Annotated in this window: 54 protein-coding genes (1 of these 54 running past the window's edge); 16 read left to right on the forward strand and 38 right to left on the reverse strand. The window is 45.2% G+C overall.

The window, feature by feature from the left end:
- A partial coding sequence (locus AB4180_RS01190) for a hypothetical protein (protein ID WP_206747607.1) occupies window positions 1-187 on the forward strand: 187 nt, incomplete at its 5' end.
- Here the strand turns inward: AB4180_RS01190 and fusA are convergent.
- From fusA to fkpA, 8 genes are all read right to left on the reverse strand, one after another.
- Window positions 168-2264: an elongation factor G gene (gene fusA / locus AB4180_RS01195; protein ID WP_012604915.1), complete on the reverse strand. Its 2097-nt coding sequence runs from the start codon at window positions 2262-2264 to the stop codon at window positions 168-170. The genes AB4180_RS01190 and fusA overlap by 20 nt on opposite strands.
- 166 nt (window positions 2265-2430) lie before the next feature.
- Entirely contained in the window at window positions 2431-2901 is a 471-nt protein-coding gene (gene rpsG / locus AB4180_RS01200; RefSeq protein ID WP_012604916.1) for a 30S ribosomal protein S7, read from the reverse strand.
- A gap of 104 nt (window positions 2902-3005) precedes the next feature.
- Window positions 3006-3380, reverse strand: a complete 375-nt coding sequence (gene rpsL, locus AB4180_RS01205) for a 30S ribosomal protein S12 (protein ID WP_012604917.1) — start codon at window positions 3378-3380, stop codon at window positions 3006-3008.
- Window positions 3381-3561: 181 nt separating this feature from the next.
- Entirely contained in the window at window positions 3562-3837 is a 276-nt protein-coding gene (gene tusB, locus AB4180_RS01210; protein ID WP_009848936.1) for a sulfurtransferase complex subunit TusB, read from the reverse strand.
- A gap of 8 nt (window positions 3838-3845) precedes the next feature.
- Window positions 3846-4202, reverse strand: coding sequence for a sulfurtransferase complex subunit TusC (tusC, locus tag AB4180_RS01215; protein WP_017096568.1), 357 nt, complete (start codon window positions 4200-4202; stop codon window positions 3846-3848).
- Window positions 4199-4588 (reverse strand): sulfurtransferase complex subunit TusD, encoded by a 390-nt coding sequence (gene tusD, locus AB4180_RS01220; RefSeq protein ID WP_009848934.1) that lies wholly within the window; start codon window positions 4586-4588, stop codon window positions 4199-4201. The genes tusC and tusD overlap by 4 nt, the downstream gene beginning before the upstream one ends.
- The gene (locus AB4180_RS01225; protein ID WP_012604921.1) at window positions 4582-5307 is read right to left on the reverse strand and encodes a transcriptional regulator; all 726 of its coding nucleotides are present in this window, start codon (window positions 5305-5307) and stop codon (window positions 4582-4584) included. The genes tusD and AB4180_RS01225 overlap by 7 nt, the downstream gene beginning before the upstream one ends.
- Before the next feature lie 205 nt (window positions 5308-5512).
- Entirely contained in the window at window positions 5513-6289 is a 777-nt protein-coding gene (gene fkpA / locus AB4180_RS01230) for an FKBP-type peptidyl-prolyl cis-trans isomerase (RefSeq protein WP_009848932.1), read from the reverse strand.
- Window positions 6290-6420: 131 nt separating this feature from the next.
- Here fkpA and AB4180_RS01235 point away from each other — a divergent pair, with 131 nt between their 5' ends.
- Window positions 6421-7398: a WD40 repeat domain-containing protein gene (locus AB4180_RS01235; RefSeq protein ID WP_102250584.1), complete on the forward strand. Its 978-nt coding sequence runs from the start codon at window positions 6421-6423 to the stop codon at window positions 7396-7398.
- Window positions 7399-7403: 5 nt separating this feature from the next.
- A complete protein-coding gene (locus tag AB4180_RS01240; RefSeq protein ID WP_009848930.1) occupies window positions 7404-7631 on the forward strand; it encodes a SlyX family protein in 228 nt (75 codons plus the stop codon).
- A gap of 182 nt (window positions 7632-7813) precedes the next feature.
- On the opposite strand, the gene AB4180_RS01245 is transcribed toward AB4180_RS01240, so the two are convergent.
- The 5 genes from AB4180_RS01245 to kefG all read right to left on the reverse strand — a co-directional run bounded on the left by AB4180_RS01245 (window position 7814) and on the right by kefG (window position 12444).
- On the reverse strand, window positions 7814-8779 hold the full coding sequence (locus tag AB4180_RS01245; protein WP_017096565.1) for an isoaspartyl peptidase/L-asparaginase family protein: 966 nt from the start codon (window positions 8777-8779) through the stop codon (window positions 7814-7816).
- A 235-nt stretch (window positions 8780-9014) separates the two neighbouring features.
- The gene (gene slyD / locus AB4180_RS01250; protein WP_017096564.1) at window positions 9015-9605 is read right to left on the reverse strand and encodes a peptidylprolyl isomerase; all 591 of its coding nucleotides are present in this window, start codon (window positions 9603-9605) and stop codon (window positions 9015-9017) included.
- A gap of 94 nt (window positions 9606-9699) precedes the next feature.
- On the reverse strand, window positions 9700-9900 hold the full coding sequence (locus AB4180_RS01255; RefSeq protein ID WP_009848927.1) for a YheV family putative zinc ribbon protein: 201 nt from the start codon (window positions 9898-9900) through the stop codon (window positions 9700-9702).
- Between the two features lie 176 nt (window positions 9901-10076).
- The gene (gene kefB, locus AB4180_RS01260; protein ID WP_029223757.1) at window positions 10077-11873 is read right to left on the reverse strand and encodes a glutathione-regulated potassium-efflux system protein KefB; all 1797 of its coding nucleotides are present in this window, start codon (window positions 11871-11873) and stop codon (window positions 10077-10079) included.
- On the reverse strand, window positions 11860-12444 hold the full coding sequence (gene kefG / locus AB4180_RS01265; RefSeq protein ID WP_017096561.1) for a glutathione-regulated potassium-efflux system ancillary protein KefG: 585 nt from the start codon (window positions 12442-12444) through the stop codon (window positions 11860-11862). The genes kefB and kefG overlap by 14 nt, the downstream gene beginning before the upstream one ends.
- A 174-nt stretch (window positions 12445-12618) precedes the next feature.
- On the opposite strand from kefG, the gene AB4180_RS01270 reads away from it, so the two are divergent.
- The 6 genes from AB4180_RS01270 to crp all read left to right on the forward strand — a co-directional run bounded on the left by AB4180_RS01270 (window position 12619) and on the right by crp (window position 18408).
- Complete coding sequence (locus AB4180_RS01270; protein WP_017096560.1) at window positions 12619-14541, forward strand: ABC transporter ATP-binding protein; 1923 nt, start codon at window positions 12619-12621, stop codon at window positions 14539-14541.
- The gene (locus tag AB4180_RS01275; protein ID WP_009848923.1) at window positions 14538-15008 is read left to right on the forward strand and encodes a TIGR02444 family protein; all 471 of its coding nucleotides are present in this window, start codon (window positions 14538-14540) and stop codon (window positions 15006-15008) included. Before AB4180_RS01270 ends, AB4180_RS01275 begins: the two co-directional genes overlap by 4 nt.
- 278 nt (window positions 15009-15286) lie before the next feature.
- Entirely contained in the window at window positions 15287-16279 is a 993-nt protein-coding gene (locus tag AB4180_RS01280; RefSeq protein ID WP_012604928.1) for a hydrolase, read from the forward strand.
- Between the two features lie 95 nt (window positions 16280-16374).
- Entirely contained in the window at window positions 16375-16587 is a 213-nt protein-coding gene (locus AB4180_RS01285) for a YheU family protein (protein ID WP_010435208.1), read from the forward strand.
- Between the two features lie 77 nt (window positions 16588-16664).
- Window positions 16665-17534: a phosphoribulokinase gene (locus AB4180_RS01290; RefSeq protein WP_012604929.1), complete on the forward strand. Its 870-nt coding sequence runs from the start codon at window positions 16665-16667 to the stop codon at window positions 17532-17534.
- 241 nt (window positions 17535-17775) lie between these two features.
- The gene (gene crp, locus AB4180_RS01295; protein WP_004729651.1) at window positions 17776-18408 is read left to right on the forward strand and encodes a cAMP-activated global transcriptional regulator CRP; all 633 of its coding nucleotides are present in this window, start codon (window positions 17776-17778) and stop codon (window positions 18406-18408) included.
- 184 nt (window positions 18409-18592) lie between these two features.
- Here crp and AB4180_RS01300 read toward each other — a convergent pair whose 3' ends face one another.
- From AB4180_RS01300 to pilM, 18 genes are all read right to left on the reverse strand, one after another.
- A complete protein-coding gene (locus AB4180_RS01300) occupies window positions 18593-19384 on the reverse strand; it encodes a DUF1338 domain-containing protein (protein WP_017096559.1) in 792 nt (263 codons plus the stop codon).
- A 198-nt stretch (window positions 19385-19582) separates the two neighbouring features.
- On the reverse strand, window positions 19583-21040 hold the full coding sequence (astD, locus tag AB4180_RS01305) for a succinylglutamate-semialdehyde dehydrogenase (RefSeq protein WP_012604932.1): 1458 nt from the start codon (window positions 21038-21040) through the stop codon (window positions 19583-19585).
- 39 nt (window positions 21041-21079) lie between these two features.
- The gene (astA, locus tag AB4180_RS01310; protein WP_029223756.1) at window positions 21080-22099 is read right to left on the reverse strand and encodes an arginine N-succinyltransferase; all 1020 of its coding nucleotides are present in this window, start codon (window positions 22097-22099) and stop codon (window positions 21080-21082) included.
- 107 nt (window positions 22100-22206) lie between these two features.
- On the reverse strand, window positions 22207-23418 hold the full coding sequence (locus AB4180_RS01315) for an aspartate aminotransferase family protein (RefSeq protein ID WP_009848916.1): 1212 nt from the start codon (window positions 23416-23418) through the stop codon (window positions 22207-22209).
- Between the two features lie 464 nt (window positions 23419-23882).
- Window positions 23883-24461 carry an aminodeoxychorismate/anthranilate synthase component II gene (locus tag AB4180_RS01320; RefSeq protein ID WP_009848915.1) on the reverse strand — a complete coding sequence of 193 codons (579 nt, stop codon included), beginning with the start codon at window positions 24459-24461 and terminating at the stop codon, window positions 23883-23885.
- Window positions 24462-24661: 200 nt separating this feature from the next.
- Window positions 24662-27256, reverse strand: coding sequence for an ExeM/NucH family extracellular endonuclease (locus AB4180_RS01325; RefSeq protein WP_102250583.1), 2595 nt, complete (start codon window positions 27254-27256; stop codon window positions 24662-24664).
- A gap of 385 nt (window positions 27257-27641) precedes the next feature.
- Window positions 27642-28658, reverse strand: coding sequence for a tryptophan--tRNA ligase (gene trpS, locus AB4180_RS01330; protein WP_102250582.1), 1017 nt, complete (start codon window positions 28656-28658; stop codon window positions 27642-27644).
- Window positions 28659-28834: 176 nt separating this feature from the next.
- Window positions 28835-29521, reverse strand: coding sequence for a phosphoglycolate phosphatase (locus tag AB4180_RS01335; protein WP_017061120.1), 687 nt, complete (start codon window positions 29519-29521; stop codon window positions 28835-28837).
- A gap of 102 nt (window positions 29522-29623) precedes the next feature.
- Window positions 29624-30298 carry a ribulose-phosphate 3-epimerase gene (gene rpe, locus AB4180_RS01340; RefSeq protein WP_010435263.1) on the reverse strand — a complete coding sequence of 225 codons (675 nt, stop codon included), beginning with the start codon at window positions 30296-30298 and terminating at the stop codon, window positions 29624-29626.
- 201 nt (window positions 30299-30499) lie between these two features.
- Window positions 30500-31348 (reverse strand): Dam family site-specific DNA-(adenine-N6)-methyltransferase, encoded by an 849-nt coding sequence (locus AB4180_RS01345; RefSeq protein WP_048605377.1) that lies wholly within the window; start codon window positions 31346-31348, stop codon window positions 30500-30502.
- 69 nt (window positions 31349-31417) lie between these two features.
- Window positions 31418-32935, reverse strand: coding sequence for an SPOR domain-containing protein (locus tag AB4180_RS01350; protein WP_102250581.1), 1518 nt, complete (start codon window positions 32933-32935; stop codon window positions 31418-31420).
- 79 nt (window positions 32936-33014) lie between these two features.
- Window positions 33015-34103 (reverse strand): 3-dehydroquinate synthase, encoded by a 1089-nt coding sequence (gene aroB, locus AB4180_RS01355; RefSeq protein WP_009848908.1) that lies wholly within the window; start codon window positions 34101-34103, stop codon window positions 33015-33017.
- A 24-nt stretch (window positions 34104-34127) separates the two neighbouring features.
- Complete coding sequence (gene aroK, locus AB4180_RS01360; RefSeq protein WP_009848907.1) at window positions 34128-34646, reverse strand: shikimate kinase AroK; 519 nt, start codon at window positions 34644-34646, stop codon at window positions 34128-34130.
- 176 nt (window positions 34647-34822) lie between these two features.
- Entirely contained in the window at window positions 34823-36541 is a 1719-nt protein-coding gene (locus AB4180_RS01365) for a type IV pilus secretin PilQ (RefSeq protein WP_102250580.1), read from the reverse strand.
- A gap of 35 nt (window positions 36542-36576) precedes the next feature.
- A complete protein-coding gene (locus tag AB4180_RS01370) occupies window positions 36577-37095 on the reverse strand; it encodes a pilus assembly protein PilP (protein ID WP_009848905.1) in 519 nt (172 codons plus the stop codon).
- Window positions 37082-37693: a type 4a pilus biogenesis protein PilO gene (locus AB4180_RS01375; protein WP_102250579.1), complete on the reverse strand. Its 612-nt coding sequence runs from the start codon at window positions 37691-37693 to the stop codon at window positions 37082-37084. Before AB4180_RS01375 ends, AB4180_RS01370 begins: the two co-directional genes overlap by 14 nt.
- On the reverse strand, window positions 37686-38300 hold the full coding sequence (locus AB4180_RS01380; protein WP_102250578.1) for a PilN domain-containing protein: 615 nt from the start codon (window positions 38298-38300) through the stop codon (window positions 37686-37688). The genes AB4180_RS01375 and AB4180_RS01380 overlap by 8 nt, the downstream gene beginning before the upstream one ends.
- Window positions 38284-39309, reverse strand: a complete 1026-nt coding sequence (gene pilM, locus AB4180_RS01385; protein ID WP_102250577.1) for a type IV pilus assembly protein PilM — start codon at window positions 39307-39309, stop codon at window positions 38284-38286. Before pilM ends, AB4180_RS01380 begins: the two co-directional genes overlap by 17 nt.
- A gap of 151 nt (window positions 39310-39460) precedes the next feature.
- On the opposite strand from pilM, the gene AB4180_RS01390 reads away from it, so the two are divergent.
- The gene (locus AB4180_RS01390) at window positions 39461-42019 is read left to right on the forward strand and encodes a penicillin-binding protein 1A (RefSeq protein WP_198592283.1); all 2559 of its coding nucleotides are present in this window, start codon (window positions 39461-39463) and stop codon (window positions 42017-42019) included.
- Window positions 42020-42131: 112 nt separating this feature from the next.
- Here AB4180_RS01390 and oxyR read toward each other — a convergent pair whose 3' ends face one another.
- Complete coding sequence (oxyR, locus tag AB4180_RS01395; protein WP_102250575.1) at window positions 42132-43025, reverse strand: DNA-binding transcriptional regulator OxyR; 894 nt, start codon at window positions 43023-43025, stop codon at window positions 42132-42134.
- A 221-nt stretch (window positions 43026-43246) separates the two neighbouring features.
- Between oxyR and AB4180_RS01400 the strand changes: the two genes are divergently transcribed.
- Both AB4180_RS01400 and AB4180_RS01405 read left to right on the forward strand, forming a co-directional pair.
- On the forward strand, window positions 43247-43975 hold the full coding sequence (locus AB4180_RS01400) for a glutathione peroxidase (protein WP_010435300.1): 729 nt from the start codon (window positions 43247-43249) through the stop codon (window positions 43973-43975).
- A 305-nt stretch (window positions 43976-44280) separates the two neighbouring features.
- The gene (locus tag AB4180_RS01405) at window positions 44281-45747 is read left to right on the forward strand and encodes a dihydrolipoyl dehydrogenase (RefSeq protein WP_102250574.1); all 1467 of its coding nucleotides are present in this window, start codon (window positions 44281-44283) and stop codon (window positions 45745-45747) included.
- A gap of 193 nt (window positions 45748-45940) precedes the next feature.
- Here AB4180_RS01405 and AB4180_RS01410 read toward each other — a convergent pair whose 3' ends face one another.
- Complete coding sequence (locus tag AB4180_RS01410; protein ID WP_102250573.1) at window positions 45941-46288, reverse strand: RidA family protein; 348 nt, start codon at window positions 46286-46288, stop codon at window positions 45941-45943.
- Between the two features lie 87 nt (window positions 46289-46375).
- Between AB4180_RS01410 and AB4180_RS01415 the strand changes: the two genes are divergently transcribed.
- On the forward strand, window positions 46376-46624 hold the full coding sequence (locus tag AB4180_RS01415; RefSeq protein ID WP_012604954.1) for a DUF3624 domain-containing protein: 249 nt from the start codon (window positions 46376-46378) through the stop codon (window positions 46622-46624).
- A 261-nt stretch (window positions 46625-46885) separates the two neighbouring features.
- Here the strand turns inward: AB4180_RS01415 and argH are convergent, their stop codons facing one another.
- The 4 genes from argH to argC form a co-directional block, all read right to left on the reverse strand.
- The gene (argH, locus tag AB4180_RS01420; protein WP_009848895.1) at window positions 46886-48760 is read right to left on the reverse strand and encodes an argininosuccinate lyase; all 1875 of its coding nucleotides are present in this window, start codon (window positions 48758-48760) and stop codon (window positions 46886-46888) included.
- 346 nt (window positions 48761-49106) lie between these two features.
- Window positions 49107-50318: an argininosuccinate synthase gene (locus tag AB4180_RS01425; protein WP_009848894.1), complete on the reverse strand. Its 1212-nt coding sequence runs from the start codon at window positions 50316-50318 to the stop codon at window positions 49107-49109.
- A gap of 113 nt (window positions 50319-50431) precedes the next feature.
- Window positions 50432-51220, reverse strand: a complete 789-nt coding sequence (gene argB, locus AB4180_RS01430) for an acetylglutamate kinase (RefSeq protein WP_102250572.1) — start codon at window positions 51218-51220, stop codon at window positions 50432-50434.
- Between the two features lie 12 nt (window positions 51221-51232).
- The gene (gene argC, locus AB4180_RS01435; protein ID WP_102250571.1) at window positions 51233-52237 is read right to left on the reverse strand and encodes an N-acetyl-gamma-glutamyl-phosphate reductase; all 1005 of its coding nucleotides are present in this window, start codon (window positions 52235-52237) and stop codon (window positions 51233-51235) included.
- A 153-nt stretch (window positions 52238-52390) separates the two neighbouring features.
- Between argC and argE the strand changes: the two genes are divergently transcribed.
- The 3 genes from argE (at window position 52391) to AB4180_RS01450 (ending at window position 57302) form a co-directional block, all read left to right on the forward strand.
- Window positions 52391-53527 (forward strand): acetylornithine deacetylase, encoded by a 1137-nt coding sequence (gene argE / locus AB4180_RS01440; RefSeq protein WP_102250570.1) that lies wholly within the window; start codon window positions 52391-52393, stop codon window positions 53525-53527.
- 251 nt (window positions 53528-53778) lie between these two features.
- Window positions 53779-56415, forward strand: a complete 2637-nt coding sequence (gene ppc, locus AB4180_RS01445; RefSeq protein ID WP_170962733.1) for a phosphoenolpyruvate carboxylase — start codon at window positions 53779-53781, stop codon at window positions 56413-56415.
- A 347-nt stretch (window positions 56416-56762) separates the two neighbouring features.
- Window positions 56763-57302 (forward strand): PadR family transcriptional regulator, encoded by a 540-nt coding sequence (locus AB4180_RS01450; RefSeq protein WP_009848889.1) that lies wholly within the window; start codon window positions 56763-56765, stop codon window positions 57300-57302.
- A gap of 165 nt (window positions 57303-57467) precedes the next feature.
- On the opposite strand, the gene metF is transcribed toward AB4180_RS01450, so the two are convergent.
- A protein-coding gene (gene metF / locus AB4180_RS01455) for a methylenetetrahydrofolate reductase (RefSeq protein WP_009848888.1) crosses the window boundary here: on the reverse strand, window positions 57468-57671 show its final stretch. The gene runs 696 nt beyond the window's last position; only the last 204 of its 900 coding nucleotides appear in the window; its start codon lies off the right edge, out of view; the stop codon is at window positions 57468-57470.

Genomic DNA, 57671 nt, shown 5'->3' on the forward strand with positions numbered 1-57671 from the left:
TTCAAATTTTTCTTTAGACACAATCGTGTTCCTTCCTAGTTATGATTCGCCACGTTCATTATTGAGCGAGACGCGCCAGAAATTGCTATTTTATGCGCCAACTCTCGTTAGCGCAATATTTGGACGCATTGTTCTTTCAAAAAATGAAAAAAATGCGTCCCTTTTGTTTAACCACGCTCTGCAATGATTGCATTAGCAACATTTTTTGGCACTTCAGCGTACTCACTAAACTCCATAGAGTAAGAAGCACGACCTTGTGTCGCAGAACGTAAATCAGTTGCGTAACCGAACATGACAGACAACGGAACTTGTGCACGAATTATCTTCAGGCCAGCTGTCCCCTCGTCCATACCTTCGATGATGCCGCGACGACGGTTAATATCGCCAACAACGTCACCCATCCAGTCTTCTGGAGTAGTTACTTCAACTTTCATCATAGGCTCAAGCAAAACTGGTTGCGCTTCTAGTGCACCTGTTCTGAAAGCCATAGAGGCAGCGATTGTAAACGCCATCTCACTTGAATCTACTTCATGGTAAGAACCATCATATAGTGTAGCTTTGATATCCAAAACTGGATAGCCCGCTAATACACCATTGTTCATTTGCTCTTCAACGCCTTTAGCGACAGAGGTAATGAACTCTTTTGGCACGATACCATTGGCAATTTCATCTACGAAGACAAAGCCTTCACCGGCTTCTGATGGTTCCAGTTTCAGCCACACGTGACCGTACTGTCCTTTACCACCATGTTCGCGGATAAATTTACCTTCAGCTTTTGCTGTACCACGAATGGTTTCACGATAAGCAACTTGCGGATTACCAACGTTGCAGTTCACACTGAATTCACGCTTCATGCGGTCAACGATGATATCTAAGTGCAGTTCACCCATACCAGAGATTAGTGTCTGGCCAGTCTCGTCATCCGTTTCAACACGGAACGATGGATCTTCTGCCGCTAGCTTACCTAACGCGATAGTCATTTTATCTTGATCAGCTTGAGAGCGAGGCTCTACAACGATCTGAATAACTGGATCTGGGAATTCCATACGTTCAAGAACAATTTTATGGTTCTGATCACATAGAGTTTCACCAGTAGTAACATCTTTAAGGCCGATAATGGCTGCGATGTCACCTGCTCGTACTTCTTTTACTTCTTCACGCTTGTTTGAGTGCATTTGAACAATGCGCCCTAAACGTTCACGTTGTTTCTTCACAGAGTTGTAAGCTGTTTTACCGCTTTCAACAACACCAGAGTAAACACGGATGAAAGTTAAAGTACCAACAAATGGGTCTGTTGCAATTTTAAATGCTAGCGCTGAGAACGGTTCTTTGTCGTCTGCATGACGCTCTGCTTCGTTCTCGTCTTCATCGATACCTTTAATTGCAGGTACATCGACTGGAGAAGGAAGAAAATCAACAACTGCATCTAGAACAGCTTGTACACCTTTGTTTTTGAATGCACTACCACAAGTAGCAAGTACGATTTCATTATTAAGGGTACGAGTACGAAGACCTTGTTTGATTTCAGCTTCTGTTAGTTCACCTTCTTCAAGGTACTTATCCATCAGCTCTTCATTTGCTTCTGCAGCAGCTTCAACAAGTTCTGTACGATATTCTTCAGCCATTTCTTGCATGTCTGCAGGAATATCTTCGTACGTGAAAGTCATGCCTTGGTCAGCTTCATTCCAGTTAATCGCCTTCATCTTGATAAGATCGACAACGCCTTGGAAGTTTTCTTCAGCACCAATGTTCAGTTGAATTGGAACAGGAGTTGCGCCTAGGCGATCCTTGATCTGTTCAACTACACGCAAGAAGTCTGCGCCTGTACGGTCCATTTTATTAACGAAAACCATACGTGGAACTTGGTACTTATCAGCTTGACGCCATACAGTCTCTGACTGAGGTTCAACACCAGATGAGCCACAGAACACAACAACTGCACCATCAAGCACACGCAGAGAACGTTCTACTTCGATTGTGAAGTCAACGTGCCCCGGAGTGTCGATGATATTAATACGGTGGTCAGAGTACTGAGCTTCCATACCACGCCAAAACGTAGTAGTTGCTGCTGAAGTGATCGTAATACCGCGCTCTTGCTCTTGCTCCATCCAATCCATGGTTGCTGCACCATCGTGAACTTCGCCGATTTTGTGAGAAAGACCGGTATAGAACAGAATACGTTCACTTGTGGTTGTTTTACCTGCATCTACGTGAGCAACGATACCGATATTACGGTATTGCTCAATAGGAGTTTTACGAGCCACGGTTGAATCCTCTTATTAGGGACTTAGGGACTATTGCTATGTCTAGATTATGCGTTAAAAGCGATACTTCGCTAAAAAGTGCTTGCCCTAGAAATAGCAATAGTTCCTAGCATAAGCATAGGAACTAAAGAAGTGCTGCAAGGAAACTTGCAGCACTAAAAAGGTATTACCAGCGGTAATGTGCGAACGCTTTGTTTGCGTCAGCCATACGGTGAACGTCTTCACGTTTCTTAACCGAAGTACCTTTGTTCTCAGACGCGTCTAGCATTTCAGCAGCTAGGCGTTGAGCCATAGATTTTTCACCACGCTTACGCGCAGCTTCAACTACCCAACGCATAGCAAGAGCGTTACGGCGAACCGGACGAACTTCTACAGGTACTTGGTAAGTTGAACCACCCACACGGCGAGATTTAACTTCTACCGCTGGACGAACATTTTCAAGAGCTTCTTCAAATACAGCTAAGTGATCTTTACCAGATTTCTCAGCCATAACTTCTAGTGCAGTGTAAACAATCTTCTCTGCAGTAGATTTTTTTCCGTCAACCATAAGGATGTTAACGAATTTTGCCAGCAGCTCAGATTTGAACTTAGGATCTGGAAGGATCTTACGCTGGCCTATTACGCGACGACGTGGCATGGAATTTCTCCGTTGTCTTCTTCAGGTTTTTTCCAAAACTTTTCAGAATAATAAATAAATAGTGTTTGGCCTTACTTAACGCTTTCTTTTAAAAAAAAGACGCATTAAGACTTAGGACGTTTCACACCATACTTAGAACGACCTTTCTTACGGTCGTTAACGCCTGCACAGTCAAGTGCACCGCGAACAGTGTGGTAACGCACACCTGGTAAATCTTTAACACGACCACCACGGATAAGAACAACACTGTGTTCTTGAAGGTTATGACCTTCGCCGCCGATGTATGAAGTAACTTCAAAGCCGTTAGTTAGACGAACACGACATACTTTACGTAGTGCTGAGTTCGGTTTTTTTGGAGTAGTAGTATATACGCGAGTACATACACCACGTTTTTGTGGGCACGCTTCTAGTGCAGGCACGTTGCTTTTAACAACCTGCTTTACACGAGGAGTACGTACCAACTGGTTAATAGTTGCCATTAACTAGCTCCTGATTTACTTGAAAGTAAGCTTGATGAAAAATCTAGCCCTATTACACATAGTGTAAATAGGGACGCAAAATTCTATTCAGCAGTGGGATGTGTGTCAAGAAATATACAGATCTTTTTTAGCCGTCTAGAGCTCAGGATGGTCTTTTTTTAACCACACTGATAAAATGCAGCTACCAAGTGACTGATTTGTCGTTCAAAACAGTCAGTTTTACGAATCCATCGAAGTCCACTTGATCCAGGGTGCTTGAAGCAAGTTGTTGTAAACCTCGACTATAAAGATCTGTTTTTAATACCGACACATGTTTAACGGTGGAGATTTGATTGAATAACTCATGATTTGGAAGGCAAACATACACCGCATCTTCAACCAAAAGGATATGGTCCTTTTGTTGCGAGTACATCAATGCAAGCTTGAGTTTGTCTACTGATTTTACAATATGAAGCATAACGTTCCCTAGAAAGTCAGTATTTTTTGGCTCTGAGCTAACTTCTGCGTCAACTCATTCATTTCTAGCGCAGTCACATCGATCAGTAAGTTATCAGTCGAGAGACCAAACTGATTGAGGCTATGTTGACACACGTAAACCTGCTCGATGTCGTAGAGGTCCATAAGCTTGAATGCAGAAATATAGTCACGTGATAAGGATTCATCAGGCTGTTGCGCTTTGAGAAGCTGTGTAACGCCATCACCGACAAAGAATACGCTGATGTCTTCACTGTAAGCTGAAGCCGCTAACAATGCGTCTAGCCCTTCCCTACCTGCAGCCGTTGTATGAGGAAAGCTGTTAAATATAAATGCTAATGTGCTCAAAACTGGACAACCCTATCTTGCGTCAGAAGTGCTTCAGATAAACTCCCTAAGCCTGCTTGGGTAAACCCTGTCGCCAAGTTAGAGGCAATTAATTGATGTTGCGCCGCTTCTTCAGTGCTGATAACTCCACGCCTTAGCGCAGCAGCAACACATGTCTCTAGGCTAACATTGTGCTCGTCCGCCAGTTTTTGCCAAGCGGCAGCTAAGTCAAATTCATCATTAGCCGGCACAGTAATGCCAGAGCCATTACTGACGCCGTCTTGATAGAAGAACACACTGTGAAGTTTGTGGCCCTGTTTCAATAGAGCCACAGCAAACTGATAAGCACTTCTTGCGGATTGTGACCCGTAAACGGGTCCATTAACTAAGAGTGTATAGCTTAACAACCCTCTTCATCCTCTGTTTTACGTTGACGGATGTACAAGTACACTGTGTGCTTAGAGATATTCAATCGCTCAGCAACGCGGTTAATCGCGTCTTTGATGTCGAAAATACCTTTGTCGTATAGCTCCATCACGATTTGGCGATTTTTGGTGTTGTTCGATACAGATTTGTCTGCATTGATTTCTTCAATCGTGCGTTCAACCGTTTGATCGACAAGTTCTTCAACATCACTAGCAAAGTTAACAGATGACGCAGCTTCGTCCGCGTCTTGCGTAGGCATGAAAGATTGCAGCACTTGTGAGAATGGCGCATCTAAGTTCACGTTAATACACAGTAAGCCAATCACTCGGTCTTCACCATTGCGGATAGCAACCGTGATCGACTTCATTAGTACCCCGCCTTTAGCGCGAGTAAAATATGAACGAGAGAAGTTACGCTTAGAACCTTCAATATCTTTCAACATCTTCAATGCAAGATCGGTGATTGGCGAACCAACCTGACGGCCTGTATTTTCACCATTGGCAATTTTAATCGCTGAAGTATTGAGGTCTTCTAAAGAGTGTAAAACGATTTCACAAAACGGACCGATCAGACTCGCAATACCATCAACTACGGCCTCATAAGATCTTAGGATAATTTTATCGTGTTCACTGAATGGCATGACATGGACTGATTCCATTTCGAGTAACATGTCCGCATTGACTGTTTCTGTAGTAGTCACTTATTCCTTACCTTCGTGTGAAAAATCAACAAATTTATGTAAGTTTATCAGAAAATTTTAATTGCACACCTAGCTAACATTGCAACTAGTGATTTAGAACAAGTTTAAAAATCAAATACTCATATTCAAGTCATAAAAAAAGCCTAACTTAAAGTTAGGCTTTTGATTCAATCAACGTATTTTAGTACGAGGCTTTTAATCGATATTATTGTGCAGGAGCTGCTTCAGCGTTATCGATGTTTAGTAGTTCTACTTCGAATACTAGCGTTGAGTTAGCTGGGATAGTCGGTGTATCTTGCTCACCGTATGCTAGCTCTGGCGGGATAACGAACTTGTACTTAGAACCCACTTGCATCAGTTGTACACCTTCAGTCCAACCTGGGATTACGCGGTTTAGTGGGAATGTTGCTGGTTCGCCACGATCGTAAGAGCTGTCGAACTGAGTACCGTCTGTTAGCGTACCTTTGTAGTGTACTTGAACCGTATCAGTGTCTTTTGGAGAAGCGCCTTCACCAGCCGTCATTACTTGGTAAAGTAGACCAGATTCAGTTTGCTTAACGCCTTCAGTTTTAGCGAACTCAGCGCGGAAGTCATCACCCGCTTTCTTCACTTCTGCAGACTTTTCTGCCGCTTGTGCTTGCATCGTTTCAGCAACACGCTTGTCTAGAGCTTCAAGAGCTGCACGAGTCTCTTCTTCGTTAAGTGCCGTCTTCTCTGCGAATACGTCTTCGATACCTTGAAGAACCATCGCTTTGTCTAGGTTAATACCTAGCTCGCTTGGCTTATCAATGCTTGTGCTTAAGTAGTTAGCGAAAGATACACCGATTGCGTATGCCGCTTTGTCATCTTCTGTTTTAAAGTTTACTGCTGCAACTTTAACTTCTTCTACCTGTGGAGCTTCTGCCTTTGGTTCTTCTTTCTGACAACCAACTGCTAGCATAACCGTTGCGGCAAGCAGTGATACTTTTAAAACTGATTTCATTGAATTCTCCAATTAATGGCCAAGCCATTGGTTATTGTGCACAAATCTAATGATTAGATTGGTGTGAATACGTTAGTTATAACAATATACTAGTCATATGTCTTTCGACACAAACCGGATTATTGGATGTGATGCGAATATTTTTCCACTCATTGCTATGTACGATTGTCATCACCTTGTTAAATGGCTGCTTTTTCTTCCAAGATGATGACCAACGCTGGGAAATTGAACCCAACGGCGCCACCAGCTTTGCCCTAAGTAGAGGTGGACGCTTCGCGCTGCTCTACTCGCAGCAAAAACAGCTGCTCCTTTGGGATCTTGCCCAGAACAAAGAACTGGCTCAGCTTGGTCCACAAGATCAATCCGAAAATCAAGTATCGCGTATTCGCATCTCTGACAATGGTCGCTTTGCCATTACCGCCAGTCAGATGAATTTCGCCGTTTGGGACTTATCTTGGACACAAGCTGAAGGGCTATGGTCGATTTCCGATGGCTTAATTCGCGATGTTGATATCTCTAGCAACGGTGAAAAAGTACTGCTGGGCCTATCTAATGGCAAAGCTATCTATGTGGACTTAGTCACCGGACGCCGTCTGGAGTTCCTCGCTCACCGAGAAAAAGTTAATTCCGTCTCCCTATCTTCGAATGGGCGCTACGCATTATCAGGCGGTAACGACTATAAAGCTTACCTTTGGGATACCGAATCAGGCTTGGTATTGCGTACATTCGAGCACGAACAAAGAGTCGTACGAGTTGCCTTACAACGAGATGGAGAGCTAGCTTTTACCTCCGATGGAGGGAATCAAGCGATGATCTGGGATCTTGAGACAGGTGAACCTCAAGCTCAATTGCAGAGCTGGTCTCGACAGCTAATTTTCTCCAGTGTTCGCTTTTCTGATGACGGCAGTATGTTGGTAACAGGTACGCCATCTAGCCAAGTGAGCGTGTGGAATACTCAAGATGGCAAACGCATTTCTCGCCACGACGCCGAGCCATTAAAAGATGCTCGCCCTCCTCGTGCGGTAGTGTATGATGCAGCCTTTGATGATAAGAACCGTGTGATATCGGGCACCTCTGCGGGCATTGCCCAAGCTTGGAATGTGGATTAAGAACGATGACAGAAAAGCGAGTTGAACAATTAGAAAGCCGCGTGAATGACCTAGAATGTCAGTTGGCTTTCCAAGAGCAAACCATTGAAGAACTTAATGAAGCGCTTAGCCAACAACAGATGTTGATCACGAGAATGCAAGACCAGATGAAGTTCGTGGTTGGCAAAGTAAAAAATATGGATGGCTCAAACCTCGCTGACGCATCAGAAGAGACGCCCCCTCCACACTATTAAGTGCGCTTTAAAGATAACGAATTAGTTCTAGTGACGCATATCGTTAGTTTTTCGTCCTCAATGTGTAAACACATTTCAGGACGGGACATAGAAAACCAAAAGGGCGACAGATACTTATCTGTCGCCCTTTTGTTTGTTTAATCTGCGCTAATTCAACTAAAGTCAGTTAAGCCAATACAAACTTAGTCATCGGCATAAATTTTTACTTCCACGCAGCCATTAGTATCAACACTCGCACGGTACATTCCTGAACTGTTCATACCGAAATGAATATCACCTTGTCCATCGATAGCAATCAAGCCTCCTTCACCACCCATGGTTTTCAATTCACCTTGAATTATCGTTTCACAAGCCGTATGCACATCTTCCTTGAGATAACGCATTCGTGCCGCCACATCACTGGCAACCATCTTTCTAAGGAAGAACTCCCCCATACCTGTTGTTGAAACGGCCACATTGCCATTTTCAGCAACAGTGCCTGCACCGATGATTGGAGAATCTCCCACACGACCGTATTTTTTATTGGTTACGCCACCAGTGCTGGTTGCGGCTGCTAAGTTTCCGGCTTGGTCTAATGCGACCGCGCCAACCGTGCCGTACTTTTTATCATCTGGATATTTATCAGCTTGCTCTTCATCATATTTCGCTTCAGACAAAGCAAAAATACCTTTCTCTTTCATCGACTGAAGTTGGTCATAACGACGCTCAGTAAAGAAGTAATCTTGCTCGGTGAAAGTATGGTCATACTCAAACGCAAACTTCTCGGCGCCTTCACCAATCAGTAGCACATGGTCGCTTTTAAGCATCACATCACGCGCAAGCTCAATTGGATTTTTGATATGGCGGACACCGGCAATAGCCCCCGCATCCATTTCACGACCGTGCATCACAGAAGCATCCATCTCAACAAATTCATCATGAGTTAGAACTGAACCTTTACCTGCATTAAAGTGGGGACTGTCTTCCATCACCTTAACTGAAGCAACCACTGCATCTAGCGCATCGCCACCCGACTGTAATACTTGATAGCCAGCCAAAACCGATTTTTCCAAAGCCTCGGTAATACCCGTTTTTAATTCATCACTCATTTGCTCTCGTAAGATGGTGCCTGCACCACCATGAATGGCAATTGAAAAAGGCTGTGACATACAAACTCTCCACTGACGTCGACTTATAATGTTGTGCTATCAATACCACATCCATGGTTTGATGTCTGATAGCGAAAACCAAACTATTTACGAACGCTTAGATTTGCGGACACTAAGATTTGCAGACAATTAGTTTGGTAGACGGAAAGCCAGCTCAAAAAGCTAGCACCCTAAACGAAAAAAACCTCCACAAGGGAGGCTTTCAATATTCTTAAACTAAACCGTTAATTCGGTATTAGTGAGAACCACAGCTACCGCCGCCGCAGCAGCCGTCTTTTTTCTCTTCAGCATGGTCATGGCCTTCGCCACCACAGCAACCACCTTCGTGATCATGATCGTGGTCGTGACCGCCACAGCCGCCTTCTTGGTGTACGTGACCGTGTTGAACTTCTTCTTCAGTCGCTTCACGAACCGCTACAACTTCAACGTCAAACGTTAGAGTTTGGCCAGCTAGCATGTGGTTACCGTCAACAACAACTTCGTCGCCATCTACTTCAGTAACTTCAACTGGGATTGGACCTTGGTCAGTATCCGCTAGGAAACGCATGCCAACTTCGATTTGCTCAACACCTTGGAATACGTCTGCAGGAACACGTTGAACTAGGTCATCGTTGTGCTCGCCGTAAGCGTCTTCTGGAGTAACAGTTGCTGAGAACTTGTCGCCAGCGACTTTGCCTTCAAGCTCTTTTTCAAGACCTGTAATTAGGTTGTTGTGACCGTGAAGGTAATCTAGTGGAGCTTCTGCAATTGATTGATCAACTACTACGCCATCTTCAAGTTTCACTTGATATGCAACACTAACTACTACGTTCTTTTCAATTTTCATGAGAGCTCCAAGGAGGTTTGGACTAAGCTCGAACAGTTGAGCTTAGGAAAAATTCTGTACCCGGATATTATGGGGATCAATTGACGAAACTCAATCACTCAGGCTTAAAAATACCGATCATTTCTTGATTCGCGTGTTCAGATTTCTCTACAGTTTTCGGTTTACGCTGTTCTGTGAAGTCACAATCGACACATTCCACCAGCTCGATATTATTTTCAATCCACCAGCGGAGTGTGTCTTGAGTCTTGCAGCTTGGGCAGCTCGCCCCTGCGATAAAGCGTTTTTTCTGTTTCACGTTGATATCCTTTACTACTCTGGATTCGCAGTTCTTCCGCTCTAGCTCTATTAAAGACAAAGCAGAGACCACGTTTATTATTAGATCAGTTATCTAGACTTTTATTTCTAGAGCTCAAGCTATATGTCTATGCCCAAGCTTCATTTCTAAGCTCAAGCATTAGTTATCACTTCAAGCTACTGCCAATAGTTTCGAGATTGGTGATCGTTTTCCATCTCGTGTCCAAAAATCTCTTCAAGCTCTTTGCGAGCCTCTTTCGCTCTTTGGGCTAACTCGGCATCTTCGTTATGCTGAGGCAGCAACTCTTTCAGCATACCATTATCCAGTTTCCTAAAGTGTGCTTCTGCTCGCTTCGCTTTATATGGATGCATGCCAAGTTCAGTCAATGTTTGACGACCTAAATCCAGAGCACCAAGGAAGGTTTCACGCGAGTAGTTGCTCACACCGTGGTTAAGTAATTGATACGCTTCAACACGGCTTCGAGCACGCGCTAAAATCTTTAACTGTGGGAAATGCTGCTTACACAAGTCGACAGTTTTCATGATTTCGTCTGGAGAGTCGGTACACAACACGATCGCTTCCGCTTTATCAGCTCCGGCTGCGCGTAATAATTCAAGATGAGTCGAGTCACCGTAAAACACCTTGTAGCCGAACTTCCTAAGGATATGTATTTGGCTGGCATCACTTTCAAGGACGGTGATACGAATCTTGTTGGCATACATCAGACGACCAATGATCTGACCGAAACGACCAAAGCCTGCAATGATCACTCGAGGGCTACGATCAACCACATCCGAAGACATCGCACTTTCGCTGATTTGGTTCAGCTGACGAGCAAAGAATCGGTCTTGCAGCTTAAGCATCAGCGGCGTGGTCACCATAGACAGGCTCACTACCACCAGTAAGAACGACACCTGTTCGCCACTTAAGATGCCTTGTGCACTCGCAGCGGTAAAAATTACGAAGGCAAACTCACCACCTTGGCTGAGAATCATCGCCATTCGGCTGCGCGCTTTAGCTTGAGTGCCGAAGATACGAGCCAGCGCATACAGCACCAAACCTTTCAATATGACCAGAGACGACACTGCGATAAGTATTGCGAATGGGCTTTCTGCCAATAAACCTAGGTTTACTGCCATACCCACAGAGATAAAGAACAGACCAAGCAGTAACCCTTTGAATGGGTCAATCGCAATTTCTAACTCGTGTCGATATTCACTTTCAGCCAGAAGTACGCCCGCCAAGAAAGTACCTAATGCCATCGACAAACCAATCTGCTGCATGATGACGGCAATACCAATCACCAATAACAGCGCTGCTACCGTGAACAACTCACGCACACCGCTCATGACTACATATCGGAACAGTGGTCTCAACAAGAAGTGACCACCGACAAGCAAGCCAATCACACCGCCTAGCATCCACAACATGTCAGCCCAACTGCCGCCCGTATTGCCAGCAAGCAAAGGCAGCATCGCCAACATAGGGATTACGGCAATATCTTGGAAAAGTAATACCGCAAAGCCTGACTGCCCTGCTTCTTTGCCACCAAGCTCTCGCTCTTCAATAACACGCAACGCAATAGCGGTCGAAGACAAAGCTAAACCCATGCCGATGACTAAGCTAGTTTGCCAAGTTAAACCAAACATACACGCGATGGCGGTAATAATCAGAGTGGTGATCAGCACTTGCGCGCCACCGAGTCCTAGAATGGGGGCTCGCATCTGCCACAGTTTTTTCGGATTAAGTTCGAGACCAATCAAGAAGAGCAGCAGTACCACCCCGAATTCGGAGAAGTGTAGAATCGCCTCTACATCACTGATTAAACCAAGCCCCCATGGGCCAATCGCCACACCCGCTAATAAGTAACCGAGTACCGACCCTAATCCAGCGCGCTGTGCGATAGGAACCGCAACTACAGCAGCTGCTAAAAATATAACGCTACTTTGTAGAAAATCGTTAGTCAGAGCCATCATTCGCTCCTATATCTTGTAGCGGGTCTCGCAACCAATTTCGATACGCTTCTGCGTGTTGGTAACGCGTCATATCGGTGACATTTCGTGCCCAGTGTAAAACCAAAGGGGATATCCAGTGCATCTGACACAAAGCAGCCGTTAGCTCGAATGGTTGCAAAATCTCTTGTAATGGATATTTATTATAGCCTGCGGCACCAAACGCCTCTTCTTTACCACCGGTAGTAATCACACTGCGCCAGTGTTTACCTTTAAGCGCACTTTGCTCACCAAACGCAAAACCCTTGCCTAATACTCGGTCAAACCACTCTTTAAGCAGTGATGGGCAGGAATACATAAACAAAGGGTGTTGGAACACGATCACATCAAATTCAAGCAGCAATGCATGCTCAGAAGGCACATCAATAAAGAAGTCAGGATAGATGGCGTAGAGATCGTGGACTTTGACATTCCCAAGCGACTCTATCTTTTTAACCATGATCTGGTTAGCGATAGAGGTTTGCGGCTCTGGGTGCGCATAGATGACCAGCACCTTTGGCACGGGGTTGTCTGTCGAGGGAGTATTACTCATTCCTTTGAAACATTCCTTTGAAGGCTAAACGGTGGCAAGGCCACAAGAATTTAAGCAAAAGTTACTAATATGTTATTGGCATCATAACGCAAATTGCATTGTGATCGACTTTTATCTGGTTTCAGCCTACTATGCAGGCGTCTGTTCACCTCTAATTTCTATGCTATTTCAATTATGATTACTTTCTCTGATATTCAATTGCTACGCGGCGGTAAGCCACTCCTCGACCAAGCATCTGCGACTTTTCACCCTGGCGACAAGATCGGTTTGGTTGGTAAGAATGGCTGTGGTAAATCTACGCTGTTCGCCCTAATTAAGGACGAACTGTCTATTGATGCTGGCTCATTCAGTAAACCAGCCCATTGGGAAATGGCTTGGGTTGCTCAAGAAACACCTGCATTAGAAAGAACAGCAATTGAATACGTGATTGATGGCGACCGTGAATACCGTGGCCTTGAAGATCAACTTGAGAAAGCCGAACAAGCCGACAACGGCACATTAGTCGCAGAGATCCATGGCAAGATTGAAACCATTGGTGGTTATAGCATCAAAGCACGCGCGGCTGAGCTGTTAGACGGCCTGGGCTTTCGCCAAGAACAAATGACATGGAACCTGACTCAATTTTCAGGGGGTTGGCGTATGCGTTTGAACCTAGCGCAAGCCCTACTGTGTCGCAGTGACCTACTGTTACTCGATGAGCCAACCAACCACTTGGATTTAGACGCTGTAATGTGGCTAGAGCGCTGGTTACAAAACTACCCAGGCACACTCGTTCTTATCTCACACGATAGGGACTTCTTGGATCCTATCGTCAACCGCATCGTGCATGTTGAAAATCAACTGCTCAATGAATACACCGGTAACTACTCGTCGTTCGAAACCCAACGAGCGCAAAAGCTAATTCTGCAACAAGCGATGTACCAAAAGCAGCAGAAACAAATGTCGCACATGCAGAGCTACATTGACCGTTTCCGTTATAAAGCTTCAAAAGCTCGCCAAGCGCAAAGCCGTATTAAAGCGCTAGAGAAAATGGAACAAGTACTGCCCGCTCAGTTTGATAACCCTTTCAGCTTTGAATTTAGAGAACCAGACGCACTACCAAACCCAATCATGATGATGGACGAGGTATCGGCGGGTTACGATGACAATCTGATTCTAGAGAAGATTCGCTTGAACCTAGTGCCGGGCAGCCGTATTGGTCTACTTGGTCGAAATGGTGCTGGTAAATCAACGCTGATTAAACTGCTTTCTGGCGAACTGAAACAGCAAGGTGGTGAGCTGAGCTATTCGCAAGGCGTTAAAATGGGTTACTTTGCACAGCACCAATTAGAGACTCTGCACCCTGAAGAGACACCACTTCAACACATGATGCAGATTGCGCCAAAACACACCGAGCAACAACTGCGTGACTACCTAGGTAGCTTTGGCTTCCAAGGTGAAAAAGCACTCGACAAGGTGGCGCCATTCTCGGGAGGTGAAAAAGCGCGTTTAGTATTAGCGCTACTGGTATGGCAAAAGCCGAACCTGTTGCTACTCGATGAACCAACCAACCACTTGGATCTCGATATGCGTCAGGCACTAACGTTTGCATTACAGACGTTTGAAGGCGCGATGGTTATCGTATCGCATGACCGCTACCTACTTCGTGCCACTACTGATGATTTATACCTTGTACACGACCGTCAAGTTGCACCGTTTGATGGTGACCTTAGCGATTACTACAAGTGGCTAACCGAACAACAGAAAGTTGAGCGCAAAGAAGCACAAGCATTGGCACCAGCAAAAGATGGCGCCAACAGTGCTGCAGCAAAAAAAGATCAGAAACGTAAAGAAGCAGAGTTCAGAAAACTGACGGCACCCATTCGTAAAAAGCTGACTCAATTTGAAAAGCAGATGGATAAATTAACGTTGGCTCTTGAAGAAGCCGAGCAAGAATTATCCGATACTTCACTGTATGAAGCTGAAAATAAGGCTAAACTGAATAAAGTACTCGCTCTACAAGCGAGCAGTAAGTCACAGCTAGAAGAAGTTGAAATGGATTGGATGTCCACTCAAGAAGAGCTTGAGCAGATGGAACTGGATATGGATAGCTTATGAGCCCAGAGCACGCACCAATATCACTAACACTGGAACGACTATGGCAATTTAGCCTTCAGTATTACAGTGTGCGCGGTGTTAAGGATGCGTGCTTAGCTTTGCAAAACCAATTCCATGGCAACGTCAATCTACTGCTGCTTCTCAAATGGCTTGATGAGCAGCAACTCTCTTTCGCTGAGGAGGAGTGGCACAAGGTGCAACAATGCTTAAGTCGCTCTGAAACCTTGCTTCATAGTTATCGAGAGCTGCGTAAACACCTCAAAGCACACGTTGTTGATTCACTCTACCGTGAAGCCTTACAATTTGAGCTGCAGCTTGAAAAGCAACAACAGTCCGATCTCGTCGACTGCATTAAGTCTCTTCAACTTACAGCGAACCAACAATCACCGCTCGCTTTACAGTACTGTCGTTTATTAGGGGCGGAAAACCTCTACGACGCTTTTTCTGAACCAGCACCACAGCCCTAACGCATTTCCTTTTCCTTTTATTCAATCAAGCTCCAAGCTTAACTGCGCTCGCTCGTTACCATGATCGCATGCTGACTAAAAAACATTTGGGGGGGAGTCTTTAATACGCCCAACCTTGATATTATTCAACCAGTTACCCATCACCTGTTTTGGTCGATCATATCAGTGAAACCCTTGCGCTTATGCTAAGAATCAACCAAGCTCAAATAAAAACGTGGGCGTTTCGCTAAAAGCTCAACACTTTATCAAAGCCCATAAAAGAAGCATGGACTGTTTTTATGACAATATTTACCGCTGCCGCTGGCCTATCGAATCCACATTTACAAACCTTAGTGCCAAGATTTATTAGAAAGCAGGCGTTGTTTGCTCCTCAATGGCAGACCTTAGAAACTCCCGACGGCGATTTCCTAGACCTTGCATGGAGTGAATCGCCAGACGGTGACACACCAAGCAATGATGATAAAAGTAACAAGCCAATATTCGTTCTATTCCACGGATTAGAAGGGAGCTTTGAGAGCCCTTACGCCAACGGGCTGATGAATGCATTTGCTAAAGATGGTTGGCTATCAGTGATGATGCACTTTAGAGGTTGCAGCGGAAAACCAAATCGCTTGGCTCGTGCATACCATTCAGGTGAAGTCGAAGATGCGCGCTTTTTCCTAAGGCATCTGCACGCGCAGTTCCCCAACAACCCCAAAGTTGCAGTTGGTATCTCTTTGGGGGGTAACATGCTGGCGAATTATTTGGCTGAGTATGCAGACGACCCATTGCTGTCGGCGGCGACCATAGTATCTGCTCCATTTGACTTGGCTTGTTGTTCTAGTCGCATTGAGCAGGGCTTCTCCAAGCTCTATAAGAAGTATCTACTCAACTCTCTAAAATCAAACGCCTTGAAAAAAGTTAACCTGCTACAGGAAAAGCTGGGGGTCACTGCGGAAACCATTAAGAAGATCACCAAACTGTATGAGTTTGATGAACAAATCACGGCGCCTCTGCATGGGTTCAAAAATGCCCAAGATTATTATGCGCAATGCTCCGCACTGCCTAAACTCAAGAAGATCAAACTACCAACTCAGATCATTCATGCCAAGGACGATCCTTTCATGACCGATGATGTGATTCCAAAGTTCGTTCTGCCTGATAACATCGATTATCGACTGTTTCAAAAAGGCGGTCATGTGGGGTTCATTACCGGCAGCACACTCAAGCCAAGATTTTGGTTAGAAGAAGCATTACCCGCCTACTATGAAAGTCTACAAGATTCGGCATAATGACGAGCCTTAGTAAATAGCAGTAAAAATATTACTAAGCTCACTCATTTCTACAACAATAAACCTATCCATGAACATAAAAGAGAGAAGTATTTATGATCATCCCGTGGCAAGACATTGCGCCAGAGACACTGGAAAACCTCATCAAAGAATTCGTACTGCGTGAAGGTACAGACTATGGTGACGTAGAAGTTTCACTGCAAAACAAAATTGACCAAGTGAAACATCAATTAGCCTCAGGAGAAGTGAGTATCGTGTTTTCTGAACTGCATGAAACCGTTGATATTCAAGTCACAAAACGCTTCTAAGCTGCGCTCATAAAGGAGCCGTGTTATAGTGGTAAACGATTGCTAACAAGTAAGTTACTCAAAAGACAAGGGTTGTCATGTCCGCTAAACATCCAATTATTGCGGTGACAGGTTCATCTGGAGCCGGCACCACCACTACCTCAGAAGCCTTCCGAAAAATGTTCAATATGATGGACGTGAAGGCAGCTTGGGTTGAAGGGGATAGTTTCCATCGCTTCACTCGACCAGAGATGGATGTCGAGATCCGTAAGGCGCGCGAGCAAGGTAAGCACATCAGCTACTTTGGTCCACAAGCTAACGATTTTGGTGCATTAGAAGATTTCTTCCGTCAATACGGCAATGAAGGCACGGGAAAAGTCCGTAGCTATCTGCATACCTTCGATGAAGCCGTGCCTTACAATCAAATGCCCGGCACCTTTACGCCATGGCAAGAGATCCCTGAAAACTCGGATGTGATGTTCTACGAAGGTCTTCACGGTGGCGTAGTCGATGGTGACATCAATGTTTCTCAACACGTCGATCTGCTTATCGGCATGGTACCTATCGTAAACTTGGAGTGGATCCAGAAATTCGTTCGTGACACACGCGATCGTGGTCACTCTCGCGAAGCGGTGATGGATTCTATTGTTCGCTCAATGGATGATTACCTTAACTACATTACCCCGCAGTTTTCGCGTACTCATATCAACTTTCAGCGTGTCCCTACCGTAGATACATCAAATCCACTGAATGCAAAAGGGATCCCAAGTTTAGACGAAAGCTTCGTGGTTATACGTTTGCGCGGCATCAAAAACGTCGATTTCCCTTACCTGTTGGCTATGATTGATGGCTCATTTATGTCACGTCATAACACGCTTGTGGTGCCAGGAGGCAAGATGAGTTTTGCTATGGAGCTCATTGTAAGGCCGATCCTGCAACAACTTATAGAAACCGGGAAAATAGGCTAACAAAACAACATTCTGGTTGATTACTTTTCATACCGTGATCATGTGCACAATTTTGCGTAAAAAATCGTAGCTTGGTCACGATTAAAATCAAGAAATAGTACCTGAAAAAGGATACTATTCTTAAACGAAACACAAGATAGCTTGCAGCACTCAACGAGTGCTCTTATCCTAGCTAGGTCAATTCAGGCTTAGCTAAAATATGGAAAGCGGCAAGCATACCCTGCAGAGGAAGTAAGATATTATGGTTCTAGGTAAACCCCAAACCGATCCAACATTAGAGTGGTTCCTTTCACACTGTCATATTCATAAGTACCCTTCAAAAAGTACTTTGATTCATGCTGGTGAAAAGGCAGAAACCTTGTACTACATCGTTAAAGGTTCTGTGGCAGTTCTTATCAAAGACGAAGAAGGTAAGGAAATGATTCTTTCTTACCTAAACCAAGGCGACTTCATCGGTGAGCTTGGCTTGTTCGAAGAAGACCAAGAGCGTACTGCATGGGTTCGTGCAAAATCTCCTTGTGAAGTGGCTGAGATTTCTTTCAAGAAATTCCGTCAACTTATCCAAGTGAACCCAGATATTCTAATGCGTCTTTCAGCGCAAATGGCAAACCGTCTACAAGTAACTAGCCAAAAGGTTGGTGACTTAGCGTTCCTTGACGTAACAGGTCGTATCGCTCAAACGCTACTAAACCTAGCAAAACAGCCAGATGCAATGACTCACCCTGACGGCATGCAAATCAAGATCACTCGTCAAGAGATTGGCCAGATTGTTGGTTGTTCTCGTGAGACCGTAGGTCGTATCTTGAAGATGCTAGAAGAGCAGAACCTAATTTCTGCACACGGTAAGACTATCGTGGTATACGGCACTCGTTAATCTCGATTAACTGAGCCAAAAATTTGAAAGCCACCAAATGCGAATTTGGTGGCTTTTTTGTTTTCTAAATATCTAGAGAACAGATGCGGGAAGCAAAGTTAGAAATCGGACTTCACTATTCTAAAGTATCTCGAAGCGAAGCGTACCCGCACCTCTAGGGCAAAGCCCGTGCTCGTATCTTTCTTTAACCGTTGGTGCTTTCAAAGATCTTGTCAGCTGATGCCGCAACAAATCCGGTATAAAGCTCACCATTGGCCACCGCATAACGCTTAGCAAACTCATAGAAGCCTCCAGGAATCATCTCATTGCCTTCAACAAATGAAACTGGGACTTTGTCTGCCATGGTTGATGATTGCTCTAATAAGACCTCTGGAGAGCCTTTCACCTCACCACCTGACGCATTGATAGTGAATCCCGACTCATTCAGATAGTCATTCACGGCCTGCACTTCATGGAACTTATTTAACTGGTTCACACTCACCGTAAAGTGGTTTGCACCGTAGCCATGAGCTGCGAGCCAAGAAGCATATTCACTCTCTTTTGCTAGTACTTGGAAATCTGCGAAATTCAAATCCCAAAGACGACCACCAAACAAGAATTCATGACCTTGAAGCTTACTTGCGTCAACTTGCTCAACCAACTTAGCAACGATCTGTTGCAGGTCACTTGAACACTCTTCTACCTTCAACTCACTAATGAACACTTTTGGTTGGTTTGGATCTGGGTGCTCGTAGTGCTTAGCCACTAGCTTCTTGCTCTCAAATAAGTAATCGCCACACGCCTTGTAACCTAATTCAAGGAAAGGTTTAGCCAATGTTTCAATACCTAGCGGTGCAACATTGAAAGTACGCAGTGCAATGTGATCATTAATCAGAGCTTCATCTTCTTTCAGCAAGTGATGCACTTTCTCAGCCGATGGACAAAGCCTGTGAATGTAATCATTCCATAGTGATTTAAAGAGTAGATCGGGCGTCATGGTGACTCCTTGTCAGAGGTTCTAGCAAGCTAGTAATTTGGATTAGAAAGGGAGAGGCTGGACATAGAGTCAGCAGCCATCAGCCTGTGACATACTTGTTCTATTATTATCTACCGCCCAATCTAGGTGTCGGACGTGGTGGAACAGGGAAGCGATAACACCACCTCCCTATTTCAAGCTTAACGAATGAGCCTAAAACTACAGCTCAATACCTGGGCTAAATGTCGCTGGCAGTTGAGTTTCGCCACCTTCCATTGAAGCCATAGGGTAAGCACAATAGTCCGCTGCATAGTAAGCACTTGGGCGTAGGTTGCCCGAAGCACCCGGGCCACCAAATGGTGCATCACCACTTGCGCCTGTTAGCTGACGGTTACGGTTAACAATACCCGCACGGATATGATCAACGAAGTATTCCCATTCAGAATCATCTGTTGATACAAGACCCGCAGACAAACCAAAACGAGTGTCGTTAGCTAGCTCAACCGCTTGCTCGAGCGATTGGTAACGAACCACTTGCAGCAATGGACCGAAGTACTCTTCATCTGGCAACTCAGCAATGTTGGTTGCATCGATAATCCCCGGAGAAACAAACGCCGCTTCGCCCGCTTTTGCTTCAACTAGGCTTACACCACCGAGTGATTGCAGATTAGCTTGCGCGTCCAGAATGAACTTAGCCGCAGCTTCGGAGATTTGTGGTCCCATGAAAGGTGCAGGTTCAGCGAATGGCTGATCAACACGAATCTTCAAGGTAGCCGCAACGAGCTTATCGAGCAGTTGATCACCCTTCTCGCCAACAGGAACATACAAACGACGCGCACATGTACAACGTTGACCCGCACTGATGAAAGCCGATTGGATAATGGTATAAACCGTCGCGTCAGCATCACCAAATTGGTCACTGATCACCATCGGGTTGTTGCCACCCATCTCTAGCGCCAGCATCTTGCCCGGTTGACCTGCGAATTGACGGTGAAGGATATGACCGGTATTAGCACTGCCCGTGAATAGCACGCCATCAAGACCTTTAGCATCGGCTAGTGCGATACCTGTCTCTTTAGCGCCTTGCACTAGGTTGATCACGCCAGCAGGAAGGCCAGCTTCTTGCCATAGCTTCATCGCAAACTCACCAGTCCAAGGTGTCTGCTCTGACGGCTTAAATACCACGGTATTACCCGATAGCAGTGCTGGAACAATATGACCATTAGGCAGATGACCTGGGAAGTTGTAAGGGCCAAATACCGCCATAACGCCTAATGGACGATGACGCAGTACGATTTGGTTACCTGCCGCTTCACGTGAAGCTTCACCAGTACGTTCGTGATATGCACGAATAGAGATAGCGATCTTGCCCGCCATCGCGCCCGCTTCAGTACGAGTTTCCCAAATCGGTTTACCCGTCTCTTTTGCAATAATCTGTGCTATCTCTTCGCTGTTCTCTTTTACTTTCTCAGCAAAGTTCAACACGATGGCTTCACGCTCTGCAAAGCTCAGTTTCTTCCAAACTAAGAACGCATCACGAGCCGCTGCTACTGCAGATTCAACCTGCGCTGGTGTTGCACTATCGCCTTGCCACACGACTTCATTGTTGTATGGGCTTACTGATGTCATGGCGTCGCCTTGACCTGCCACCCACTGTCCTGCTATCCACTGAGTCATACTTCTATCCTTAAAATCTTCGACAGATAATCGCCGCTCTTATTGAGCCAACATGCGAACGAATTCGCCTTCTTTTACTTCAAGAGCGCTTGCTACTTCAGATGATAAAATCACTGTGTCGCTTGCTTGGTCATACGCGCCTTTCGCGGCTACTGCGCGGAAGTTCTCAAATGAGGTATTACCAATTAGGAAGTCTTTAGAGCTGGAGTGCTCTGCAATTTTCACCTGAGCTCGAATCGCATGACGCACTGATTCAATATTTCTTAGATCACACTCAACCGTTGGGCCTGCATCAAAGATGTCAACATAACCACGGTTAGTGAAACCTTCACGTTCCAACAACTTAAGTGCTGGGCGTGTATTATCATGTACCTCTCCAATCACCGCCTGAGCTTCTTTGCTCAGTAGGTTCACGTAGATAGGCAGCTTTGGCATTAGGTCAGCAATGAAGCCTTTCTTACCGATACCAGTTAGGTAATCTGCAAGCGTGAAATCAATTGAGAAGAAGTGCTCTTGCAGCCATTGCCAGAAAGGTGAGTTACCTTCCGCATCCGATACACCACGCATCTCAGCAAAAATCGTTTTCGAGAAACGCTCTGGGTGTTCAGACATGATTAGGAAGCGACACTTCGACATCAAACGACCATTCAATCCACCACGGAAAGTTGGACGCAAGAACAGTGTGCAGATCTCACTGCATCCGGTGTAGTTATTACCGAAAGTCAGTAGCTTCACGACGTTATTCACGCCAAGCTTTTGCGATGAGTGCACCACTTTGCTGATGTGGTAAGAGTAAAACGGAACATCCCAGCCAATTGAGGCTTCGATACCTGTGGTACCTGCGACTTCTCCGGTTTCGGTATCAAAGCCAACCATTAGGTAGCCTTCATCACCAGGTTCAGTCACGTCTTGTTTAGCAAAGCTGTATTCAGAGTGAGTAATACGGTTGGTTAACAGTTCTTCGTTAACCGGAAGAGATGTGAATCCGTGACCAGATTCAACCGCGCAGGTATGCAACGCATCGTAATCAGATAATTTTATTGGGCGAACAACTAGCATCAATATTCCCTCCAGATGCAAAACAGGCCCAAAACGAGAATCTTGGGCCTTTAGCAGTACGTCATGGGATCGCTCTAATGGCGATCATTCCTATGACGCCGCTCAGGCTAAACTAGCGTAGCGATGGCTTTGTCTAGTTTTGATAAACCTTCTTCAATTTCTTGTGTAGTGATAACCAGTGATGGTGTGAAACGAACCACGTTTGCACCCGCAACCAGTACCATCAAGCCTTGTTCACCTGCTGCTACTAGTACATCACGAGCACGACCTTGCCATGCTTCATTAAGCGCAGCGCCTAGCAATAGGCCTTTACCGCGAACTTCACTGAATATTTGGTATTTGTCGTTAATCTTAGCTAAACCATCACGGAATAGTGCTTCGCGTTCTTTCACGCCAGCCAACGTTTCAGGTTGGCTTACTACGTCAACAACGGCTTCAGCAACGGCACACGCCAGTGGGTTACCACCGTAAGTAGAACCGTGCGTACCGACTTTTAGGTGTGTTGCAAGTTCAGACGTTGTTAGCATTGCACCGATAGGGAAACCGCCACCTAGTGATTTCGCTGTGCTTAGGATGTCAGGTGTTACACCTAGACCTTGGTAAGCGTAAAAGTTACCGGTACGGCCATTACCTGTTTGCACTTCATCAAAGATAAGCAGCGCATTGTGTTTGTCACACAGTTCACGAACCGTGTTCACGAACTCAGATGTTGGAGAGATGATACCGCCCTCGCCTTGCAGAGGTTCCATCATGATTGCACATGTGCGATCTGAGATGTGCGCTTCTAGCGCGGCAATATCGTTGTAAGGCAGGTGAGTTACATCGCCCGGTTTAGGACCGAAGCCATCAGAGTAAGCCTCTTGACCACCCACAGTTACAGTAAAGAAAGTACGACCGTGGAAACCTTGTTTGAATGCAATGATTTCAGATTTCTCAGGACCGTGAACATCCGCTGCCCAACGACGAGCTAGCTTCAATGCGGCTTCGTTCGCTTCAGCACCAGAGTTGGCAAAGAATACTTTTTCTGCAAAACATACGTCTGTTAACTTCTTCGCTAGACGTAGTGCAGGTTCGTTGGTCATTACGTTACTTAAATGCCAAATCTTGTTTGCTTGCTCAGTAACTGCGTTAACCATTGCTGGGTGACAGTGACCCAAACAGCTCACAGCGATACCACCAGCAAAGTCGATATACTCTCGGCCTTGTTGGTCCCAAACGCGTGCGCCTTCCCCTTTTACTGGGATCATTTCCATTGGGTTATAACAAGGCACCATCACCTCATTAAACAGACTACGTTCTACTTTATTTTCCACTGTCATCGTACATTCCTTCTCGATACCGCAAGCTTCGCAAATAAGCGTAATGGTTCATAAGTAAGACAAAGATATTTTGTCTCGCCATAATCCCGCTGCAGCATTATATTTACATTTAATTAACCTTTTCAATAGTAGATTATTCTTTAGCCATCCCTTGCAACCAGCTAAACGTCACTACCTATGACTATTTATGCATCAATTAATCTGTTTTATGAAGCTTTTTTTACCTAAACGTATAATCAGCAACAGCAAAGCCTTACTGGCATTGCGGTATATTGGGTTCGAGACGAAATAACGCGAATAATTTTGCATAGGCTAAAAACTTAGCCTGACGAGGGAGAAATGTTATAAAAAGTGATCGGCGTCAGAGGGATGAAGACGCGTAACGCCCGAATTTAAACGCTTAACGGGTAATGGAATACGTTTAACTGGCTTATTTAGACGAAGAAAGGGTCAAATTTAAACACTCAGCGTGCTAGGAAGTTAGCGAGAAGCTGGTGTCCTTGCTCTGTTTTAATCGATTCTGGGTGAAATTGGACGGCATCAATCGGCAAGGTTTTGTGTTGATAACCCATGATCTCATCCATGCTACCATCTTCAAATTCAGTCCAAGAGGTCAGCTCAAAACAGTCTGGTAATGTGCCGTTTTTCACCACTAAAGAGTGGTAACGAGTCACAGTTAGAGGGTTATTAAGCCCTTGAAAAACGCTCTTACCATTGTGGCGTATTGGAGAGGTTTTACCGTGCATCACTTGTCTGGCTCTCACCACTTCACCACCAAACACTTGAGCAATGGCTTGATGACCAAGACACACACCTAAGATCGGCAGTTTACCCACGAAGTGTTCAATGACCTGTAGCGAAATTCCCGCATCATCGGGCGTACATGGACCCGGCGAGATAACAAGATGGCTAGGATTTAGCGCTTCGATGCCTGCAATATCAATCTCATCGTTGCGAACAACTTTTACAGTTACCCCTAACTCACAGAAATACTGATACAAGTTATAGGTAAAAGAGTCGTAGTTATCGATGATAAGTAACATGGGTCGAAATCGTTTGCTAAATACTAAAGGATTGGGAGATATAGGGGCGGTATTGTGCAATACCCATGGCGAAAGGCAAGTGGAAACTGCATTTAGCCAATAATTAAGGCCAACCTAAGTTGACCTTAATTGTTTACAGATAGCGCTAAGTTATCTGAATTGGCTTACTTGTATAGCAAGCCTATCTATTTGTGATTGAGCTATTTGCGACGACGCCACATTGCTAAGCCAAACAATGACATCAGTGCACCGAAACCAAACGAACCACCGACTTTAAGCTCAAGAACTGCCGGATCATGATCCGATGAACGGAAGTGATCTTGGTACTTCGGCAGATCACCTTTGAACTCTTCGTTGTAATCAAGCAACTTCGATTCACCGCCGTTGATGTGCCAGTCAGTCGCATCCACCACCATGTCTTTCAGGCTGTCGCTGATCAACAGGTGATCCAAAGCGCCAACCTCATCATTGTATGAGTAGCTCCAGCTGTCTGGGTGCTTTTGAGCCACAGCATTAATGTAGCCGTAGTTCTTAGTAATCACCGCACCGGTATCACCAAACTGCTCGACACCGTCAATGTAGGTGTTACGCGCCGCTTTGATTTGCTTACCGTATTTCTCTTCAGAGTAATCCGTCAGTACCAGCATTGGGTCTTCCATGCCGTACGAGTTCATATCACCCAGAATCACTTTATGGCCTTTGATGCCGTCTAGCGCTTCACCCAATGCAACCGCAGCTGCAACACGGAAGTTCTCACATGAACCTTGCTTGTCGGCATCAACGCCACCTTGACCGCCCTGTTCGACAGGGGCTGCATCTTCCCAACACTTAGAACCTTTCGATTTAAAGTGGTTAATCGCAACGGTGAGTTTCTCTTTAGTGCCTTTGACTTTAAAAGTTGGCGCCAATGAGTCACGTTGATAGTTCTTACCGTCTTCAATCACCTTGCCAGAATCGTCTAACACCTCTGGCGCTTGTTGGCTTGGCATCGCGATAACACGGCGGTCTTTAAGCTTAACCACTTTCTTACGGTAAATAACACCTGTTGTAATGACGTCAGTACCAATCGAGTCCATCTCGTCGGTTACGCCATCTTCGTTCGAATCGACAGCCACAAAGGTATAGCGGTCTTTCTTACGCTCAATGCGATCATTCAGTTGGTTTACAAGCTGCTGAATGGCAGAGCCTTCACCAAAACCGTTGTTCTCAATTTCCATCAAACCAATGATGTCGGCATCTAGACGAAGAATCGCGTTCACAATCTTCTCTTGCTGCATCTCAAACTCAGTGATGGTGTTCGCGCCACGGTTGTTGCCGTGTTGGTTCGCGTCACCGCCAAATGGAGAGTTAAAGTAGTTCAATACGTTGAAGGTCGCGATACGTAGATCACCTTCATCCATATCAGGCTTGTCAGTACGTGGGTCATTACGTACAAAGTTCTCAGCCGAGATCTGGTTGGTTGTCACTAAGCGATATTCGCCGTAACTGTAGGTCAGTACACCTTCTAGGCCAATAATGGTGTCATCAATACGGATGTAGTCTTCTGTTGAACCATCTTGGTCAATATCGGTACGGCCAAAGTCTGGATAGAAAGGAACTTGTCCGTCACCGGCTTTTTGATCGGTTTCAACAAAAAGACGACGGTCTGCGTTATCTTTAGTTTGCTGTTTCGCATCTTCAGAGCCAGCTGCAGATAACTGGTTCGGCTGCATGTTAATACGCTCATGGGCCAGTACCATGTTGTTACGACGACCTGCGTAGTCATAACCAAAGGTACGCGTTACACGCATATCAAGCGCTTCGGTTGTTTTCACCAACATGCCTTCATGGCGTTCAAGCGTTGCAGCGAAGTTCTCGTCACTGTCTAAGGCTTCAATTGCTGTCGCTTCAGGCGCTTGTTGCTCGCCCTGCTTAAGCCATTGGTTGTTTTCAACTTTAAGCTGAGTATGACTGTAATACTCTTGAACCTTACCTTTCACACACACTACATCGCCCGCAGCCAGTTCTGAACTCGATTGATTGGTGTGGATAAATAGACCTTCAGAAGTGCTTGAATTGAAGTCATCCTCAAGTGCTTGCAGGTAGAAACCTTTGGTTATGCCAGTAGTGACTGCACTTACCACACCTTTGACGAAGTATTCATCGTCAGTGATGTATGGATAGCCATCAATGAACGGTGATGTTGCGCCTTCACCTTGGATCTCTTGAATAGTCGTGAATACAGGAGCAGAGCCATCTTGTGTACAGGCAAACGCGTCAGGCAACTCTACATTGTCTAGTGAACCTAGCCCTTCAATACTGTCCTTAGGTAACGATACCCATTGCGAAGCATCAAACGTCGCAGAAGGTGTTTGTTTAGCACGAACCAAAGTAACATCTTTCCCCCAGTCCACATCGCCCATCAAACCGACAACATCGTGCACCGAACCATCTGAATTCAAGATAGCCAGCGGATCGTCACCATTGTGATTAGCAATCGACGCGTTAAGAATATCAGCCGCCGCTTTAATTTCGTCACTTGCGCTGGTGTGCGCAACCACAAGTACTTCACCGGGCGCTAAAACGTGGCCATTCAAAGGTAAAGTGGCGCCCCATGATCCATTACCATTCGCAGACTTCGCCAACGAGTAACCATCTAAATTAATGCTGCTATCGCCGTTATTGGCAATCTCAACCGCTTTGTTATAGCTGCCGCCTTCCACATATTGTGAAATAAACAAATCAGCGTGTGCGCTTGTGGTTAACAAGCTACCAATTGCCACTGCTAGCAATGAAGGTTTATGTAAAAGAGCCATCCGTTTCACCTAAGTTCATCGATTTATAGTCACTGCCATTTATGGGCAGTCATGTATTTTGTGGTAACTATCAGGTTTATTTATGAAAGGAATAAGTCAGTTGGCAAGAAAATGAGGAACTTATCACTTTGGAATCATCAATTGTTTGGCACGTTTTATATTTCCAACATATATAGAAATGAGAGTGACTTTATAAAACTTGGGGATGCCAAATAAGATCACCTGCACAGCATTAGTATGATGAATATGTTAGCTAGATAATGCTTAAATTATCAATTCAAACAAGGGGTTTTCGAGGAGGGTAAATAGAATGGGCATTAAAAAACCCAAAGTAAACAACGTCTACTTTGGGCTCAAATTCTCAAGCGAATTATTTTAGTTCACTCTATGGGCGAGTAACAAAACCTACCGCTTCGTACGCTTTTTTCAGTGTTACTGCAGCACGCTCAGAGGCTTTTTCGGCACCCGCTTTCATTACTGCGTCCATGTAAGCACGGTCAGCACGGATACGGTGGTATTCAGATTGAATCGGCTCAAGCATTTCAACTAATGCTGCGCCTACGTCTTTCTTAAATGGACCGTACATTTCAACGCCTTGGTACTTCGCTTCGATCTCTTCAAACGTTTTACCCGTCGCCGCAGAGTAAAGACCCATTAGGTTAGAGATGCCTGCTTTGTTTTCCCAATCGTGAGCAATACGTGGTGGCGTTTCTGCATCGGTTTGCGCTTTGTTGATCTTCTTGATGATCGACTTAGGCTCTTCTAGCAGAGTAATCACGTTCTTACGGTTGTCATCCGACTTAGACATCTTCTTCGTCGCATCTTGCAGGCTCATTACACGTGCATTCACTGTTGGAATGTAAGGTTCTGGTACTTGGAAGATTGGTGTTTCTGGGCCGTAAATGTTGTTAAAGCGAGTTGCGATATCACGTGCCAGCTCTAAGTGCTGTTTCTGGTCGCTACCTACTGGCACTTGGTGAGCACCGTAAAGCAGGATGTCTGCAGCCATCAACACTGGGTAGTCGTATAGGCCTACGTTTACGTCGTTTGAGTGACGTGCAGACTTATCTTTAAACTGAGTCATACGGCTCAGTTCACCCATTTGTGTGTAACAGTTAAGAAGCCAACCAAGTTGAGCATGCTCTGGTACGTGTGACTGAACAAATAGCGTGCTCTTCTTTGGATCAACACCGACAGCAAGACAGATTGCTAATGCGTCTAGAGTCGCTTCATGCAGTGCTTTCGGGTCTTGACGAACCGTAATTGCGTGAAGGTCTACAACACAGTATTGGCAATCGTAATCATCTTGCATCTGTTGCCATTGACGTAGAGCACCCAAGTAGTTACCGATACTTAGTTCACCAGATGGTTGAACACCACTCAATACGATGGGCTTGCTCATGGTTTTAATTCCTTTGCTTGTTCGCTAAGCTCGTTAACTTAGTTTCTTAACCTAGTATCTGAAAAACTTAGCTTCTTAACTTTAAAATAGAAAAGCCGCACAGCTCTTCTGTACGGCTCATCCAGTGTACTCATTGATAAGTATTTTGCTAGTAGGTTAGCTAACTTTTGTCCGCTTTATGCTGAAACTAGAACGACATCTAGTAATTGCGCGACGTTATCCGCGACATAGTCAGGGTTTGATGCTGAAATCGGCTCGCCGTGGTTATAACCGTAAGTCAGACCAAACGAGTGACAGCCTGCATTCTTAGCCGCCTTAATGTCGTTGCTTGAATCGCCAACCATCAGCATCTCTTCCGCTTTAACATTGTGCTTTTCTAGCAACCAGTTCAGCGCGACTGGGTTCGGTTTTTTCTCTGGGAAAGAGTCGCCACCCAACACATCAACAAAGTACTTATCAATACCGTGTTGCGCCAGAACGTCTGGTACAAACTTCGAAGGCTTGTTGGTGACCAGCGCCATAGTGAAACCCGCTTTATCCAGCTCAGCCAACGTCTCTTTAACCGATGGGTAAAGGTGGCTGAGCTTGTGACCGCCTTGCTCGTAGAAATCATCAAACAGGATGCGCGCTTTTTTTAGTAGTTCTGGCTCTAGGCTTGGGTCAACCGTCAGGTTACGGCTGAGTGAGCGTCCGATAAGAACATCAGCACCATTACCTACGTAGTCGCGAACTTGTTCTTCACTCACTGAAGGGAAGCCCAACTCCTGACAAGCTTGGTCAGCAGCAACGGCCAAATCAGGCACGCTGTCTAACAAGGTTCCATCCAAATCAAAGGCGATCAGTTTTATTGAGCTTAATGACATCTTACTTTCCTATTTATTATGTTCGTCTTATGAGTTGAGCTATAAGACGTAAAAAAGGGGCAAATTAGCCCCTTAATATTCAATCTATCTGTAGTTTTACGATTATGCGTTTACTTTTGCAAGCTCTGCACGCATCTCATCAATCACTTCTTTGTAATCTGGTTGATTGAAGATAGCTGAACCCGCAACGAACATATCTGCGCCCGCTTCTGCGATTTCACGGATGTTATCCACCTTCACGCCGCCATCAATCTCAAGGCGAATGTCACGGCCTGATTCGTCAATTAGCTTACGAACAGCACGTAGTTTATCTAGCGTGTGAGGAATGAAAGATTGACCGCCGAAGCCTGGGTTCACAGACATCAGTAGAATCATGTCTACTTTGTCTAGGATGTAATCTAGGCAAGAAAGCGGCGTTGCAGGGTTAAGAACTACACCCGCTTTACAGCCGTGCTCTTTGATTAGCTGTAGAGTGCGATCGATGTGCTCTGATGCTTCAACGTGGAAGGTAATCATTGATGCGCCGGCTTTAGCAAACTCAGGCACGATGCTGTCCACTGGTTTAACCATAAGGTGAACATCGATAGGAGCCGTAATACCGTAGTCGCGCAGCGCTTTACAGATAGGCGCGCCAAAAGTCAGGTTAGGTACGTAGTGGTTGTCCATCACATCGAAGTGCACAACATCAGCACCAGCTGCGAGTACTTTTTCTACGTCTTCACCAAGACGAGCAAAATCTGCAGACAAAATCGATGGAGCGATTAGAAAATCTTTCATACCAAACCTCTTAAGAGTGAGTAAATTGCGAATATCACCGCCTTGGTGACATCTCATACACAAATACAAGACTCAATCCCAAGACTATTTGGTGTGCAATTCTACCTAAGCACCTAAGCAGATCCTAGCAGTTCGAAAGATTAGTTTAAGAAAGTATCCGTTGGTCACTCAATTTAATGAGTTTGGCGGATATTCTGACCATTACTGTTCCGCTGATGCGTGCTGCTGGTTTTTCTCTTTATGGAAAAGCGCCAATAGCTCATCAACTTTATTACGGCCAGCGCCATTACGGCTGATGGTACGTTTCACCTTAACCACGTTCAACTCCGCACCATGATATAAGCGACGAGTTAACGTCGTATCGTGGTTTGAAATCAAAACAGGAATACCGCGTTCCATCGCTGCTTTTTCAGCAACATCCGCCAGTGCAGCTTGGTCATCTAAGCTAAAGCCATTACCTGCGTAAGAGGTAAAGTTTGCCGTGTTCGACAGTGGTGCGTATGGAGGATCGCAGTAAACCACACAGCCTTTGCGCGCGCGGCTAAAGGTTTCATGGTATCCCTCACAGACGAAGGTGGCTTTTTTCGCTTTCTCGGCAAAAAATTCCAGCTCAGCTTCTGGGAAGTAAGGTTTTTTATAAGAACCAAATGGAACGTTAAAACCGCCCTTCTTGTTGTAACGACATAGGCCATTGAAGCCAAATCGGTTCATATACAAGAAAGCCAACGAACGATACATGACGTTATCTGTACCATTGAACTCAGCGCGAATATCTAAGAAGGCTTCTTTACGGTTGTTCTCAGGACAGAACCAGCGCTTCGCTTCCGTGATATAAGTTTCAGGATCGGTTTTAAGCAGGTTGTACAGGTTGATAAGATCGGGATTGATATCTGCAAGCAGGTACTGTTCAAAGTCAGTATTCAGAAATACTGAGCCGGCACCGACAAACGGTTCTACCAATTTACGAGCAGGTGGCAGGTGACGTTGGATGTCTTCAACTAGGCCATATTTACCACCAGCCCATTTTAGAAAGGCACGCTGCTTTTTCATTTACTGCTCTATCTATCAACTCAAAAATAAGGCTGCGGAATGTAACATATTTTGAGGCTAAGCTCAGGGTTATTTCGCACGTTCTATCTCTCGATGCACTTGATTCATCGATTTTGCCCAAGGTTCCAACTGTTGAAGGGGTTTTGATAACGCACTTACCGCGTCTCTCGCCACTTGAATCGTTGGGTAATCTTGATAAGTGATAATAAACCACTTGGTGTCGTTGCGAAGTGTTGGGTAAATACGAACCTTGTTCTCAAGGTCATACTCTTCAATGAAAGATTGGACGTCGTCCAATGAGGTCATCGCACTCAACTGCAAAGTATAAGCTCGCGGAGAGATAGCTTGTAACTCTTCGCGAGAAAATGAGAATGTGATTTTCTGCGTCGGTGGTGTGGACTGGGTTAGGTCTGCTGTTTCATCAGTTGAAGGCTGTGACTCCACTTTGTCTGCATCTGACTGCGAACTCACCGCTGCACCTGTGTTTTCTTCAACAGCAGCATCAATCGTACTGGTATCAGCGCTTTCAGGTTTATCATCAAGCAAGGCATCAACCACATCAGAGGTGATCACAACACGCTGCTGATCTTGTTCGACTTCTCCAACACTCGCGGTATCTTCAACGACAGTCGGTGGCAGAGACGAACTATCATCATCGGCACCTTGGTAACTCATGTCGGTTTCAGCTTCAGAATCAATAGATCCATCAACACCAGTTTGTTCAGTGCCGCTTTCCACTTCAAAGGTTGGAATAGCCGTCTGTTCAATCGGTGCGATAAGAGACTGCGCTTTATCGTCTGGTGTTGGTTGACTGAACATCCACCAATAACCACCACCAATTAAAATCAACAGCAAGGCCACCACAATCGAGATATTGATGGGTGAGCCAATAATTGAGCGAATAATAATCCTTTTTTCCACTTTCAATTCTCCTAAAGCCATTAACTCACCGGGCAGAGGTTGCGCTTTATTAAACGCACGTCGCACGCGAGTTTCAGACTCATCATCAACATATCGAATCACCAGTGATTCAAAGAAATGTTCAGCTTCTGGTTGCGAAAGGTCATCGATCTCAAGATCGATAGGCTTGTGTTGCTGACCGTAACTCAAACGCGTTAATAACGTATCTAAGTGGCCAGGTTGCGAGAACAGAACGATATTAATCGTCCATTGAGGGTTTGATTGAGATTCAAGTACCAACATCCATAATTCTGATACCAGTAGCTCAGACAGTCGGTGGGCGTCATCAATGACAATAAGCACATTACACGTATCTCCATCCAGCAACCTAGCAAGGCTATCAGATAAAGAATCATGTTGATTAAAGAGTGGGTCAGAAACAATCTGACTAAGAATAAGTGCGCGGCGCTGTTGATCGTCTTGGCTTGGGTGACAAAGCAGTAAACACTGATTTTTTTCTGTCGACCATGCTTCAAGATAACGCTGAGCTAACCAAGATCGGCCAGAACCCGTTTTACCAGCAACATTTACAAAGTTTGAACCAAAGTTAGTTAAAAGCTGTAAACGCTCTAGCAACTCAACTTGAGACTCTAACTCCAATACTCTTAAATCATGAGCCAAACTCATTGGGGATCCCTACTGATAAGTTCGATCTGTAAAGCGCTTGAGTTGCCTAGAGTTTAGCTAGGCAACCTCACAACCGAATTTAAAGAGTACGGCAGAAATCAATCGCTTGTTTAATGATGTCTTGAGGTACATCAGCAACCACTTCAGCAGTACCAATACTTGTTGGTAATACCAGACGCAACTGACCAGACAGCACTTTTTTATCGCGCATCATGTGCTTCATAAAGTCTTCAAAAGACATGCTTTCTGGCGTATGGATTGGTAGTTTCGCATTCTTGAGTATAGAAATAATTCGCTCAAGTTGCTGCTGAGAAATCAGTCCCTGTAATTGGGCGGTTTTTGCTGCCATTACAGTGCCTGACGACACAGCTTCACCATGTAGCCAATTACCATAGCCTAGTTCTGCTTCAATCGCATGACCAAATGTATGACCTAGGTTCAATAACGCTCTGATTCCTGACTCTTTTTCATCGATAGCAACCACTTCAGCCTTAATTGCACAACAACGAGCAATCGCGGTAATCAGTGCGTCTTCATCAAGTTGATACAGTTTCTCTAGATTCTGTTCCAACCAGCCAAAAAAGGCTTCATCGTAAATGATGCCGTATTTGATCACCTCAGCCATGCCCGCTGCAAACTCACGCTCTGGAAGCGTTGATAGGCAGTTAGTATCGATGATGACAGATTTTGGTTGGTAAAAAGCGCCGATCATATTCTTGCCAAGGGGATGGTTCACTGCAGTTTTACCACCCACAGAGGAGTCCACTTGAGAAAGAAGGGTCGTCGGGATTTGAATGAAATCAATACCGCGCTGGTAGCAAGAGGCAGCAAAACCGACCAAATCACCGATAACACCACCACCCAAAGCAATCACCACCACATCGCGGCTGTAATTTCCTTCAAGCATGTAGCTCATCACTGAGTTGAACGTTTCAAGTGTTTTGTATTGCTCACCGTCTGGCAACTCTAAAAGAGATGTCTGACAGCCGACTTGATCCAATAGCGATAAAATTTTATCAGCATAAAGAGGCGCTACTGTCACATTACTGATAACAACAACTTTCTGCTTACCTGATAAAAAAGAAAGGTACGCCGGGTCTTCAAATAACCCGGCGCCAATAGAGATAGGGTAGCTACGCTCAGCTAGATTGACCGTAATCCGTTCCATGGGTTTGCTCTCCGAAAAATGAACTTAACGTTCTTCTAGCATTTTTACGATCTGGTTGGCTACCACTTTTGCACTTTGGTCGTCAGTACGAACTGTGTAGTCCGCCACTTCTTCGTATAGTGCGTTGCGAGATACAGCTAGATCTTCTAGCACATCACGCGGGTTGTCTGTTTGAAGTAGAGGGCGTTTCTTGTCGCGGTTAGTGCGAGCAAGTTGCTTTTCAATTGTTGTCTCTAGGTATACAACAATGCCTCGTGCAGATAGACGGTTACGGTTTTCTTTGCTCAGCACTGAACCACCACCTGTCGCAAGAACAATACCTTGTTCTTCTGTCAGATCGTTGATTACAGATTCTTCGCGCTTACGGAAACCATCTTCGCCCTCAACATCAAAAACCCATGCGATGTCTGCGCCAGTGCGCTCTTCGATCACAGTGTCAGAGTCTAGAAACTCCATATGAAGTTGGGAAGCTAGGTGTCTACCAATTGTACTTTTGCCGGCGCCCATTGGGCCAACAAGAAAAATATTGCGTTTCTCAGCCATGTTTTTAGCAGTAATTTACAACGTTAATTCAATGACATCGCCACAAGGTAGGTCAGTACAAGTACTGAAATTAAAAGGCCCGTGGCACCGATTCCTCACAGATAATTCGTGATAAGACCCGAAATTATCAAGGTTAGGTGCCACTAATGCAACTTTATTTTTAATCTAATTGCTCATTACTGAATCACAACTTTAGGTGTAACAAAAATAAGTAGTTCACTTTTGCCTACATTTTCATAGCTACGACGGAACAATGCGCCAAGAACAGGAAGGTCTCCTAACAGTGGAACTTTATCAACTTGGCTGCTCACACTGTGTTGAAAAATACCACCTAACACGACCGTTTCACCATTATTAACAAGTACTTGCGTTCCAATTCTTTGCGTATCAATAGCGACAGCTTCACCGGTGCCGGTTTTCACCACTTGCCCCGGCCTATCTTGAGTCACGCTCAAATCCAATACCAAACGATTGTCGGGTGTGATCTGCGGAGTCACCTTGAGACTCAATACCGCTTTCTTAAATGCGACTGAAGTAGCACCACTTGAAGAAGACTCTAAATAAGGGATTTCAGTACCTTGCTCAATATAAGCGGGTTTTTTATTGGTGGTAATTAAGCGTGGGCTAGAAATAATCTCTGCTTTCGACTCTTGTTGCAGTGCTGACAATTCAAGATCAAGCAAGGTATCAGAACCCAGCTTGGCTACCTGAAACGCAATACTCGACGCGCTCGGGGAAGTTGCTCCTAAATTAACGTTGAGGAAATCGTCAATCGCACTATTCCCACCATTATCGTCATACGGTGTAATTTGCGATGGATGGTTGCCCTCTATCGAGCCGCCAACTTTGAAGCTTCCGTTGGTCGAGGAAACGCCCCAACGCACTCCTAGTTCATCAAGATTACCCTCAGTAACAGTGACAATACGTGCTTCTATCTGAACTTGCTTCACGGGAATGTCTAGCGATTCAATAATACCTCGTATCACCGCAATGTTTTCTTCCAATTCACGGATCAACAGGGAGTTAGTTCGCTCATCAATGGTAATCGAGCCTCGCTCGGACAACATGCTTACCGCCCCTTCCCCACCAATCATGTCGGCAATGTCGGTGGCTTTGGCAAAGTTAATCTTGATGATTTCCGACTTGAGTTCACCTAGCTCTTCTTCCAAACGAGATTTCTCTAGCGCTTGTTGCTCTCTAAGGTCGAGCTCAGCTTTAGGTGCCACCAAGATAACGTTGCCATCAACACGCTTATCCAACCCCTTAACTTGCAAGATAATGTCGAGAACTTGCTGCCAAGGCACACCATCTAAACGTAAAGTCAGATTACCCGTGACTGAATCAGAAACAACGAGATTGAAATCGTTGTAATCAGCAATAAGCTGCAAAACATTACGTACAGGGATATCTTGGAAGTTAATCGATATCACCTTGCCTTCTTTTTCTAAAACATTTTTCTCTATTGTCACTTCATCAATAGTAGGCCTACTGATCATTACCTCAATAAAGCGACCTTTTAAGTTGTATTCATATTGATAGTTACCAGCGATCGTTGCCAACAATCGCGTACTGGGCGTTTCCTTATACACCTCAATACCTTCAACTGAGGTCGCGAAGTCCTTCACATCCAGGAGGTAAAGCTTATCGTCATTCACCTGAGTATTGAGTAACTCGATACTTAAACCTTCCTGAGCACGTTGAACATCCACCACAGCAGTGCTGGTTGCCAATTCGATAATGATGACGGCGTCTTTCTCCTTGTTGACCCTAAAATCAATATTTTCCAATTGATTTGGCAAGCTCTCGGCATAGCTGAACACGCTAACCACCAACATCACAGACACAGCAAAACCTTGTAGAGCCTTGCTCACTAATCCACTTATTCCTTTAATCATATTTACATCTCATATCCACATCATGTGACATTGGTTTACTTCAGAGCGAGCCTAACGTTGCGCTTATGCCAACAACCTAAACCATCTGGAAGAGTTTCATTAATCTGTACATACTGGCTCGTCACCTTAGTAACTCGACCATTGTTTAAGCCAATAAACTGACCTTTTTTCACATTGACCACGTTCCCTTTTGGGGTTTGTACTAACCCTGAAACGCTTGTTCCACTGCCCATTACGCCTCTTAAACGCAGCTTACTCAGCGGGTATTTTTCTAACTTGCCAATACGAGAACGAGCGTTCGGCTGCCAACAGTCTTTCTTCACCAAGGGTTGATTTTGAACCATGGCTTCTTTAGGAAGTTCAAAGGGAGGGCGAAAGGCGTGGCGTTGATAAGTTGCGGCTAAGAACTCCGTTTCTGGGACAAGTTTTTCTACCTCTTTTCTCGCCTTAGCTTCAACTTGCCTCACAAAATCTTCTAACGAATCCTGACTGGCTTTACAGCCTGAAAGCACAAGCAGTAACAATAGGGACAAAAGGACGCTACTGAATTTCATCATTCACCTCCGATTTAAACTGATAGGTGTAAGCTCGAACCCTGAAATGTAGCGTGCTGCTTTCTTGACTGACTCGCTGCCAATTCACATCATCGAAGCTAATAATGCGTGGCAGTTTTGCGATGGCCGCGGAGAAATCGCCAATCTCATGGTAATCACCGGTTAGCTCAATATTGAGGGGTAACCGATAGAGGAATTCCTTGTTCTGCTTTTGACCCCAATCAATGCGCGTAAAGGTCAGCGCATTATCCAAACCAAGTTCATTCACTGAGGCCAACATACTGGCGAGCTCTTTTTGCACGGGCAGCTGCTCTAACAGATAATCGTAACGGCTAGTCAGCTCATCCAACTGACTCTGAAGCTTAGGCAAAGCCGCAACCTTGTTCGCTTTTATCCTTAACGTTACTTTCAAAGTCTGCTCTTGCTGCTTCATCTGCTGCAGTTCATCGTCTAAAGGCAGTACATACAACCAAGTCCCAACACCTTGGATTAATATCATCAGCAACAGAATAACGAGCAGTTGGGGCAACAACGGCCATTCGGTGATCTCATCAGCATCGAGATCTTGCCAGCTAATCCTACTTTTAAGGTTAGCCATGATTTGTCCCCTTCTCTTTTCTGCTCGCGGTTGCGCTCTCTGCGGTTGTGTTTTCTAAAGAAACAGGGCTAAACACAAAAGAGACCTTGAAGGTCTGAAACTCTTTATTGAAGCGCTTTCGGTTATGGATAATAGAGTGCATCTCGACCCTTTTAAGAGAATCAGAACGCTCTAGATTGTCCAACATTGTGGCGAGACGAGCCGTACTGTCGCTGATACCTGCCATCTCAATCTCCTGACCATTCATCTTTATCTTGTCGACATACACGCCCTCAGGAATCAGCTCCGGCATCAAGTTCATAAAGTCAGTGGTCTTATTGCGGCCAAGCTGTAACGACTCCACGACATCAAGTCGAGTCAGAATGGCTTTGTGTTCTTGTTCTGCAACTTTTAACGATTGAATTTGTCGGTCGAGCTCGGCAATGTATTGATTAAGATAATTGAGGCGAGCTTGCTGTTTGGCTTGTTGACCCTGAAAATAGTGACCAACCGCCCATTGCCCTGTAAGTGCAATGATGACGCCAAGAATGACTAGGTGGATAAAACGCTTCTTGTGCTGAGCGCGAATCTCATCACGCCACGGCAACAGGTTAATTTGATGCAACATGCTTCTCTCCTTGCCACTTGAGTCCACTCATCGCCATACCCGCGGCAATGCCGAAATGTTGCCAGTTCATCGGCAGTTGGTGCCGCTTCGCCACCTTGTTCTCAAATAACGATAAAGGATTGAGCGATTCACAACTCATCTGAAAATGGCGCTCTAGATCTTCAACTACCATCGGAATGCTGGCTCCTTCGCCCATCAGCCAGATCCCGGATATCGGCTCAAGTGCATTCACTGAGGAATAGAGTTGCAATTGTCGCTTAAGCTTTTCAACCAAATTAACAATAAACCGATGTGTGTCCTCTGCGTTGCCGAAAGCACCTTCTGTATAACTCGGGCTGTCAGTACCGCGAAGATCTTGAGTACCAAAGGCGATGTCTTTATAGAAAGGTGCTGAATCCTGCGGGATAATGCCTAACGACGTTTGGTCAACTCCCACGTCCACCAGCAACCAGTTACTTTTTTCAGGATAAAGGCGTGAAGCCAACTGCCAAATATTGAGCAGACCATGTGCTTGGGTGTCGATGACAACAGGTTTAAACCCAGCTTTATTTAAAGCATCTGCTCGACTGTCTACAACTTCCTTACGAGTCGCATATATCTGATAGCTACTTGTCGATCCTTTACCAAATCGTTTGTCTTCCAGCTTTACAAAATCTAAACTCAGCTCCTCGATAGGAAAGGGAGATTGATGAGCAAAGGTTTGATAGATAGAAAACTCCTTTTCTCTGTCTTCTAAGTCACTCTCTATTTGCAGTACTTTGCTGATCACCGTGTTATCGGGTACCGAAATGGCGACGTTGCGACAGCCAAAAGGCAGTCCTTTCCTAAGTTCTTTAAGTTTCTTAACAGTTTTCTGATACTCCAAAGTATGGTTAGCTGTAAAAATGTCGTCCGAAATCGGCAGCTCTTTGTATCCCACTAGGGCATACAACTCCCCCACGGGTTTTAGTACCACGGCTTTGATGCTGTGATGATTTATATCTATACCTGTAATTAATGATGAACCCATGTGACCTAGCTCCTGAAGTGCCAAGCATTTCGTTGATTATCTAGGGGTTGTGATTATTAGTTAAATAAGCGTTAATAAACGAAAGCTAAGTTTTTAACCTAGAGTACAAGGGTTTGCTGCTTATCAGCCTTAACTAATCAGGGATTATCCGGTGAAGTTCATAAAGCGATTATTCATATTTACATTGATTTGCATGATTCTTGGAGTCAGTACAATTTTCGGGTTTTACTATTACGTAAAACCAGAGTTGCCTGATGTTGCCACTTTGCGTGACGTAGAACTCCAAACGCCAATGCAAGTCTTCAGTCAAGACGGTAAATTGATCTCTCAATTTGGTGAAAAGCGTCGTAATCCCGTGACTTATGACGAGATTCCTCGCCACCTAGTTGAAGCTTTGATTGCTACCGAAGATAGCCGCTTCTACGAGCACCCAGGTATTGACCCAATCGGTATCACTCGAGCAGCACTCGTGGTTGCTATGTCCGGTTCAGCCAAACAAGGGGCAAGTACCATTACTCAGCAGCTTGCGCGTAACTTCTTCTTATCTAATGAGAAAAAGATCATGCGTAAAATCAAAGAGATCTTCATTGCGATCCACATAGAGCAACTTCTGAGTAAAGAAGAAATCATGGAGCTTTACGTAAACAAGATCTTCCTTGGTCACCGTTCATATGGTTTCGGCGCAGCAGCGCGTGTTTATTTTGGTAAGGATCTTCCTGAGCTCACCTTAAGTGAATTGGCTACGCTTGCGGGCATGCCAAAAGCACCTTCAACTATGAACCCTATTTATTCTGTTGAGCGTGCGACCAACCGTCGTAACGTGGTATTACGTCGTATGCTAGACGAAAAATACATCACTCAATCGGAGTACGATGAAGCTCGCAGTGAAGAACTTATCTCGAAATATCACGGTGCCGAGATTGAACTGAGCGCACCATATGTAGCAGAAGTTGCACGAGCTTGGATGGTTGAACGCTATGGTGAAGCCGCTTACACATCAGGCATGAAGGTTTACACGACCGTTGATTCAAAACTGCAAAAAGCAGCGAACCAAGCCGCGATTAAGAACCTGCTCGGCTACGATGAGCGTCACGGTTACCGTGGTGCTGAAAAAGTATTATGGCAAACGGCGCAATCAACTTGGGATCAAGAACAAATCGTTAAGCACCTTAAGTCTCAACCAACCTATGGTGACTTAGTACCAGCAGTTGTAACTGCTGTTGATTCGAAAAGTGCTCAAGTTTGGGTTAAGAACCAAGGCGAAGGCACTATCGAGTGGCAAGGCATGAACTGGGCACGTAAATTCCTAACGGACAACCGCCAAGGACCAGCGCCTTCTCAAGCGAAGGAGATTTTGGCTGTTGGTGAGCAAGTTTGGGTTCGACATGAAGCAGTAACAGGCGATGAAGTATCTGAAGAGCCTACCGAAGAAACAACAACTGAACCTGAAACACCGGTTGTATGGCGACTAAGCCAAGTGCCAAATGCAAACACCGCGTTTGTTGCCATGAACCCTAACAACGGCGCAGTATTGTCGATGGTGGGTGGCTTTAACTTTGTACACAACAAATTCAACCGTGCGACCCAATCTATTCGTCAGGTGGGTTCTGGTATCAAGCCATTTATCTACTCAGCGGCGATTGAAAAAGGTTTAACACTAGCCTCACTGATCAACGATGCGCCTATTAATCAATGGGATAAGAGCCAAGGTACGGCATGGCGACCAAAGAATTCACCACCGACCTATGTGGGTCCAACTCGTTTACGTATTGGCTTAGCTCAATCTAAAAACGTAATGGCGGTACGTGTACTGCGCGAAGTGGGCTTGGATGATACTCGTAACTACCTAACTCGATTTGGTTTTGATATTGACGAAGTACCGCGCTCTGAAACCATTGCTCTGGGTGCGGGTAGCTTAACGCCAATGAAGGTAGCTCAAGGTTACTCAGTATTTGCGAATGGCGGCTACTACGTTGAACCTTTCTACATCAGCCGCATTGAAACACCATTTGGTGAGACTGAATTCCAAGCGACACCGAAAGTTGTGTGTAAAGACGATTGCCAACAGCCTATGACCTCAGATTCAATGGCTGATGAGTTTGCAGAGCAAGATGTGGATGCCCAAGTACAGTACGCACCTCAAGTGATCACTGAGCAGAACGCGTTCCTTGTTCGTGAAATGATGTACAGCAATATCTGGGGCGGCGGTGACTGGAGTGCAGGCACAGGCTGGAATGGTACAGGTTGGCGTGCTCAACCGCTGAAGCGTCGCGATATTGGCGGAAAAACCGGTACCACCAACGATTCGAAAGATACTTGGTACAGCGGTTACGGCCCAGGCATGGTTGCAACGGTATGGGTTGGCTTTGACAACCACAACCGTAACCTAGGTCGAACCAAAGCGAACTCTAACCTTGGTAAGAATCAAATTACAGGTGCAGAAGCGGGCGCTAAAACAGCAGAGCCGGCATGGGTTGATTTCATGGGCACAGCGTTAGCGGGTGTTCCTGCACAACGTAAAGAGCTTCCAGAAAATATCGTTCGCGTTCGTATCGACCGTGAAACTGGCTTACTGACCAACAAGTTCGATAGCTCATCAATGTTCGAGTATTTCGAGAAAGGCACTGAGCCAACCGAGTACATTACTGAACGTTTCAATGATGACATCTACTCAACGTCATCAGGTGAAGCAGTAGAAGAGCTGTTCTAATTAGGGTTTGTTGAACCAAGTAACATGAACCAACAAAAAGGGTTGATATGAATTCATATCAACCCTTTTTTTATGTCTCTAACCTGATCTATCTACGATTTAAATTAAATGACTAAACAGCTTTATCTAATTGAATTCGGATAGCCTCAGCCAGTTGCTCAAAACGCCCCTTTAGCGGAGAGCCCGGTCGGTAGGCAACAACAATGCGACGTGAAGGTGTTGGATTCACCGCTGGAACGTAACACACACCATCTTTCTGTTTTTCCTTTGGAACCGATAACTGAGGTAACAAGGTAATGCCCGCCCCTGCTGCTACCATGTTACGCAGCGTTTCTAAGCTGGTCGCTTTAAAGCGCTCATCGTCTTTTGCACCCGCAGCAAAACAGAAGCCTAAGGCTTGGTCTCGTAAGCAGTGACCATCGCCCAGTGCAAGTACGGTTTGTCCATTTAACTGCAACATATCGACCGTGTCTTGCTTAGCCCACTCATGATCACATGGCACTGCGACGCTTAACGGTTCGTTATACACATCAATCTCTTTGAACGCCGCCGTTTCATCAACTGCAGCCAATACCAAGCAATCAAGCTTGCCATCTTCAAGTTGACTCACTAGCTGATGGGTCTGCGCTTCATGCAGGTAAAGCTCAAGATCGGGAAAGCTATCTTTAAGATGAGGGATGATCTTAGGTAAAATATAAGGGCCAACGGTCGGAATAAAACCAATGTGCATCGGCCCCGTCATCGCTTCACCGTGTCCACTAGCCATATCCTTAAAAGTCTTTACTTCATTGAGAATACGCTTGGCTTGTTCAACAAGTTGTAACCCTGATTCTGTAAATATGACCTTCCTTGGACTACGCTCGGTTAACTGAAGTCCAATTTCATCTTCTAGTTTGCGTATTTGACCGCTTAGTGTCGGCTGACTGACAAAGCACGCTTCTGCCGCTTTTCGGAAGTGTTTGTGCTCTGCGAGCGCCACCAAGTATTCAAAGTCACGAATGTTCATGATCAGTCTCTTACCTCTGGTTTAATAAGAACAAGGGGTTTCATAGAAACATTTAAAAGAAAAATGCTCTTGATAGAATTTACCTATCAAAACCATAACATCAAACGATTAGAGCTATCAAAGGATTTGTCTAATAATGGGCTCAACGAAACGAAACAGAGCAAAGAAAAACGTTAAGCTCTGATAGAACAAAATTCAAAATACTATTTAAGGAAATCAATATGTTTGCATCTAAAGAAGGTCAATCAATCCCTCAAGTAACATTCCCAACTCGCCAGGGCGATGCATGGGTTAACGTAACGACGGAAGAGCTATTCAAAGACAAGACAGTTATCGTATTCAGCTTACCAGGTGCGTTTACACCGACATGTTCTTCAAGCCACCTGCCTCGTTACAACGAGCTACATTCTGTATTCAAAGAAAACGGTGTTGATGACATTCTATGTGTTTCAGTAAACGACACATTCGTAATGAACGCTTGGAAAGCAGACCAAGAAGCTGAAAAAATCACATTCATCCCAGATGGTAACGGTGATTTCACAGACGGTATGGGTATGCTAGTTGAGAAAAACGACATCGGCTTCGGCAAACGTTCATGGCGCTACAGCATGCTGGTTAAAAACGGCGTGGTAGAAAAAATGTTCATCGAAGAAGACGTACCAGGCGACCCGTTCAAGGTTTCTGATGCAGATACTATGCTTAACTACATTGCTCCTGAGCACAAAGAGCAAGAGTCAATCACAGTATTCACTAAGCCAGGCTGTCCTTTCTGTATGAAAGCGAAGCAGAACCTAATCGACAAAGGTTTGAACTACGAAGAAGTAGTACTAGGTAAAGACGCGACAACAGTAAGCCTACGTGCAATCTCTGGTCGTACAACGGTTCCTCAAGTATTCATCGGTGGCAAACACATCGGTGGTAGCGAAGAACTTGAAGCTTTCCTAGGTTAATGACTTACCATCGATATAAGCTTAATCGTTAAGTTAACTAAGCAATATCAGCTAACCCACCCTCTTGTGGGTTAGCTATTCCAAATACTCTTATCTGAGCTTTGGAAAAGAATATAGCTTGTGACTCGTCCGTCTTTAACTAACCTATAGTTAGTAACAAGAAGCAGTTAGCAATAAAGGCAGAGCGACGAGCTAAACCTAATAAAACAGAATCACAAAACTGACCCGCAATCCTGACTCTTAGAAAATCACCAGAGTTGGAGGGGTTCGTTCAAACTAAATTTAGCTATTGCGAGAAAATTATTATGAAACAAGTCAATGTAGATGTAGCAGTTATCGGGGGCGGTACGGCAGGTTTAGGTTCTTACCGCGCTGCAAAAGCACACACTGACAGTGTTGTGATGATTGAAGGCGGCCCTTACGGTACAACCTGTGCTCGTGTTGGTTGTATGCCATCTAAACTGCTTATTGCAGCGGCTGAAAGTGTACACCAAATTGAGAAAGCTCCGGATTTTGGCGTTCACCCACAAGGTGATATCGTGATTAACGGCCGTGAAGTAATGGACCGAGTGAAGTTTGAACGTGACCGTTTTGTTGGTTTTGTTTTAGAAGGTGTTGATGAAATCCCAGAGCAAGACAAGATCTCTGGCTACGCAAAGTTCTTAGATGACAACACGCTACAAATCGATGACCACACGGTTGTGACGGCTAAGCGTATTGTTATCGCAACAGGTTCTCGCCCTGCCTACCCTGCAGTTTGGAATGAACTTGGCGACCGTCTAATCATTAATGATGACGTATTCAGCTGGGATGATTTACCAGAATCAGTGGCGGTATTTGGCCCGGGCGTTATTGGCCTAGAGCTTGGTCAGTCACTGCACCGCTTGGGTGTAAAAACAAAACTGTTCGGTTTAGGTGGTCAAGTAGGCCCGGTAACCGACCCAGAGATCATGGCTTACGCAGACAAAGCCTTCAATGAAGAATTCTACCTTGATGCAGACGTAAAAATCGAAAGCATGAAACGTATTACTACTGACTCGGGTGAAGATCGCGTCGAGATCCAGTTCATCAATAAAGAAGGTGAACTAGAAACTAACGTCGTTGAATATGTACTTGCAGCAACAGGTCGTCGTCCAAACACTGATAAGCTTGGCCTAGAGAATACCTCTCTAGAACTTGATGAACGTGGTGTTCCTATCGCAGACCACTACACACTACAAACATCGCTACCATCAGTATTTATTGCCGGTGACGCAAGTAACCAACTGCCTCTACTACATGAAGCAGCAGACCAAGCACGTATTGCGGGTGATAACGCAGGTCGCTTCCCAGAGATTCGTGCAGGCCTACGCCGTTCTAAAATCTCAGCGGTATTCTCTGACCCACAAATCGCGATGGTTGGTGAAACTTACAAAGAGATCACCACACGCTTAGGCACATGTGGTTGTTTCGCAACAGGTGAAGTGTCTTTCGAGAACCAAGGTCGTTCACGAGTGATGCTGCGCAACAAAGGTATTCTGCACGTATACGGCGAGCAAGGTACAGGCCGCTTCCTTGGTGCTGAAATGATGGGACCAAACGCAGAACACTTGGCTCACCTATTAGCTTGGGCACACCAGAACAAGATGACGGTTTCTGAAATGCTAGACATGCCGTTCTACCACCCAGTGATTGAAGAAGGTGTGCGAACAGCGCTACGTGACCTCAATGCGAAACTGCACCTAGGTCCAGAGATGGTGAAACACTGTCTAGATTGTGGCCCTGGTTGTTAATCGCAGATCATCAGGAAAGATAGCAGCTTGCTCTATTAACAGAAACTAGATACTAAAAAGGAAAGCCATTGGCTTTCCTTTTTCTTTTGGCTGAACGCATCAGCTAATCAAAGTTAAACTCGTCATTTCAGAACCGAGGGACAAGGTATCTGGAATCTCTTGAAGCCATTGCGTCACTAAAAGCTTTAAGCAATTACTTCTCAGCAGCAATCACAGAGATCTCAACAAGTAGCGCTTCACGAGCCATATCACCCGTTACACATGCGCGAGCTGGAGCGTGACCTTCAGGAACCCATTCATCCCATACTGCGTTCATTTCTTGGAAGTCTTTCATGTCTTTCAAGTAAATCGTTGCTGACAGCATGTGCTCTTTATCGCTGCCCGCTTGCTCAAGTAGGGCTTCCACTTTATCCAGCATCGTTTGTGTTTGTTCTGTGATGTCTTTAGTTGCATCAGCACAAACTTGGCCACATAGGTAGATAGTACCGTTGTGTTTAACAATACGGCTCATGCGTTGCTTCGTTTCTTGGCGCTCAATCATCGACTTTATCTCTCTGTGTCACCGTGATCCAATATCTTGTGACGTGTTATTATCAGGGCAACAAGCATAACGCGAATCAAACCCAAGATGACATGCATTCATTGCAATAAAAGTGAAAAAATCCGTAACAAACTCGGCCGCTGCCAACGTTGTATGAACCAACTGATGGTGTTGTCGATTTTAAGTTGGGGGGTGTGGTGGTTCTTTTTCAAAGAAGACCCAAAAACCATCAATGCCATCGCCTTGATGATGGCCGCTTTCGCGTTCAGTGGGTTGCTGTCGTTACATTGGATAATGAAATTTTTCGTGCTGCCTTTAAGGAACAAAAAGCGTTAACAGAGAGACGTTGCTAGATAAGTGATAACGGCTAGATAAGCGATAAAGGCCAGACGCCCAATTAAATGCCCCTACTTAGCAAGCTCCCATCATTTCCCAAACAGCAGATAGAAAAAAGCCCCAGAACCAATCGATTCTAGGGCTTTCTTAGAAAATTCTAAGAAAAAGCAGTGGTACTTTAATAGACCGGACTTTTCTCAGTTTGTTCCCAAAAAAGATCAGATTTTTGATCTTTTTTTTAGGCGCCATAAAATCAATGCCTTATGCAACATTTACCTTTGCGATGATCTGTTCAACCAAGTTCACTTCCAACGCCACTTCATCACATGCATGTTGGCGAGGACACTGATCACAATCTTTCAGTACCTTCTCAGGCAACAGAGATTTTGATGTCGGTAAAAAGTCATGCTTCATAAAGAACTCTGGGGTACGAGTCAGCACAAACACCTTCTTGATCGCCATTTGTCGCGCTTTATCAACCAAGTGCTGCACAATCGCGGTGCCCTGCCCTTGACCTTGCCAGCCAGCTTCAACACCTAACGAACGGATTTCCGCTAAACCAGAGTCATACACATAGAGTGATGCACAACCCGTCACCTCTCCATGATGCTCTGCGACGGCAAACGAGCCAATATCACGCACCAGTTCATTACGAGAACGAGGCAGGTTTTCACCCATATTCGCCCAGTAGGCCACCATGCCTTCCAACGCTTCAATATCGGTCAGACGAGCAGAACGAACCTTAACGATAGAAGTATCACGCTGTGATAAACGCTTCTCTGCTTGGTCAACCGCGTAAGCCACTTGTTGTGGAGATACACCGCCTAGCGCGCTACGTTTTTCAAGACACGACTCAATGGTCAGGATGTCATACACATCCTCTTCAATCACCTCAGAGAACTCTTTCATCTCCGCGATGGTTAATTCTTCTAATGCGCAGCCTTTAGCAATCGCAGCAACTACCGTCACACCAACAATATGGTGAGCTTCACGGAAAGGAATGCCTTTCGCTACTAAGTAATCAGCCAATTCTGTTGAGTTCGCATAACCTTGCTTCGCTGCTTCAAGTGTACGTTCGCCGTTCACTTTAATGCCATCAAAACAAAGAGCAGCCATTTCCATACAATCATTCCAAGTATCTAAAGCGTCGAACAGACCTTCTTTATCTTCTTGCATGTCTTTGTTGTACGCCAAAGGCAGAGCTTTTACAGTCATCATCATTGCAGCTAATGAACCGTACACACGGCCAGTTTTGCCACGGATTAGCTCTAGCGCATCTGGGTTTTTCTTTTGTGGCATCAGAGATGAACCTGACGTCACTGTATCGGCTAACTCGATGAAGTTTGATTCACCTGAGTTGTAGAAAATCATATCTTCTGCAAGACGTGAAAGGTGAAGCATTGAGATAGATGCAATCGACATCAGCTCCATCACATGGTCACGGTCAGAAACTGAATCTAGAGAGTTACGCGTTGCACGATGGAAACCTAAGTTGTGAGCTAACTCTTCACGGTCCATCGGGTAAGCAGTTCCAGCAAGGGCACCAGAACCCAGCGGACATGTATCTAGACGCTTAATCGCATCATTCAAACGAGAATAATCACGCTCAAGCATTTCAACGTAAGCCAAGCACCAGTGAGCAAAAGTTACCGGCTGAGCACGTTGTAAGTGAGTGTAGCCAGGAAGTACGGTTTCTTGATGCTGAGAAGCGACGTTCACCATTTGGCTTTGTAGGCGATCCAATGCAAGTAGCAGTTGGTTACCTTGCTGACGACACCATAGTTTAAGGTCTGTCGCCACTTGGTCATTACGAGAACGGCCAGTGTGAAGTTTTTTGCCCAAGTCACCGACTTTGCCGATAAGTTGTTGCTCGACCCAGCTGTGAATATCTTCTGCATCAGAACGTAGAATCTGTTCAGGATCTTCCATCACCTCAAGTTTTAGCTCATTCAACGCTAACTCAAGCTTCTGTTGCTCTTCTTCGGTTAATACGTTGACCGACAGTAGAGCTTTAGACCAGGCAATTGAGCCCACAATGTCTTGCTCAGCCAATCGGTAATCAAAACGAAGAGAATCGTTAAAATCTTTAAACCGGGTGTCTGCTGCTTGGGTAAATCTACCGCCCCATAATGCCATTGTGTATCTCCTAATTGCACAGTGCTCACTGTTTTTGCAAATGATAATTCTGATTAAAATTCAGTATTTTTCTGATGGTTTAAACTTACGGCAATTCAAAATGAAAATAAAGTATTAATTCATTATTTTCACATATTTATTCACCAGTGATTTAATCCACTATTTATTTTCAGCGTGATTCGCGAATTATATGCCATTCAATGATAAAAACCGAAGCTGATTTATTAGACTAATAGATAGAAAAAGCCCATTCACTAGTCAATAGTGGATGGGCTTTGCATAATAATGTCTATTTGCTAACCTTCCGTTATTCGTAAAAGGCTAGCTTACTAACTCATGGTTAGGATTACTTTTGACTATTCAGAGCACGGATACGGCTTGATAGCGAGTAAAGACGGATAAAGCCTTCAGCGTGGCTTTGGTCGTAAACTTCATCTTCACCAAAGGTTGCAAACTCTTCTGAGTACAGGCTGTTGTCAGAACGCTTCTGAGTCACCGTTGCATGGCCTTTGTAAAGTTTGATAACCACTTCACCATTTACGTCTTGTGCTAGTTCATCTGTTGCCGCAAGAATTGACTTACATAGCGGAGTGAACCAACGACCGTCGTATACAAGGTGAGAAGCTTTAACACCTAGCTCTTCACGGAATTCGAATGCCGCTTTATCAAGAACCAGTTGCTCTACTGCACGCAGTGCTTCCATCATGATTGTGCCACCTGGAGTTTCGTAACAACCACGAGACTTCATGCCAACAAGACGGTTCTCTACGATATCGATACGACCAACACCGTGCTTCGCACCCTTCTCATTTAGGTAAACCAGTGCGTTGTATGGCGTCATTGTTTCGCCATCAACCGCTACCACTTCACCTTTTTCAACTTTAAGCGTCACAGTTTCAGATTCGTTTGGCGCTTGCTCTGGGTCTACAGTCCAAGCCCAGCAATCTTCATCCGGTGCGTTCCATGTATTTTCTAGCACGCCGCCCTCTGTAGATATATGCCATGCGTTTGCATCACGCGAGTAGATCTTAGTAAGAGAAGCCGTACAAGGGATGTTACGTTCAGCTAAGTAATCTAGACACTCTTCACGGCTCACTAGATCCCATTCACGCCATGGTGCAATTACGTGTAAGTCTGGTGCGAGGGCAGCAAATGCGCCTTCAAAACGAACTTGGTCGTTCCCCTTACCTGTACAGCCGTGACACAGTGCGTCTGCACCGACTTTACGTGCAACCTCAACCTGAGCTTTCGCGATAATTGGACGAGCCATTGAAGTACCTAGTAGGTATTTACCTTCGTAGTAAGCGCCAGTTTTTAGCGTTGGGTAGATGTAATCTGCCACCATCTCTTCTTTAAGGTCAGCGATGTAACACTCAGATGCACCAGAAGCTTTTGCTTTCTCTTCAATACCAATCAGCTCTTCATCGCCTTGGCCTACATCTGCAACAAATGCGATAACTTCGCAATCATAGTTCTCTTTCAACCATGGAATAATTACTGATGTGTCTAGACCGCCAGAGTAGGCTACTACAACTTTCTTTACGTTAACTTTGCTCATTTTCTTTCTCCTAGTTTCCATACTGCACATGGCGGTCAGCGTTGGAAATGACTTCATTATTATGTGTTAAATTTATTTGTCTAAATTCTTTAAGTAGTGACTCGTGGTGAGGTCTACTGAGGTAAAAACTGCGTTCCTATGCTTTTACCTGAAAACAGTTGTGTTAGCTTTTCTGGGTATCGCCAAGTGGCAACTTCGATTGGTCGTCCAAGGTCGTTAGCGGCTTCTAGTGCGGCTTGAACCTTAACGATCATGCCATCGGTAATCACTTTGCCTGTAATAAGGTCATCAGCTTGTTGTTGATTAAGGCTTGGAATCAGGTGACCTTTGCCATCCAACACACCACTTACATCAGAAAGCAGTACCAGTTCAGCATCAAGCGCGCCTGCAACGGCAACCGCAGCTTGGTCGGCATTCACATTCATCAGTTGGCCTTGCTCAGTCAGACCAATTGAGCTAATGATTGGCAGTGCGCCCGCATTAAGAACCGCTTGCAGAATGGTTGAGTCGCCCGGCTCCGCTTTTCCTACCGCGCCCAGTTCAGGGTTCAGTTCGCTGACTTTGCATAAACCACCATCTGCAAGGCTCAAACCAACGGCATTGATACCGTCTTTAATTGCCTGACCTTGAAGTAGTTTGTTGGCCGTGCCCGCTAGCGCGCCAGCGATAACAGGGATCTGATCATAAGGAGTAACACGTAGCCCCTCTTTCTTAACGGTTTCTAGGTTCAACTTATTCATCAAATCATCAACAAGGTAACCACCGCCGTGAACAATCACGATTGGTCGCTGTGCCTGTTGTTGGTAAGCTGAAATCGCACCAAATAACTTGCTAAGTGTTTCACCACAAGATAGCGCAGCGCCACCTAACTTTATGATTAATGGTTGATTATTAAGGCTCATATCTAGATTCCCTTACACTAACGCAGTTAATGGCGCAAAACCATAACGTAAATTTAAACACTGCATCGCTTGGCTAGATGCACCCTTTAATAAGTTATCAATCGCCGAAACAACGATGATGTGCTGACCTTGTACCTTCCAGCCTAAATCGCAGAAAGGTGTCTGTTCTACATCTTGAATTCTTGGCAATGTCTCTTCGAGCAATCTCACAGCTGGCTTACCTTGATAAGCTTGCTCGAAGGCATCTTGTATCTGTTGTTCTGTCACACCGTCAGCCAGTTTCATGGTAATGGTCGCTAAAATGCCACGCTTAAAGTTGCCGAGGTGCGGGGTGAAAATCACATCACATCCTAAATGTGCGGCCATTTCAGGTTGATGACGGTGATTGAAGACGCCGTAAGCTTGCAGGCTCACTTCGCAGAAGCTGTTAACCATGGTCGCCTTGCGGCCTGCACCAGTCACACCGCTGGTTGCATTAATCACTGGCCATTGGTTCTCATCAAGTAGCTTGGCTTCAACCAAAGGCTTAATCGCCAGTTGTGATGCCGTTGGGTAACAACCCGCTACCGCAACAAGCTGAGCTTCTTTGATTTCTTGTTCGTTCCATTCCGCTAAACCGTAAGCCGCTTTGTCTAGCCATTGCTCGTGTTGATGTTCAAAACCGTAAAACTCTTGATAGAAGTTTTCACCTTTAACTCTGAATGCACCCGATAGGTCGAAGACTTGGCAATCGTTCTCTAGAAAAATGGGCGCTAGGTCGTGACTGACTTCGTGTGCCGTTGCTAGAAAAATCACATCAGACTGTTTGGCCACTTCTTCCGGATTTGTTAAAGGTTGTACTGGCATCTCAATCAGGCCAGCTAACTTACCGTGCAGTGCAGCAATAGGTTTGCCCGCATCTACACTATTGGCTGAGACATATAAACCTGATAGCGTTAGCTCAGGGTGTCTGTTTATCATTAGAGCCAGTTCTGCTCCTGTATAGCCGCTTGCACCAATGATCGTGGTTTTCAACATCTCAACACATCCATTCTTGAGGTAAGTTACATTTCAAATTTGACTATTCATACTTAATTTTTAGCTATATTTGATTTCTTATGCATTAAATATGATTTAATATGTGTTTTACCGACTTATGGTTTTCCTGTCAATAGTAGAAGTGAAGATATTATGCAATTACCGAGTTTCCTTGAGGTCTATAAAGGCCTAATTTCCACCGACTCCATTAGCTCAACCGATCCAAGCTGGGATCATGGCAACGAGAAAGTGACCGAAAAAATGGCTCAATGGTTTAAAGACGTAGGTTTTAGCGTTGAGGTCGTGGAAGTCGAACCCGGCAAGCATAATATGGTCGCAAAGATGGGTTCTGGCGAAGGGGGCTTACTGCTTGCAGGACACAGCGATACCGTGCCATTCGATGAAGGGCGTTGGAACTTCGACCCTCACGCATTGACAGAACACAACAACCGCTTCTACGGATTAGGCACCGCCGATATGAAAGGCTTTTTTGCCTTCGTTTATGAAGCTGCGAAGAAAATGGATTGGAGCAAACAGACCAAGCCGCTTTATGTATTAGCAACGTGTGACGAAGAAACCACTATGCTGGGTGCACGTCATTTCACTGAAAATGCGCCGTTTAAACCGGACTACTGCATTATTGGTGAGCCGACCAGCCTAGTGCCTATTCGCGGTCATAAAGGTCACGTCGCTAATGCCGTGCGAGTAACGGGTAAATCAGGTCACTCTTCTGATCCTGCATTAGGCGTTAACGCCATCGAGATCATGCATGAAGTGTTATTTGCTTTAATGCAGTTGCGTGACAAGTTAGTCAAGGAGTACCACCACCCAGGTTTTGCAATTCCAAGTCCTACCCTAAACCTTGGTCATATCCACGGTGGCGACAGTGCGAACCGTATCTGTGGTTGTTGTGAACTGCACTATGATGTTCGTCCTTTACCGGGCATTAGCTTAGATGGCTTGGATAACATGCTGCGTAGCGCACTTAAAGAAGTAGAAGCAAAATGGCCGGGCAGAATTGAGATTACTCCCCTGCATGAGCCGATTCCGGGTTATGAGTGTCAGCACGATCATCCATTTATCGGTGGCATGGAATCGGTGTGTGAAACCGAATCTCAAACTGTGAACTATTGTACTGAAGCACCTTTTCTTCAGGAGTTATGTCCAACCTTAGTGTTAGGCCCAGGCTCAATCGACCAAGCTCACCAACCGGATGAGTTCTTAAGCTTCGATTTTATTGACCCTACAATTGATGTTCTGAGTAAATCGATCCGTAAATATTGTTTCTAGTTATTACTTTCCTTCCGATATTTTCGTATAAAAGCCACCCGAAAAGGTGGCTTTTATTCTGTTATCCCTGACACAGCCCGATCTTGTAATTAAATTTCACTTTTTCCCTAAGTTTTGAAAAATTTACTTCTCCCGCATTTTTAAACCTAATAATTGCAAACTTAGAATGCTTTATTTGACTAGATACAGCACTTTTCGCTAGATTGTGTACTTAACAAGGAACAATGGATGTAATTTTTTTACGAGGCAGGATGACAATGAACGAGAAATACGCCGCTCTCAAGAGTAACGTAAGCATGCTGGGACGCTTGCTAGGTAACACAATCCAAGATGCACATGGTGACGTTATCTTAGAGAAAGTGGAGACTATCCGTAAACTTTCCAAATCCGCCCGCGCAGGCAACAAAGCTGACCGTGACAGCCTAGTTGAAGAAATCAAAAACCTGCCGAACGAACAACTCACTCCTGTTGCTCGTGCATTTAACCAATTTCTCAACCTCACCAACATGGCAGAGCAATACCATACGATCTCTCGCCACTGTGAGGAGCATGTTTGTGAACCAGATGTGCTGCAATCTCTATTTTCCAAATTAAATCAGAATGACATCAGCAAGCTAGACGCGGCTCAAGCCGTTCGCGACCTGAACATTGAACTCGTTCTGACTGCACACCCAACAGAAATCACTCGTCGCACCATGATCAACAAGCTGGTAAAGATCAACGAGTGTCTGTCTAAATTAGAATTAAGCGACCTATCACACAAAGAGCGCGTGAAAACCGAACGCCGCCTAGAGCAACTGATCGCTCAAGGTTGGCACTCGGATGTGATTCGCCAGCAACGCCCAACGCCACTTGATGAAGCTAAGTGGGGCTTTGCGGTTGTCGAAAACTCACTTTGGGAAGCTGTGCCTGATTTCCTACGTGAAATGGATGGTCGATTAAAAGGTTACCTTGGTGAAGGCCTGCCAATTGATGCGCGCCCTGTTCATTTCTCATCTTGGATGGGTGGTGACCGCGATGGTAACCCATTCGTAACGCACACCATCACTAAAGAAGTACTGCGTCTGTCTCGCTGGAAAGCCGCTGATCTATACCTAGGTGACGTGAACGAGTTGATTACCGAACTGTCGATGACCAAGTGTAATGATGCCGTTCGTGAATTGGCTGGCGATGAGCACGAAGCTTACCGTGCAATCCTGAAGAGCCTACGTACTCTGCTCAACAACACGCTAGAAGTGCTTGATGCAAAACTGCACGACGCAGAAGTACCGAAGAAAGAAACTCTCCAGAACATAGACCAACTTTGGACACCGCTTTACGCATGTTACCAATCATTGCACGAATGTGGCATGGGCGTAATCGCAGACGGTTCTCTACTTGATACGCTGCGCCGCCTAAAAGCATTCGGCGTGCATTTGGTTCGTCTCGATGTTCGTCAAGAAAGTACTCGTCACTCAGATGTGCTATCTGAATTGACTCGCTACCTAGGCATTGGTGATTACGACCAATGGAGCGAGCAAGATAAGGTTGCTTTCTTAACCAATGAATTAAGCTCAAAGCGCCCACTGTTACCACGCGACTGGGAGCCATCTGAGCAGGTCAAAGAGGTTTTAGACACCTGTAAGGTCGTTGCGGCTCAACCTCGTGAAGCCTTTGGTGCTTACGTGATCTCTATGGCTCGTACTGCCTCGGATGTATTGGCTGTACATTTGCTTCTACAAGAATGTGGTTGCCCGTACCGCATGGACGTATGTCCATTGTTCGAAACGCTAGACGACTTGAACAACTCAGAAGCCGTAATGAAACAGCTAATGAGCATCGATTTATACCGTGGCTTTATCCAGAACCACCAAATGGTGATGATCGGATATTCTGACTCAGCTAAAGATGCCGGTGTAATGTCTGCAGGCTGGGCGCAATACGATGCAATGGACAAGCTAGTTAAGGCTTGTGAAGAAGAAGGCATTGAACTGACTCTATTCCACGGTCGTGGTGGTACGGTTGGTCGTGGTGGTGCGCCAGCGCACGCAGCTCTTCTTTCTCAGCCACCTAAAAGCTTGAAAGGCGGCTTACGTGTAACTGAACAAGGCGAAATGATCCGCTTTAAACTTGGCTTGCCAGATGTTGCAGTTAATAGCTTCAACCTATACGCAAGTGCGATTCTAGAAGCGAACCTTCTGCCACCACCAGAGCCAAAACAAGAATGGCGCGACCTAATGGAAGTGCTGTCTGAAGTATCTTGCGAAGCTTACCGCAACGTCGTTCGTGGTGAAGAGAAGTTTGTTCCTTACTTCCGCCAAGCGACGCCAGAGCTAGAGTTAGGCAAGTTACCTCTAGGTTCTCGTCCTGCGAAACGTAACCCGAACGGCGGCGTAGAAAGCCTACGTGCGATCCCATGGATCTTCTCATGGAGCCAAAACCGTTTGGTACTTCCTGCATGGTTAGGCGCTGGTGAAGCGATTCAATACTCTGTCGATCAAGGCCATCAAGCGCTACTTGAAGAGATGTGTCGTGAATGGCCATTCTTCTCGACTCGTCTAGGTATGTTGGAAATGGTGTACTCGAAGTGCAACATGGAAATCGCTAAGTACTACGACCAGCGACTTGTTGACGAAGAGCTATTACCTCTGGGTGAGTTACTGCGTGAACAGCTGCAAAAAGACATCAAAGCGGTGCTGAATGTAGAAAATAACGAGAACTTGATGCAAAGCGACCCTTGGGGACTTGAGTCAATTCGTCTACGTAACATCTATGTTGAGCCACTAAACATGCTTCAAGCGGAACTGCTTTACCGTACTCGTAAGTGTGAAACACCACCAGCAGAGCTAGAAGAAGCGCTAATGGTGACGATTGCAGGTATTGCAGCAGGTATGCGAAACACTGGTTGATTAGTGATTCCATCTACAAAGGAAACAAAAGGTCGCCATTGGCGGCCTTTTTATTTTGCCAAATGACCACTAGTGAGTATTTTGTCAGTTTTTTGGGTTATTTTGTCCATGTATTCTACTTTATGCTTATTATTTAGATATACTACTGCTCCGCTGCAGAAACACTCCAAAATAATAATCTGCGGCACTCGACCAATAAACTGGTCAACCTAGGTGATAAACGGCTTTGTAAGGTGACATAACCAACGATTAAGTTGGTGCTACTTGAACATAACCAATATAACGTGCCATAGAAGCACACTTGTTGTTCAAGTATTTGTTTACTGTTTACCATTTGGATTTCAGACATGTCATTACCACACGTAATTTTAACCGTTTTAAGTACACGCGATGCTACTGGTTACGATATCACAAAAGAATTCTCCGCAAGCATTGGTTACTTCTGGAAAGCTAGCCACCAACAAGTTTACCGCGAGCTAAATAAAATGGCTCAGAACGACCAGGTAACTTGCGTACTTGAGCCTCAAGAAGGCAAACCTGATCGTAAAGTTTACTCTATCACCGATGCTGGCCGTGGCGCGCTAGGTGAATGGTTTGAACAACCAACTGCACACCCAACCGTTCGTGACGAGTTCTCAGCTAAGTTAATCGCTTGTGCTGTACAACCTTCTGATGCGTACCGTGTACAACTTGCTGAACTAGTAGAAGAGTCTCGCAAACTGGTTTCTCACTACAAAGAAATCGAAGCGGCTTACTACGCAACGCCATCTACACTAGACAAGCAAGCACGCCTAGAGCGTCTAACGCTTCGTCGTAACCTACTGATCCGTGAAGCATGGATTGTATGGGCTGACGAAGTACTGCTTGAACTTGGCGCTCTTGCTTAAGTTAAGCTAGAAGCTAGAAGCTAGAAGCTAGAAGCTAGAAGCTAGAAGCTAGAAAAGCAAAAGGCTTGAACTCTTAGAGTCCAAGCCTTTTTTGTATCTATAGGGTTTGAAATGTTACTACCAGAAGCTTTTACAAGCGCTTGGGCTTTACTTCCTAGACTTTACTTAAAGCGCAGCGACTTGTGGACGAACACCTAATGTGTGGCAAAGTGCATAAGTCATTTCTGCACGGTTTAGCGTGTAAAAGTGGAAATCTTTCACACCTTCACGGCTTAGCGTACGAACCATATCGATCGCTTGACTAGCACCAACTAACTGACGAGTTGTTGGATCATCATCCAACCCTTCGAACTGCTTCGCCATCCAACC

It is taken from the genome of Vibrio sp. 10N.286.49.C3 (genome assembly GCF_041469545.1).
Taxonomy (GTDB): Bacteria; Pseudomonadota; Gammaproteobacteria; order Enterobacterales; family Vibrionaceae; genus Vibrio; species Vibrio tasmaniensis_A.

Excerpts from the sequence above, each read along its gene's own strand:
- argB (WP_102250572.1), bottom strand. The coding sequence starts at position 51,220 with ATGAGCCTTAATAATCAACCATTAATCATAAAGTTAGGTGGCGCTGCG.
- AB4180_RS01380 (WP_102250578.1), bottom strand. The coding sequence starts at position 38,300 with ATGTTGCATCAAATTAACCTGTTGCCGTGGCGTGATGAGATTCGCGCT.
- crp (WP_004729651.1), top strand. The coding sequence starts at position 17,776 with ATGGTTCTAGGTAAACCCCAAACCGATCCAACATTAGAGTGGTTCCTT.
- tusB (WP_009848936.1), bottom strand. The coding sequence starts at position 3,837 with ATGCTTCATATTGTAAAATCAGTAGACAAACTCAAGCTTGCATTGATG.
- AB4180_RS01325 (WP_102250583.1), bottom strand. The coding sequence starts at position 27,256 with ATGGCTCTTTTACATAAACCTTCATTGCTAGCAGTGGCAATTGGTAGC.
- AB4180_RS01450 (WP_009848889.1), top strand. The coding sequence starts at position 56,763 with ATGTCATTACCACACGTAATTTTAACCGTTTTAAGTACACGCGATGCT.
- oxyR (WP_102250575.1), bottom strand. The coding sequence starts at position 43,025 with ATGAACATTCGTGACTTTGAATACTTGGTGGCGCTCGCAGAGCACAAA.
- AB4180_RS01345 (WP_048605377.1), bottom strand. The coding sequence starts at position 31,348 with ATGAAAAAGCAGCGTGCCTTTCTAAAATGGGCTGGTGGTAAATATGGC.
- rpsL (WP_012604917.1), bottom strand. The coding sequence starts at position 3,380 with ATGGCAACTATTAACCAGTTGGTACGTACTCCTCGTGTAAAGCAGGTT.
- AB4180_RS01280 (WP_012604928.1), top strand. The coding sequence starts at position 15,287 with ATGACAATATTTACCGCTGCCGCTGGCCTATCGAATCCACATTTACAA.
- AB4180_RS01405 (WP_102250574.1), top strand. The coding sequence starts at position 44,281 with ATGAAACAAGTCAATGTAGATGTAGCAGTTATCGGGGGCGGTACGGCA.
- rpe (WP_010435263.1), bottom strand. The coding sequence starts at position 30,298 with ATGAAAGATTTTCTAATCGCTCCATCGATTTTGTCTGCAGATTTTGCT.
- pilM (WP_102250577.1), bottom strand. The coding sequence starts at position 39,309 with ATGGGTTCATCATTAATTACAGGTATAGATATAAATCATCACAGCATC.
- AB4180_RS01285 (WP_010435208.1), top strand. The coding sequence starts at position 16,375 with ATGATCATCCCGTGGCAAGACATTGCGCCAGAGACACTGGAAAACCTC.
- fkpA (WP_009848932.1), bottom strand. The coding sequence starts at position 6,289 with ATGAAATCAGTTTTAAAAGTATCACTGCTTGCCGCAACGGTTATGCTA.
- slyD (WP_017096564.1), bottom strand. The coding sequence starts at position 9,605 with ATGAAAATTGAAAAGAACGTAGTAGTTAGTGTTGCATATCAAGTGAAA.
- AB4180_RS01240 (WP_009848930.1), top strand. The coding sequence starts at position 7,404 with ATGACAGAAAAGCGAGTTGAACAATTAGAAAGCCGCGTGAATGACCTA.
- AB4180_RS01335 (WP_017061120.1), bottom strand. The coding sequence starts at position 29,521 with ATGTCATTAAGCTCAATAAAACTGATCGCCTTTGATTTGGATGGAACC.
- argC (WP_102250571.1), bottom strand. The coding sequence starts at position 52,237 with ATGTTGAAAACCACGATCATTGGTGCAAGCGGCTATACAGGAGCAGAA.
- AB4180_RS01275 (WP_009848923.1), top strand. The coding sequence starts at position 14,538 with ATGAGCCCAGAGCACGCACCAATATCACTAACACTGGAACGACTATGG.
- AB4180_RS01350 (WP_102250581.1), bottom strand. The coding sequence starts at position 32,935 with ATGAGTTTGGCTCATGATTTAAGAGTATTGGAGTTAGAGTCTCAAGTT.
- AB4180_RS01370 (WP_009848905.1), bottom strand. The coding sequence starts at position 37,095 with ATGAAATTCAGTAGCGTCCTTTTGTCCCTATTGTTACTGCTTGTGCTT.
- AB4180_RS01320 (WP_009848915.1), bottom strand. The coding sequence starts at position 24,461 with ATGTTACTTATCATCGATAACTACGACTCTTTTACCTATAACTTGTAT.
- astD (WP_012604932.1), bottom strand. The coding sequence starts at position 21,040 with ATGACTCAGTGGATAGCAGGACAGTGGGTGGCAGGTCAAGGCGACGCC.
- kefB (WP_029223757.1), bottom strand. The coding sequence starts at position 11,873 with ATGGCTCTGACTAACGATTTTCTACAAAGTAGCGTTATATTTTTAGCA.
- argE (WP_102250570.1), top strand. The coding sequence starts at position 52,391 with ATGCAATTACCGAGTTTCCTTGAGGTCTATAAAGGCCTAATTTCCACC.
- AB4180_RS01270 (WP_017096560.1), top strand. The coding sequence starts at position 12,619 with ATGATTACTTTCTCTGATATTCAATTGCTACGCGGCGGTAAGCCACTC.
- trpS (WP_102250582.1), bottom strand. The coding sequence starts at position 28,658 with ATGAGCAAGCCCATCGTATTGAGTGGTGTTCAACCATCTGGTGAACTA.
- rpsG (WP_012604916.1), bottom strand. The coding sequence starts at position 2,901 with ATGCCACGTCGTCGCGTAATAGGCCAGCGTAAGATCCTTCCAGATCCT.
- astA (WP_029223756.1), bottom strand. The coding sequence starts at position 22,099 with ATGCTAGTTGTTCGCCCAATAAAATTATCTGATTACGATGCGTTGCAT.
- AB4180_RS01245 (WP_017096565.1), bottom strand. The coding sequence starts at position 8,779 with ATGTCACAGCCTTTTTCAATTGCCATTCATGGTGGTGCAGGCACCATC.
- AB4180_RS01290 (WP_012604929.1), top strand. The coding sequence starts at position 16,665 with ATGTCCGCTAAACATCCAATTATTGCGGTGACAGGTTCATCTGGAGCC.
- AB4180_RS01375 (WP_102250579.1), bottom strand. The coding sequence starts at position 37,693 with ATGGCTAACCTTAAAAGTAGGATTAGCTGGCAAGATCTCGATGCTGAT.
- ppc (WP_170962733.1), top strand. The coding sequence starts at position 53,779 with ATGACAATGAACGAGAAATACGCCGCTCTCAAGAGTAACGTAAGCATG.
- aroB (WP_009848908.1), bottom strand. The coding sequence starts at position 34,103 with ATGGAACGGATTACGGTCAATCTAGCTGAGCGTAGCTACCCTATCTCT.
- kefG (WP_017096561.1), bottom strand. The coding sequence starts at position 12,444 with ATGAGTAATACTCCCTCGACAGACAACCCCGTGCCAAAGGTGCTGGTC.
- AB4180_RS01415 (WP_012604954.1), top strand. The coding sequence starts at position 46,376 with ATGACATGCATTCATTGCAATAAAAGTGAAAAAATCCGTAACAAACTC.
- AB4180_RS01425 (WP_009848894.1), bottom strand. The coding sequence starts at position 50,318 with ATGAGCAAAGTTAACGTAAAGAAAGTTGTAGTAGCCTACTCTGGCGGT.
- AB4180_RS01365 (WP_102250580.1), bottom strand. The coding sequence starts at position 36,541 with ATGATTAAAGGAATAAGTGGATTAGTGAGCAAGGCTCTACAAGGTTTT.
- AB4180_RS01235 (WP_102250584.1), top strand. The coding sequence starts at position 6,421 with ATGCGAATATTTTTCCACTCATTGCTATGTACGATTGTCATCACCTTG.
- AB4180_RS01315 (WP_009848916.1), bottom strand. The coding sequence starts at position 23,418 with ATGACAGTGGAAAATAAAGTAGAACGTAGTCTGTTTAATGAGGTGATG.
- aroK (WP_009848907.1), bottom strand. The coding sequence starts at position 34,646 with ATGGCTGAGAAACGCAATATTTTTCTTGTTGGCCCAATGGGCGCCGGC.
- argH (WP_009848895.1), bottom strand. The coding sequence starts at position 48,760 with ATGGCATTATGGGGCGGTAGATTTACCCAAGCAGCAGACACCCGGTTT.
- AB4180_RS01410 (WP_102250573.1), bottom strand. The coding sequence starts at position 46,288 with ATGATTGAGCGCCAAGAAACGAAGCAACGCATGAGCCGTATTGTTAAA.
- AB4180_RS01300 (WP_017096559.1), bottom strand. The coding sequence starts at position 19,384 with ATGACGCCCGATCTACTCTTTAAATCACTATGGAATGATTACATTCAC.
- AB4180_RS01400 (WP_010435300.1), top strand. The coding sequence starts at position 43,247 with ATGTTTGCATCTAAAGAAGGTCAATCAATCCCTCAAGTAACATTCCCA.